We start from the raw sequence: 55349 nt of genomic DNA, 5'->3' as shown, positions 1-55349 counted from the left end.
AGCTCGCCAGCCGCGACCACATCCGCCGCGTCCTGCCGCTGACCGACGCCGTGCTGGCCCAGGCCGGCCTGCCGCTCTCGGCCGTGGACGCCATCGCCTACACCCGGGGGCCGGGGCTGGCCGGCGCCTTGCTGGTCGGCTCGGGCGTGGCCTGCGCCCTCGGGTTTGCCTTGGGCAAGCCGGTGATCGGCGTGCACCACCTCGAAGGCCACCTGCTCTCGCCCTTCCTGAGCGCCGACCCGCCCGAATTCCCCTTCGTGGCGCTGCTGGTCTCGGGCGGCCACAGCCAGCTGATGCGGGTGGACGGCGTGGGCCGCTACGAACTGCTGGGCGAGACCATCGACGACGCGGCCGGCGAGGCCTTCGACAAATCGGCCAAGCTGCTGGGCCTGCCGTACCCGGGCGGCCCGGCGCTCTCGCGCCTGGCCCAGCAGGGCGACGCCCAGGCCTACAAATTCCCGCGCCCGCTGCTGCACAGCGGCGATCTCGACTTTTCGTTCGCCGGCCTCAAGACGGCGGTGCTCACGCAGGTGAAGAAGCTGGCCCATGCCCACCCGGACGGCCCGGCCACGCTGCACCTGGCCGACCCGCTGAGCGCGCAGCAGAAGGCCGACGTGGCCGCCAGCGTGCAGGCCGCCATCGTCGAGGTGCTGGTGAAAAAATCCTTCATGGCGATCCGCCAGACCGGTCTGCGCCGCCTGGTGGTGGCTGGTGGGGTGGGGGCCAATGCGCTGCTGCGCGAGCAGTTGGGCGCCGCCTGCGCCCAGGCCGGCGTGCGTGTGCACTACCCCGAGTTGCACCTGTGCACCGACAACGGCGCCATGATCGCGCTGGCCGGCGGCATGCGGGCCCAGGCCGGGCTGGCCGGCACCGACGCAGCGGGCGCCGGCGGTTACCCCTTCGACGTGAAACCGCGCTGGCCGCTTTCCGACCTGGGCCTTCCTGCCACCGCTGGATGAGCGGGCGGGTGATTCCTGTAATTATGAATTAAACTCCCGGCGCTGTCGCCTTGGCGACTCTGCTGCGTGGGCCAGTCCCGGTCCCCGGCCTTTGCACCCGGAGCCCCTCCCTGATGAAACACCTGTTCGATTCCCTGTTTTCGCCGCGCCGCCGCGCGTTCGTCGCGGCCCTCGTGGGCGGCCTGACCACCACCCTGGCCGTGGCGCAGGCGCCCGCCACCGGCGCCCCGATCCGCATCGGCATGATCGAAGGCCTCTCCGGCCCGATCGCCAACACCGGCGATGCGGTGTTCCGCAACCTGGTCTGGGCCACCGAGCGGGTCAATGCCCGTGGCGGCGTGAAGCTGCCCGGCGGCAACCGCCCGCTGGTGATCGAGCGTTTCGACAGCAAGGGCCAGACCGACGAGGCCCTCTCGGCGCTGCGCTCGGCGATCGACAAGGGCGTCACCATCGTCGCCCAGGGCAACTCCTCGGCGGCGGCGAGCGCGCTGATCGACGCCATCAACAAGCACAACGAGCGCGACACGGCGCGCCAGGTGCTGTTCCTCAACTACTCGGCGGTGGACCCGGTGCTGACCAACGAGAAATGCAGCTTCTGGCATTTCCGTTTCGACGCCCACGCCGACATGCGCATGAAGGCTCTCATGAGCGTGCTGCGCGAGGACAAGCAGCTCAAGAACATCTACCTGATCGGGCAGGACTACAGCTTCGGCCAGGCCGTGCTGCGCGAGGCGCGCAGCCAGCTCGCGGCCCAGCGGCCCGATGTGACCATCGTCGGCGACGAGCTGCACCCCATGGCGCGCGTGAAGGACTTCCTGCCCTACGCCGCCAAGATCAAGGCCAGCGGCGCGCAGGCCGTGCTCACCGGCAACTGGGGCAACGACCTCACGCTGCTGGTGAAGGCCGCGCGCGAAAGCGGCTTCGAGGGCAGCTTCTACACCTTCTACGGCAACGCGCTGGGCGCGCCCGCCGCCATGGGCGACGCCGGCATCGGCAAGGTGATCGCCGTGGCCGACTGGTTCCCCAACGTGCCCACGCCCGAGTCCGAGGCCTTCTACAAATCGTTCCGCGAGCGCTTCCCCAGCCCGGCCGACGACTACGTGCACATGCGCATGCAGCTGCTGGTCGAGGCACTGGCGCAGGCCATCGAGCGCGCGGGCGCGGCCGGCCCGGTCAACGCCGCCACCATCGCCGCCCAGCTGGAAAAGGCCGACGTCACCCTCGCTGGCCAGCGCGCCCGCATGCGCGGCGCCGACCACCAGTTCCAGCAATCGCTGGCCGTGGCCGTGATGGACCGGCAGGGCGCGCCCGGCGTCAAGTTCGACGTCGAAGGCTCGGGCTACGGCTTTCGCGTGATCCGCAACCTCAGCCCGCAGCAGGCCGAGCTGCCGCACACCTGTACCATGCAGCGACCTTGATATAGCTTTGCGGGAGCGTGTGCCGATGAGACAGGTGGTGGAGCAGCTGGAGGCCTCGCGCATCCGGGAAGTGGCCAACGAGGGCCTGGGCCGGGCCGATGTGCTCAAGTTCTGGTTCGGCGAGAGCGACGAGGTCACGCCCGGCTTCATCCGCGACGCGGCCGTGGCCTCGCTGCAGGCCGGCGAGACCTTCTACGCGCACAACCTGGGCCTGCAGGAGCTGCGCGAGGCGCTGGCGGCGTACACCGACAAGCTCCACCCCGGGCGCGGCGCGGGCCACTGGTTCGATCGCCTGGCCGTCAGCTCGGGCGGCGTCAACGGGCTCATGCTGGCCTCGCAGGCCCTGGTGGAGGCGGGTGACGAGGTGATCGTGGTCTCGCCGGCCTGGCCCAACCTGGTGGCGCAGCCGCTCATCCTGGGGGCGAAGGTCAAGACCGTGCCGCTGCGCGTGCAGGCCGATGGCCCCCGGGCGGGGGCCTGGGTGCTGGACATGGACGCCTTGCTCGCTGCCATCACGCCCTCGACCCGCCTGCTGGTGGTCAACGCCCCCAACAACCCCACGGGCTGGACGCTCAGCGCCGCCGAGCAGCGCACCATCCTCGCGCACTGCCGCCGCACCGGCACCTGGATCCTGGCCGACGAGGTCTACGAGCGGCTTTATTTCGCGGACGACACGCCCAACGGCGCCGCGCCCAGCTTCCTGGACGTGGCCGAACCGGACGACCGCGTCATCGTCGCCCACAGCTTCTCCAAGAGCTTCCTCATGACCGGCTGGCGCCTGGGTTGGCTGGTGCTGCCGCCAGCGCTCACCGCCGCCATCGGCAAGCTCATTGAATACAACACCTCCTGCGCGCCGGTGTTCGTGCAGCGCGCGGCTACCGTGGCGCTGCAGCGCGGCGACGAGGTCACCCCGGCCCTGGTGGCGCACCTGCGGCACTGCCGCGACACCCTGGTGCCGCTGCTGCGCGCGCTGCCCGGGGTGACCCTGGCCGAGCCGCTGGGCGGCATGTACGCCTTCTTCCGGCTGGCGGGGCAGGACGATTGCCTGGCGGTGGCCAAGCGCCTGGTGCGCGAAGCCGGCCTGGGCCTGGCGCCCGGCAGCGCCTTCAGCCCCGAGGCCAGGGGCTGGCTGCGCTGGTGCTTCGCCAGCCGCGACACGGACCGCCTGGTGCAGGGCGTGGAGCGCCTGCGCCACTGGCTGGCCGCCCAGCCGCCGGCTGCCTCCTGAGTCCTTCTGGTCTATAATTCGCGGTTGCTGTCTTCACGGGCGGCAATTTCACGCCCGCGGCGGCCCACATCGGCTGCGGCGGGACGCACGTAACGCCAGGCAACTGGCCAAGGAACTTTCAATGATCGCCCAATCCATCAAAGCCGAAGTGGTCGCGGCCAACGCCCGCGCCGCCAACGACACCGGCAGCCCCGAAGTGCAAGTCGCACTGCTGACCGCCCGCATCAACGAGCTCACCCCTCACTTCAAGACCCACGCCAAGGACCACCATGGCCGCCGCGGTCTGCTGCGCATGGTGAGCCGCCGCCGCAAGCTGCTCGACTACCTGAAGTCCAAGGACGCCGAGCGTTACATCGCCCTGATCCAGAAACTGGGCCTGCGCAAGTAATTGGCACGGCTGTGACACACGAAACGCCTGAGTTGGTTCGCTGGCTCGGGCGTTTTTTGCTTGTCACGCGCCTTTTTTGATTCCGGAGCCCCGACAACAGAGCGAAGCTGTGTCATTCCAAACGGGTTGTGCGCCAGGTGTGGCGCCCACAGTCCTTCTGGAATGGCATCGTGTTCTGGGTTGTGTCTCCGGGTTTTGTGCAGCGAAGCTGCACGCATTTAACGGAGAGACACCATGAGCATGTTCAACAAGGTCACCAAGAGCTTCCAGTGGGGCCCCCACCACGTCACGATGGAAACCGGCGAAATCGCGCGCCAGTCCACCGGCGCCGTGCTGGTCAACATCGATGACACCGTGGTCCTGGCCACCGTGGTCGCCAAGACCGAGGCCAAGGCCGGCCAGGACTTCTTCCCCCTGACGGTGGACTACACCGAGAAGTCGTACGCCGCCGGCAAGATCCCCGGCAGCTTCTTCAAGCGCGAAGGCCGCCCGAGCGAACTCGAGACGCTGACCTGCCGCTTGATCGACCGCCCGATCCGCCCGCTGTTCCCTGAAGGCTTCTACAACGAAGTGCAGGTGATCGTGCACGTGGTGAGCCTGAACCCCGAAGTGCAGGCCGACATCGCCGCGATGATCGCCACCTCCGCCGCGCTGGCCGTCAGCGGCATCCCGTTCAACGGCCCCATCGGCGCCGCCCGCGTGGGCTATGTCAACGGCGAGTACGTGCTCAACCCGGGCCAGACCCAGCTCAAGGACAGCCAACTCGACCTCGTGGTCGCCGGTACCGAAGCCGCCGTGCTGATGGTGGAATCCGAAGCCGACCAGCTGTCGGAAGAAGTCATGCTGGGCGCCGTGGTCTACGGCCACGACATGGGCAAGATCGCCATCGCCGCCATCAACGAACTCGTGCGCGACGCCGGCAAGCCGGCCTGGGACTGGCAGCCGCCGGCCAAGGACGAGCCGCTGATCGCCAAGGTCGACGCTCTGGCCAAGGCCAAGCTCGAAGCCGCCTACCAGATCCGCAACAAGCAGGCCCGCACCCAGGCCTGCCGCACGGCCTATGCCGACGTGTTCGCCGCCCTGAAGGCCGAAGGCGTGGAATTCGACAGCGTGGCCGTCGAAGCCCTGCTGTTCGAGATCGAAGCCAAGATCGTGCGTGGCCAGATCCTGGCCGGCGAGCCCCGCATCGACGGCCGCGACACCCGCACCGTGCGCGCCATCGAAATCCGCAACAGCGTGCTGCCCCGCACCCACGGCTCGGCCCTGTTCACCCGCGGTGAAACGCAGGCGCTGGTCGTGGCCACGCTCGGCACCGACCGCGACGCGCAGCGCATCGACGCGCTGGCCGGCGAGTTCGAAGACCGCTTCATGCTGCACTACAACATGCCTCCCTTCGCCACCGGCGAAGCCGGCCGCTTCGGCACCCCCAAGCGCCGCGAGATCGGTCACGGCCGCCTGGCCAAGCGCGCGCTGATCGCCGCGCTGCCGAGCAAGGAAGATTTCCCCTACACCATGCGCGTGGTGTCCGAGATCACCGAGTCCAACGGCTCCTCGTCGATGGCTTCGGTCTGCGGCGGCTGCCTGGCGCTGATGGACGCCGGCGTGCCCATGAAGGCGCACGTGGCCGGTATCGCCATGGGCCTGATCAAAGACGGCAACCGCTTCGCCGTGCTGACCGACATCCTGGGTGACGAAGATCACCTGGGCGACATGGACTTCAAGGTGGCCGGTACCACCAACGGCATCTCGGCGCTGCAGATGGACATCAAGATCCAGGGCATCACCAAGGAAATCATGCAGGTCGCGCTGGCCCAGGCCAAGGAAGCCCGCATGCACATCCTGGGCAAGATGCAGGAAGCCATGGGCGAAGCCAAGACCGAAGTGTCCAACTTCGCGCCCAAGCTCTTCACCATGAAGATCAACCCCGAGAAGATCCGTGACGTGATCGGCAAGGGCGGCTCCGTCATCCGTGCGCTGACCGAAGAAACCGGCACGCAGATCAACATCGACGAAGACGGCACCATCACCATCGCCTCGACCGACTCGGCCAAGGCCGACGAAGCCAAGCGCCGCATCGAGCAGATCACGGCCGAAGTGGAAGTGGGCAAGGTCTACGAAGGCCCGGTCACCAAGATCCTGGACTTCGGTGCCCTGATCAACCTGCTGCCCGGCAAGGACGGCCTGCTGCACATCAGCCAGATCGCCCACGAGCGCGTCGAGAAGGTCACCGACTACCTGACCGAAGGCCAGATCGTGCGCGTGAAGGTGCTGGAGACGGATGAAAAGGGCCGCGTCAAGCTGTCCATGAAGGCCTTGGCCGAACGCAACACCGGCGAGCAGGCACCTCAGCAGCCTCAGTCGTGATGTCACCGGTGGTGCCGGTCATGCAAGCCGTTGAAATCAGCGCCTATGGCGCACCCGAAGTCCTGCGCCTGGGCGAACGCCCGGTGCCGGTCGCGGGTGCGGGCGAGGTGCTGATCCGTGTGAGTGCGTCGGGCGTGAACCGCCCTGACGTGCTGCAGCGCACCGGCAACTACCCGGTGCCGCTTGGCGCGTCCGACATTCCCGGCCTCGAGGTGGCGGGCGTGATCGAATCGGGCGATGCCGCCGCGATGGCGGAAGCCGGCCTGAAGGCCGGCGACCGCGTGTGCGCGCTGGTCGCCGGGGGTGGTTATGCGCAGTGGTGCGTGGCGCCCGTGGGGCAATGCCTGCCGGTGCCCGAAGGTCTGGACGACATCGCCGCCGCTTCGCTGCCCGAGACCTTCTTCACCGTCTGGAGCAACGTGTTCGACCGCGGTCGCCTGCAGGCCGGTGAAACCCTGCTGGTGCAGGGCGGCACCAGCGGCATCGGCGTGACCGCGATCCAGATGGCCAAGGCCCTGGGCGCTCGCGTGATCGCCACCGCCGGCAGCGACGACAAGTGCGCCGCCTGCCTCAAGCTCGGCGCCGACCACGCCATCAACTACAAGACCCAGGACTTCGTGGCCGCCGTGGCCGAGCTCACGGGCAAGCAAGGCGTCAACGTCATCCTCGACATGGTCGCCGGCAGCTACGTGAGCCGCGAGATCGAATGCCTGGCCGAAGACGGCCGGCTGGTGATCATCGCGGTGCAGGGCGGCGTCAAGGCCGAGTTCAACGCCGGCCTGGTGCTGCGCCGCCGCCTGACCATCACGGGGTCCACCCTACGGCCCCGGCCGGTGGCGTTCAAGGCGGCGATCGCGGCCTCGCTGCGCGCGCGTGTGTGGCCCTTGCTGGCCGAAGGCCGCATCCAGCCGGTGATTCACCAGGTGTTCCCCGCCGCGCAGGCCGCGGCGGCGCACACGCTGATGGAGTCCAACCAGCACGTCGGCAAGCTCGTGTTGAGCTGGGCCTGACCCGGTCAGAGAAGAACCCGTCATGAGAAAACTGATTGCAGGCAACTGGAAGATGAACGGCTCGCTGGCCGCCAACGAAGCGCTGGTCAAGGCCATGCTCGATGGCCTCGGCGGCCAGTCGCCCAAGGCCGACATGGCTCTGTGCGTGCCCGCGCCCTACCTGGCGCAGGTGGGCGCGCTGCTGCAAGGCAGCCCGATCGCCTGGGGTGCGCAGGATGTGTCGAACCAGGAGCAGGGCGCCTACACCGGTGAGGTGTCGGCGGCCATGCTGCGCGACTTCGCCTGCCGCTACGCCATCGTGGGCCATTCCGAGCGCCGCCAGTACCACGGCGAAACCGACGCCTTGGTGGCCGAGAAGGCGAAAGCCGCGCTGGCCAAGGGCATCACGCCCATCGTCTGCGTCGGCGAAACGCTGGCCGAGCGCGAGGCCGGTCACACCGAGGAGGTGGTTAAGCGCCAGCTGGCGGCCGTCATCCATCTCTGCGGCCACTGCATCACCGAAATCGTCGTGGCCTACGAGCCGGTCTGGGCCATCGGCACCGGCAAGACCGCCACACCCGAAGAGGCGCAGCAGGTGCACGCCGTGTTGCGCGCCCAGATTTCGGCGGCGACGCAGAATGCCGGTCGGGTTCACATCCTGTACGGCGGCAGCATGAACGCCGCCAACGCCGCGAGCCTGCTGGCCCAGCCCGACATCGACGGCGGCCTCATTGGCGGTGCGTCGCTCAAGGCGCTCGACTTCCTTCAGATCGTGGCTTCGGCCCCTTAATCCCCGCTCGCGCCCTGGGTGGCGCGGCGACAACCGATATCTCCGGAGAAAAAAGATGAACGTTTTGTTGACCATCCTGCTGGCGGTTCAGATCCTGGCCGCGCTGGGCATGATCGGCCTGATCCTCATGCAGCACGGCAAGGGTGCCGATGCGGGCGCGGCCTTCGGTGGTGGCGCCGGTTCGGCCAGCCTGTTCGGCGCCTCGGGTGGCGCGAACTTCCTGTCGCGCACCACGGCCGTGCTGGCCGCCATCTTCCTCGCCTGCACGCTGGCTCTGGCGTATTTCGGCAACCTGCGCACCGCCGCACCGAGCACGGGCAGCGTGCTGGAAGGCGCTGCCTTGCCCGCGCAACCGGCCGGAGCCGCCCAGCAGATCCCGGGCACCGGCACGGCGCCCGCGCCGGCTGCCGCAGGCGATGCCGCACCGGCCACCGGCGCGGCCCAGATTCCCGCCAAGTAAGCGAATCCTCCATCCGCCCGGACACCACGCTGGGCGGACTTTTCCTGCGCTGCGACAACCCGACCGATTCCTTCGGAAAAACCGGGGCAGCCCCCGGAAACAGGGGGCGTTTCAGGGTAAACTCTATGGGTTGTCAGCAAGGCTCGCACCATTCCTCGCGAGCCCATCAATGCAGACCCAGCCGACGTGGTGAAATTGGTAGACACGCTATCTTGAGGGGGTAGTGGCGAAAGCTGTGCGAGTTCGAGTCTCGCCGTCGGCACCAATCATTGGACAACACGGTCCCACGCCGTGTCAGCGGAATCTACCCAAGATGAGTCTCGAACAATACCTTCCTGTGCTCCTGTTTATCTTGGTGGGTATTGCCGTAGGGATCATCCCGCAGGTTCTGGGCTACATCCTTGGCCCCAACCTCCCGGACGCCGAGAAAAACTCCCCTTACGAATGCGGCTTCGAGGCTTTCGAAGACGCCCGCATGAAGTTCGATGTGCGCTACTACCTGGTGGCCATCCTCTTCATCCTGTTCGACCTCGAAATTGCATTCCTCATTCCCTGGGCCGTGGCGTTCTCCGACATCGGGGCCACGGGCTTCTTCGCTGGCGTGGTGTTCCTGGCCATCCTGACCGTGGGCTTCGCCTACGAATGGAAAAAAGGCGCGCTGGATTGGGAATGAGTTCGACAGACGCGTGCGCGCGCACCGGAGCGGTTCATGATTGAAGGTGTATTCAAGGAAGGTTTCGTCACCACCAGCTACGACTCGGTGGTGAACTGGGCCAAGACCGGCTCGCTCTGGCCCATGACCTTTGGTCTGGCCTGCTGCGCGGTCGAGATGATGCACGCGGCCGCCGCGCGCTACGACATCGGCCGCTTCGGCTCCGAAGTGTTCCGCGCCAGCCCGCGCCAGTCCGATCTGATGATCGTGGCCGGCACGCTGTGCAACAAGATGGCGCCGGCCCTGCGCAAGGTCTACGACCAGATGGCCGAACCGCGCTGGGTGCTGTCCATGGGCTCGTGCGCCAACGGCGGCGGCTACTACCACTACAGCTATTCGGTGGTGCGGGGCTGCGATCGCATCGTGCCGGTGGACGTGTACGTGCCCGGCTGCCCGCCCACGGCCGAGGCGCTGCTGTACGGAATCATCCAGCTGCAGCAGAAGATTCGCCGCACCCACACCATTGCGCGTGCCTGAGCGCGGCGCCCCTGACATCGCTAGCACGTCACTGGCCCTGAAAGAACCCTGTTCATGACCGACACCGCCATGACTCCCCCTGCCGTCGAGCCCGAGGCGCTGAAGAACTCGCTGGCGGGTCTGCTGGGCGACAAGGCCCAATCCCTCCAGGTGGTCCGCGAAGAGCTCACGCTCACGGTGAAGGCGGCCGACTACCTGGCCGTCATGCAGACCCTGCGCGATGCGCCCGAGGCCCGCTTCGAACAGCTCATCGACCTCTGCGGCATGGACTACCAGACCTACGGCGATGGCCGCTGGGAAGGCCAGCGCTTCGCGGCGGTGGTGCACCTGCTGTCCGTCACCCACAACCACCGCGTTCGCGTGCGCGTGTTCTGCCCCGAAGACGATTTCCCGGTGCTGGCGTCGGTGACCCCGCTGTGGGCCGCGGCCAACTGGTACGAGCGCGAGGCCTTCGACCTGTACGGCATCGTCTTCGAAGGCCACGACGACCTGCGCCGCATCCTGACCGACTACGGCTTCATCGGCCACCCGTTCCGCAAGGACTTCCCGCTGTCGGGCCACGTCGAAATGCGCTACGACGCCGAGCGCCAGCGCGTGATCTACGAGCCGGTGACCATCGAGCCGCGCGAGATCACGCCGCGCATCATCCGCGAAGACAACTACGGCGGGCTTCACTGATGCACCCCCACGCTCATCACTTCGTGTATTCGCTGCCCCCCGAGGGGGCGCGGGCTTCCCTTGGGACGGCCCGGCGGGAGCCCTGACATGGCAGAGATCAAGAACTACACCCTGAACTTCGGCCCGCAGCACCCGGCCGCGCACGGCGTGCTGCGCCTCGTGCTGGAGCTGGACGGCGAGGTCGTGCAACGCGCCGACCCGCACATCGGCCTGCTGCACCGCGCCACCGAAAAGCTGGCCGAGCACAAGACCTACATCCAGTCGCTGCCCTACATGGACCGGCTGGACTACGTGTCCATGATGTGCAACGAGCACGCCTACTGCCTGGCCATCGAGAAGCTGCTGGGCATCGAGGTGCCGATCCGCGCGCAGTACATCCGCGTGATGTTCAGCGAGATCACGCGCCTGCTCAACCACCTGATGTGGCTGGGTTCGCACGGCAACGATTGCGGCAGCTCGACCATCCTGATCTACGCGTTCCGCGAGCGTGAAGACCTGTTCGACATGTACGAAGCCGTCTCGGGTGCGCGCATGCACGCGGCCTACTTCCGTCCGGGCGGCGTGTACCGCGATCTGCCGGACAGCATGCCGCAGTACAAGCACAGCAAGATCCGCAACGCGCGCGCCATGGAGCAGATGAACACGAACCGCCAGGGTTCGCTGCTGGACTTCATCGACGACTTCACCCGGCGCTTCCCGACCTACCTGGCCGAATACCACACGCTGCTGACCGACAACCGCATCTGGAAGCAGCGCACCGTCGGCATCGGTGTGGTCACGCCCGAGCGCGCGCTCAACCTGGGCATGACCGGCCCCATGTTGCGCGGCTCCGGCATCGCCTGGGACCTGCGCAAGAAGCAGCCCTACGACGTGTACGGCCAGATGGACTTCGACATCCCGGTCGGCAAGACCGGCGACTGCTACGACCGCTACCTCGTCCGCATGGAGGAGATGAAGCAGTCCAACCGCATCATCGAACAATGCTCGAAATGGCTGCGCGCCAATCCCGGCCCGGTGATCACCGACAACCACAAGGTGGCCGCGCCCGCCCGTGAGGCCATGAAGGCCAACATGGAAGAGCTGATCCACCACTTCAAGCTCTTCACCGAAGGTTTCCACGTGCCCGAAGGCGAGGCCTACGCGGCGGTCGAACACCCCAAGGGCGAGTTCGGCATCTACCTCGTGAGCGATGGCGCCAACAAGCCCTACCGCCTGAAGATCCGCGCGCCCGGTTTCGCGCACCTCGCCACCATGGACGAGATGGCGCGCGGCCACATGCTGGCCGACGCGGTGGCCATCATCGGCACCATGGACATCGTTTTCGGAGAGATCGACCGATGAGCACCGTCACGCCCGAGTCCTTCCAGGAGGCCACGATCCGGCGCTTCGACCGCGAGGTCGCGAAGTACCCCGACGAGCAGCGCATTTCCGCGGTGATGGCCTGCCTGTCCATCATCCAGCAGGAAGAGGGCCACGTGAGCCCTGAAGCCGAGGTGGCGCTGGCCGCCTACCTGCGTGTCGAACCGATCGCGGTGCACGAGGTCACGACCTTCTACAACATGTACAACCAGCGGCCGGTGGGCAAGTTCAAGCTCAACGTCTGCACCAACCTGCCGTGCCAGCTGCGCGACGGCAACAAGGCCCTGCACCACCTGGAGCAGAAGCTGGGCATCACCATGGGCGAGACCACGGTCGACGGCCTGTTCACGCTGCAGCAGAGCGAATGCCTGGGTGCCTGCGCCGACTCCCCCGTGATGCTGGTCAACGACCGCCACATGTGCAGCTTCATGAGCAATGAGAAGCTGGACCAGCTGGTCGACGGCCTCAAATCGTCCGTGCAGGCCTCGGAAGGACAAGCATGAACGCCGAGCAGATCCTCTCGCAGTTCCGCGCCACCGGCGTGCAGACCTGCTTCCACGGCCGCCACATCGAACCGCAGATCTACGCCGGCCTCGATGGCAGCAACTGGTCGCTCGAGGACTACGTGGCCCGCGGTGGTTACCAGGCCCTGCGCAAGGTGCTGGGCCAGGACGGCTCACCGCCGGCCGGTGATCCGCCCGTCGTGGGCATGACGCAGGACCAGGTGATCGCCACGCTCAAGGAATCGGCGCTGCGCGGCCGGGGCGGTGCGGGCTTCCCCACCGGCCTGAAGTGGAGCTTCATGCCGCGCCAGTTCCCGGGCCAGAAGTACCTGGTGTGCAACTCGGACGAAGGCGAGCCCGGCACCTGCAAGGACCGCGACATCCTGCTGTACAACCCGCACATCGTCATCGAAGGCATGGCTATCGCGGCGTATGCGATGGGCATCAGCGTGGGCTACAACTACATCCACGGCGAGATCTTCGAAGCCTATGAGCGCTTCGAGGCGGCACTGGAAGAGGCGCGCGCCGCCGGCTTCCTGGGCGACGGCATCATGGGCAGCGGCTTCAACTTCCAGCTGCACGCCGCGCACGGTTTCGGCGCCTACATCTGCGGTGAAGAAACCGCGCTGCTCGAATCGCTCGAAGGCAAGAAGGGCCAGCCTCGCTTCAAGCCGCCGTTCCCGGCCAGCTTCGGCCTGTACGGCAAGCCCACCACCATCAACAACACCGAGACCTTCGCGGCGGTGCCCTGGATCATCCGCAACGGCGGTGCGGCCTACCTGGCCTGCGGCAAGCCGAACAACGGTGGCACCAAGATCTATTCGGTCTCGGGCGACGTGGAGATGCCGGGCAACTACGAAGTGCCATTGGGCACGCCGTTCAGCAAGCTGCTGGAGCTCGCCGGTGGCGTGCGCAAGGGCCGCACGCTCAAGGCCGTGATCCCCGGCGGCTCGTCGGCTCCGGTGCTGCCTGCGCACATCATGATGGAGTGCACGATGGACTACGACTCCATCGCCAAGGCCGGCTCCATGCTGGGCTCGGGTGCCGTCATCGTGATGGACGACTCGCGCTGCATGGTCGAGTCGCTCAAGCGCCTGTCCTACTTCTACATGCACGAATCCTGCGGTCAGTGCACACCCTGCCGCGAAGGCACGGGCTGGCTCTGGCGCATGGTGGACCGCATCGATCGCGGCCTGGGCAAGCCCGCTGACATGGCGCTGCTCGACAACGTGGCCGAGAACATCATGGGCCGCACCATCTGCGCCCTGGGCGATGCGGCGGCCATGCCGGTGCGCGCCATGATCAAACACTTCCGGCATGAGTTCGAGGCCAAGATCACGGCTGCTCAGACGCCCGCCAAGGCCGCTTAAGAGAAGACATTCCCATGGTTGAAATCGAACTCGACGGCAAGAAGGTGGAAGTGCCCCCGGGCAGCATGGTCATGCATGCGGCCGAGAAGGCGGGCACCTACATCCCCCACTTCTGCTACCACAAGAAGCTGTCCATCGCGGCCAACTGCCGCATGTGCCTGGTCGACGTGGAGAAGGCGCCCAAGCCCATGCCGGCCTGCGCCACGCCGGTTACGCAGGGCATGATCGTGCGCACCAAGAGCGACAAGGCGATCAAGGCTCAGCAGTCGGTGATGGAGTTCCTGCTCATCAACCACCCGCTGGACTGCCCCATCTGCGACCAGGGTGGCGAATGCCAGCTGCAGGATCTGGCCGTGGGCTATGGCGGCTCCGGTTCGCGCTACGAAGAAGAAAAGCGCGTGGTGTTCCACAAGGACGTGGGCCCGCTGATCTCCATGGAAGAGATGAGCCGCTGCATCCACTGCACCCGCTGCGTGCGCTTCGGCCAGGAAGTGGCCGGCGTGATGGAGCTGGGCATGTCGCACCGCGGCGAACACGCCGAGATCGAGACCTTCCTGGGCGACACGGTGGACTCCGAACTCTCGGGCAACATGATCGACATCTGCCCGGTCGGCGCGCTCACCAGCAAGCCCTTCCGCTACAGCGCCCGCACCTGGGAGCTCTCGCGCCGCAAGAGCGTGAGCCCGCACGACTCCACCGGCGCCAACCTGATCGTCCAGGTGAAGAACCACAAGGTCATGCGCGTGGTGCCGCTGGAAAACGAAGCCGTCAACGAATGCTGGATCGCCGACCGTGACCGCTTCTCGTACGAAGCCGTCAACAGCGAAGAACGCCTGACCTCGCCCATGCTCAAGCAGGGCGGTGAATGGAAGACGGTCGACTGGCAGACCGCGCTCGAGTACGTGGCCAATGGCCTGAAGCAGGTCAAGGCCGACCACGGCGCCGCCGCCATCGGCCTGCTGGCCAGCCCGCACAGCACGCTCGAAGAGCTGGCCCTGGCCGGTGCCCTGGTGCGGGGGTTGGGCAGCCAGAACATCGACGCGCGCCTGCGCCACGCCGATTTCTCGAACACGGCACCCACCGGTGCTGCCCGCTGGCTGGGTCTGCCGATCGCATCGCTCTCCACGCTGCAGCGCGTGCTCGTGATCGGCTCCAACCTGCGCAAGGACCACCCGCTGTTCGCGCAGCGCATCCGCCAGGCCCAGCGCAAGGGCGCGCAGGTCAACGTGCTCAACGCCGTGGCGCAGGATTGGGCCATGCCGGTGAAGAACACCGTGCTGGCCGACAGCGGCCTGTGGGTGTCGGCGCTGGCCGGCATCGCGGCCGCCATCGGCGCCGAAACGGGTGCCGCGACGCCCGTGAGTGGCGAGGCCACGGACGCGCACCGCGCGGTGGCCAAGTCCCTGCTGGGTGGCGAACAGAAAGCCATTCTGCTGGGCAACGCGGCAGCGCACCATGCCAAGGCGGCCAGCCTGCTCGCGCTCGCGAACTGGATCGCGCAACAGACTGGCGCCACGGTGGGTTACCTCAGCGAAGCGGCCAACACCGTGGGCGCGCAGCTGGTGAACGCGGTGCCGGGGCAGGGCGGTCTGAACGCCGGCCAGATGCTGGTGGGCCAGCTCAAGGCCGCCATCCTGCTCAACACCGAACCCGCCCAGGACACCGCCGTCGGTGCCACGGGTCTGGCGGCGGCCGGCATGGTCGTCACCCTCAGCCCCTTCAAGACCAACCTCGACGTGAGCGACGTGCTGCTGCCCATCGCGCCGTTCACCGAAACCTCGGGTTCCTTCGTGAACGCCGAAGGCCGCCTGCAAGGCTTCCACGCCGTCGTGCGCCCGCTGGGCGACACGCGCCCGGCCTGGAAGGTGCTGCGCGTGCTCGGCAACCTGCTGGACCTGCCGGGCTTCGACGCCGATTCGTCGCAGGCCGTGCTGGCCGCGGCGCTGCCGGGCGTGAGCAACGGCGCCGTGGTTGATGCCGCCCGCCTGTCCAACGCGAGCAGCGCGGCGATCGACACGTCGCCCGCCGAAGTGGCGCCCTGCGTGGCGTCCATCTACCAGCTCGACGGCCTGGTGCGCCGCTCGACCGCCCTGCAACTCACCGCCGATGCGCGGACCGCTCAAGCCCTGGAAGGAGCCGCAGCGTGATCGATGCGATGTACAACGGCGGCCTGGGCCTGATCGCCGCCGACTGGTGGGCCACCGGTGCCTGGCCCGTCATCTGGAACCTGATCAAGATCGTGGTCGTGCTCGCTCCCCTGATGGGCGCGGTGGCCTACCTCACGCTGTGGGAGCGCAAGCTGCTCGGCTGGATCCAGGTGCGCCACGGTCCCAACCGCGTGGGCCCCTTCGGCCTGCTGCAACCGATCGCCGACGCGCTCAAGCTGCTGACCAAGGAACTGATCCGCCCCAGCGCGGCCAGCAACGGCCTGTTCCGCCTCGGCCCCGTCATGGCCATCATGCCGGCGTTGGCCGCGTGGGTCGCGATTCCTTTCGGCCCGGAGGCGATCATCGCCAACGTGAACGCCGGCCTGCTGGTGATCCTGGCCATCACCTCGATCGAGGTCTACGGTGTGATCATCGCCGGCTGGGCGTCCAACTCCAAGTACGCCTTCCTGGGCGCGCTGCGCGCCTCGGCACAGATGGTGAGCTACGAAATCGCCATCGGCTTCTGCTTCCTGGTGGTGGTCATGACCGCCGGCAGCCTGCACCTGGGTGAGATCGTGGCCTCTCAGGCGCGCGGCATGGGCGCCAACATGGGCCTGGGCTTCCTGTCCTGGAACTGGCTGCCCCTGTTGCCGATCTTCTTCGTCTACCTGATCTCCGGCGTGGCCGAAACCAACCGCCACCCCTTCGACGTGGTCGAAGGCGAGGCCGAGATCGTGGCCGGCCACATGGTCGAGTACTCGGGCATGGGCTTCGCCATCTTCTTCCTGGCCGAGTACGCCAGCATGTGGCTGGTGTCCGTGCTGGCCGTGCTGATGTTCCTGGGCGGCTGGCTGTCGCCGATCGCCGCGCTCGACTTCATCCCCGGCTGGATCTGGCTCGGCATCAAGACCTGCGTCGTGGTGTCCATGTTCATCTGGATCCGCGCCACCTTCCCCCGCTTCCGCTACGACCAGATCATGCGTCTGGGCTGGAAGATCTTCATCCCTGTCACGCTGATCTGGCTGCTCCTCGTGGGCGCGCTCATGCAGACCCCGTGGAACCTCTGGAAATAAGCCGGGCGAACGACCATGTCCACCACCACCGCCAATTCCACCGCGCCGTCCGCGCACGCCGCGCCGTTCTCCTTCCGCGATTTCTTCAACAGTTTCCTGCTGGTGGAGCTGTTCAAGGGCATGGCCCTGACGGGCCGCTACGCCTTCAAGCGCAAGGTCACGGTGCAGTTCCCCGAGGAGAAGACGCCGCTGTCGCCGCGCTTCCGTGGCCTGCACGCCCTGCGCCGTTACGAGAACGGTGAAGAGCGCTGCATCGCCTGCAAGCTCTGCGAAGCCGTCTGCCCGGCGATGGCGATCACCATCGAATCCGATGTGCGCGCCGATGGTTCGCGCCGCACCACGCGCTACGACATCGACCTGACCAAGTGCATCTTCTGCGGCTTCTGCGAAGAAAGCTGCCCGGTCGATTCCATCGTCGAGACGCACGTCCTCGAATACCACGGCGAGAAGCGCGGCGACCTGTATTTCACCAAGGAGATGCTGCTGGCCGTGGGCGACCGCTACGAATCCGAGATCGCCGCCGCCCGGGCCTCCGACGCCCCCTACCGCTGACCGGCGCCGAACCGATTCGGCCGGACCAGACGACACAAGAACCACGACGCCATGGATTACCAGACCGGCTTTTTCTACCTGTTCGCCGCGGTGCTGCTGTACGCAGGCTACCGCGTGATCACCGCGCGCAACCCGGTGCATGCCGTGCTGCACCTCATGCTCGCGTTCTCGCAGGCGGCGGCGCTGTGGCTGTTGCTGCGCGCCGAGTTCCTGGGCATCACGCTGGTGCTGGTGTACCTGGGCGCGGTGATGGTGCTGTTCCTCTTCGTCGTGATGATGCTGGACATCAACCTGGACACGGTGCGCCAGGGCTTCTGGAAGCACTTCCCGGTGGCGGCCTTGCTCGGCGCCTTCGTGGCGGCCGAACTCATCGCCGTGCTGTGGGCCGGTTTCCCCACGGTCACGGGCAATCCGGGCGCGGTGGCCGCCGACCCGGGCTACTCCAACACCCGTGAACTGGGCGTGCTGCTGTACACCGAGTACCTATACCCGATCGAAGTGGCCGCCGTGATCCTGCTGGTGGCCATGATCGCGGCCATCGCGCTGACCCTGCGCCAGCGCAAGGACAGCAAGGCCATCAACCCCAATCTGCAGGTGCACGTGCGCGCCAGCGACCGCCTGGTGGTGCTGCCCATGAACGCCACGCAGAAAGCCGCCCCCGCCGCCGAAGCGGCAGCCGCCCAGGAGGGCCAGAAACCATGACCGTCTCGCTGGGCCATTTCCTCGCCGTCGGCGCGATCCTGTTCGCGATCTCGGTCGTGGGCATCTTCCTGAACCGCAAGAACCTCATCGTTCTGCTCATGGCCATCGAACTGATGCTGCTGGCCGTGAACATGAACTTCGTGGCCTTCTCGCATTTCCTGGGCGACATGCACGGCCAGGTCTTCGTGTTTTTCATCCTGACCGTGGCCGCCGCCGAATCGGCGATCGGTCTGGCCATTCTGGTGCTGCTGTTCCGCAACAAGTCGTCGATCAGCGTCGAAGAACTCAACACCCTCAAGGGTTGAGGCCAGGGCCACCCCACACGAGAACTCAGGCAAGAACCCCATGAGCACCACCCTCTCTGCAAGCACCTTGCTCGCCGTTCCGCTGGCCCCATTGCTGGGTTCGGCGATCGCCGGCATCCTGGGCACCACCTTCGGCGGCAACGTGATCGGCCGCCGCGCCTCGCACACCTTCACCATCCTGGGCGTGCTGGTGGCCTTCATCCTCTCGGCCATGACGCTCAAGAGCGTGGCCGTGGACGGCGCGCGCTTCAACGAGACCATCTACACCTGGATGGTGGTGGGCGGCCTGAAGATGGAGATCGGCTTCCTGGTCGATGGCCTCACCGCGATGATGATGGTGGTCGTCACCTTCGTCTCGCTCATGGTGCACCTCTACACCATCGGCTACATGGAAGAGGACGACGGCTACAACCGCTTCTTCGCCTACATCTCGCTGTTCACCTTCTCCATGCTCATGCTGGTCATGAGCAACAACCTGCTGCAGCTGTTCTTCGGCTGGGAAGCGGTGGGCCTGGTGTCCTACCTGCTGATCGGGTTCTGGTTCAACAAGCCCACGGCCATCTTCGCCAACATGAAGGCCTTCCTGGTCAACCGCGTGGGCGACTTCGGCTTCATCCTCGGCATCGGCCTGATCGTGGCCTACGCCGGCACCATGAACTACACCGAGGTGTTCGCCAAGGCGCCCGAACTCGGCACGCTGGGCTTCCCCGGCACCGACTGGATGCTGATCACCGTGATCTGCATCTGCCTGTTCATCGGCGCCATGGGCAAGAGCGCGCAGTTCCCGCTGCACGTCTGGCTGCCCGACTCCATGGAGGGCCCCACGCCCATCTCGGCGCTGATCCACGCCGCCACCATGGTGACCGCCGGCATCTTCATGGTCGCGCGCATGTCGCCGCTGTTCGAGCTGTCGGACACCGCGCTCAACTTCATCCTGGTCATCGGTGCGATCACCGCGCTGTTCATGGGTTTCCTGGGCATCATCCAGAACGACATCAAGCGCGTGGTGGCGTACTCCACGCTCTCGCAGCTGGGCTACATGACGGTGGCGCTGGGCGCCTCCGCCTACTCGGTGGCCGTGTTCCACCTGATGACCCACGCCTTCTTCAAGGCGCTGCTGTTCCTGGCCGCCGGCTCGGTCATCATGGGTCTGCACCACAACCAGGACATCCGCTGGATGGGTGGCGTGCGCAAGTACATGCCCATCACCTGGATCACCTCGCTGCTGGGCACGCTGGCCCTGATCGGCACGCCGCTGTTCTCCGGTTTCTATTCCAAGGACAGCATCATCGAGGCGGTGCACTTCAGCAACCTGCCCGCCGCCGGCTTCGCGCACTTCGCGGTGCTCGCGGGCGTGTTCGTCACCTCGTTCTACTCGTTCCGCCTCTACTTCCTGGTGTTCCACGGCAAGGAGCGCTACGACCAGAACCCGGACGCCCACCACGGTCACCACGATGACCATGGCGACCACCACGACGACCATGGGCACGGCCACGGCGATGGCAAGCCGCACGAGTCGCCCTGGGTGGTGACGGTGCCGCTGCTGCTGCTGGCCATTCCTTCGGTGGTGATCGGTTTCATCACCATCCAGCCCATGCTGTTCGGTGACTTCTTCAAGGACGCCATCACCATCAACACCGCGGCCCACCCGGCCATGGTGAAGTTCGGCGAGATGTTCCACGGCCCCCTGGCCATGGCGACCCACGCGCTGTCGACCGCGCCGCTGTACCTGGCGCTGGCCGGCGCGGTGTGCGCCTGGTACATGTACCTGATCAACCCGGCCGTGCCGGCCGCCATCGCGCGCGCGCTGCGCCCGCTGATCGTGGTGCTGGAGAACAAGTACTACCTGGACTGGTTCAACGAGAACGTGCTGGCCCGTGGCGCGCGCGCGCTGGGTGTCGGCCTCTGGAAGGGCGGCGACCGGGGCGTGATCGAAGGCGGCGTGGTCAACGCCAGCTGGAAGCTGGTGGGTGTGGTGTCCTCGGTCGTGCGCCGCGCGCAAACCGGTTACCTCTACCACTACGCGCTCATGATGATCGTGGGCGTGCTGCTGTTCATGACGTATTTCGTCTGGCTCGCCAAATAAGAAGAGGGATAACAAGATGGGTTTGCTGAGCCTTGCAATCTGGACGCCGATCTTCTTCGGCGTCGTGCTGCTGGCCCTGGGCCGCGACGATCAGGCGCACGTGGTGCGCTGGGTCGCGCTGGTGGGCGCCATTGCCGGCCTGGCCGTCACCGTGCCGCTGTACACCGGCTTCGAGCTGGGCACCGCCGCCATGCAGTTCGTCGAGAAGCGCGCCTGGATCGAGAACTTCAACGTCAACTACCACCTGGGCGTGGACGGCATCTCGCTCTGGCTGATCTTGCTGACCGCCTTCATCAACGTGGTGGTGGTGGTGGCGAGCTGGGAGTCGATCACCTCGCGCGTCAACCAGTACATGGGCGCCTTCCTGATCCTCTCGGGTCTGATGATCGGCGTCTTCAGCGCGCAGGACGCGATGCTGTTCTACGTGTTCTTCGAAGCCACGCTGATCCCGATGTACCTGATCATCGGCATCTGGGGTGGCCCGAACAAGATCTACGCGGCCTTCAAGTTCTTCCTGTACACCCTGCTGGGCTCGCTGCTCATGCTGGTGGCCCTGATCTACCTGTACACGCAGTCCGGCGGCAGCTTCGCGCTGGCCGACTGGTACAAGCTGCCCCTGGGCGGCACCGCGCAGACCCTGCTGTTCTTCGCCTTCTTCGCCGCCTTCGCGGTGAAGGTGCCGATGTGGCCGGTGCACACCTGGCTGCCCGACGTGCACGTGGAAGCCCCCACCGGCGGTTCGGCCGTGCTGGCGGCCATCATGCTCAAGCTGGGTGCCTACGGTTTCCTGCGCTTCTCGCTGCCCATCCTGCCCGATGCCGCGCACGAATGGGCCTGGCTGATGATCGCGCTCTCGCTCATCGCCGTGATCTACGTGGGCCTGGTCGCCATGGTGCAGCAGGACATGAAGAAACTCGTGGCCTATTCGTCGGTCGCCCACATGGGCTTCGTCACCCTGGGCTTCTTCGTCTTCAGCGACCTCGGCGTCTCCGGCGCGATCGTGCAGATGATCGCCCACGGCTTCGTCTCGGCCGCCATGTTCCTGGGCATCGGCGTGCTGTACGACCGCGTGCACTCGCGCGAGATCGCCGACTACGGCGGCGTGGTCAACACCATGCCCAAGTTCGCCGCTTTCGCGCTGCTTTTCACCATGGCCAACTGCGGCCTGCCGGGCACCGCCGGTTTCGTGGGCGAGTGGATGGTCATCATCGCCGCCGTCAAGGCCAACTTCTGGATCGGCCTGCTGGCCGCCTCGGCCCTGATTTTCGGCGCCGCGTACTCGCTGTGGATGTACAAGCGGGTCTACCTCGGCAGCGTGGGCAACGACAACGTCAAGGCCCTGGTCGACATCAACGCGCGCGAATTCCTGGTGCTGGGCGTGCTGGCGCTGGCCGTGCTCTACATGGGTGTCTATCCCAAGCCCTTCACCGACGTGATGGATGCGTCCGTGGCCGAACTGCTGCGCCACGTCGCCATCTCCAAACTGAACTGAGCTCACGCTACACGAGAGAACGCTCACATGATTGACAAGCTCAGCTGGGTCGCGGCCTACCCAGAAATCCTCCTGATGACGATGGCCTGCGTGATCGCGCTGGTCGATCTGGCGGTGAAGACGCCGCTGCGCGGCGTCACCTACGGCCTGACGCTGCTGACGCTGGGCGTCATCGCGGTGCTGCAGGGCCTGGCCGCGAGCTCGGGCAACACCGTCTACGGCTTCGGCGGCATGATCGTCAGCGACCCCATGGGCAACTGGCTCAAGTGCTTCGCCTCCATCGCCATGATGGTCACCTTCGTGTACGGCCGTGCCTATTCGGGCCAGCGCGACATGCTGCGCGGCGGCGAGCTGTTCAGCCTGGGCATGTTCGCGCTGCTGGGCATGTTCGTCATGATCTCCAGCCACCACTTCCTGGTGATCTACCTCGGTCTGGAGCTGCTCACGCTCTCCAGCTACGCCCTGGTGGCGCTGCGCCGCGACGACGTGAAGGCCACGGAAGCGGCCATGAAGTACTTCGTGCTGGGCGCGCTGGCCAGCGGTTTCCTGCTCTACGGCCTGTCCATGGTCTATGGCGCCACCGGTTCGCTGAACCTCACCGAGGTGATGCTGACCATCGCGGGCGGCGACGACACGCTCGTGGGCTCGCCGCAGGTGCTCACCCTTGGCCTGGTGTTCGTGGTGGCCGGCCTGGCCTTCAAGCTCGGCGTGGTGCCCTTCCACATGTGGGTGCCCGACGTGTACCACGGTGCGCCGACCGCCATCACCCTGATGATCGGTGGCGCACCCAAGCTGGCCGCCTTCGCCATCGTGATCCGCCTGCTGGTCGAAGGCCTGCAGCCGCTGGCCGTGGACTGGCAGCAGATGCTCGCGGTGCTCGCCGTCATGTCGCTGCTGGTGGGCAACCTCGCCGCCATCGCGCAGAACAACCTCAAGCGCATGCTGGCTTTCTCGACCATCGCGCAGATGGGCTTCCTGATGCTGGGCCTGCTCGCGGGCGTGGTGCAGGGCGCCGACGGCCTGGACAGCAGCAACATGGCCAACGCCTACGGCTCGTCCATGTTCTATGTCGTCACCTACGTGCTGACCACGCTGGGCACCTTCGGTGTGATCCTGCTGCTCTCGCGCAGCGGCTTCGAGTCGGAGAACATCAGCGACCTGGCCGGCCTGAACCAGCGCAGCCCGCTGTACGCCGGCGTCATGGCGGTCTGCATGTTCTCGCTGGCCGGTGTGCCGCCGCTGGTGGGTTTCTACGCCAAGCTCGCCGTGCTGCAGGCGCTGCTGGCTTCGAGCGCCGCGTTCTATGTGGGCCTGGCCGTGTTCGCGGTGATCATGTCGCTGATCGGCGCGTTCTATTACCTGCGCGTGGTCAAGATCATGTACTTCGATGCGCCCACGCAGACCGCCGAGATCGAGGCCGGGCTGGACGCGCGCGCGGTGCTCTCGGTCAACGGCCTGCTGGTGCTGGTGCTCGGCATCGTGCCTGGCGGCCTCATGACCCTGTGCGCCCAGGCCGTGGCGCAACTGCTGGCCTGATCGCGTTGGCGGCGCACCGGTGAACTTGCCGGTGGCCGCCGGCTCACACCGTTCCATGACCCACACACTCTCTGTCTGGCTGGTGCTGATCACCGCCTTCGTCGCGGCCAACCTGCCTTTCCTCAACAACCGTTGGCTGGCCGTGCTGCCGCGCCGCGCGCCCAAGACGCTGTGGATGCGCGTGGGTGAACTGGTGCTGCTGTACTTCTTGGTCGGTGCGTTGGGCCTGGCGCTCGAACGCGACGCCGGCCAGATCGCCCCCCAGGGCTGGGAGTTCTACGCCACCACGGGTTCGCTGTTCCTGACCTTGGCCTTCCCCGGCTTCGTCTACCGCTACCTGTTTCGCCGCCGCGGCTGATGGCCGAGCTGCCCATGGCCGACGACAGCCACCTCCGAGAAACCCCGCTGTCGCGCACCGAGTTGCTGCGCGGGCATTTCCTGCACGTGGTGCGCGACACCGTGCGCATGCCCGATGGCGCCCACGCCACGCGCGAGTTCGTGCTGCACCCGGGCGCCGTGATGGTGATCGGCCTGCTGGACGATGGCCGCGTGGTGATGGAGCGGCAGTTCCGCCACCCCATGCAGGCGGTGATGATCGAATTCCCCGCCGGCAAGCTCGACGCGGGCGAGGGCAGCCTGGCGTGCGCGCAGCGCGAGCTGCTCGAGGAAACGGGTTACAGCGCCCGCGAATGGGCCTTCGCCGGCCGGCTCGCGCCCACCATCGCCTATTCCGACGAAGTCATCGACATCTGGTTCGCGCGCGGCCTCACGCTCGGTGAGCGCCAGCTCGACGAAGGCGAATTCCTGGACGTGTTCGCCGCCACCCCCGCCGAGCTGCAGGCCTGGTGTTTCAGCGGCGAGGTGATCGACTGCAAGACCCTGATCGGCTCCATGTGGCTGCAGAACGTGCAGCGCGGCGAATGGGTTCTGGAGTGGGCCACCCACCCGAACGGGGCGGATGCGGGACAATCCGGGGCATGAAGGTCCTCAACCTGCAGTGCGCGCACCAGCACGAGTTCGAAGGCTGGTTCGGCTCCGAAGACGACTACACGAGCCAGCTCGAGCGCGGCCTGGTGTCGTGCCCGATGTGTGGCGATGTGCACATTCAGAAGAAGCTCTCGGCACCGAGGCTGAATCTGCGCGCCGGCCGCCAGGAGGCGCAGGCGCCGGCCGAACCGGCCGCCGGCACGGCGGTGGCCATGAGCAACCACGGCGGCCAGCCCGACCTGGTGGCCATGCAGGCGCGCATCATGCAGGCGCTGCGCGAGGTGATGGCGAACACCGAAGACGTGGGTGAACGTTTCGCCGACGAAGCCCGGGCCATGCACCATGGCGAGGTCGAGCATCGGCAGATCCGGGGCCAGGCCAGCCCGCAGGAAGCCCTCGAACTGATGGAGGAGGGCATCGAGGTGATCGCCTTGCCCTCCGTGCCCGGCATCAAAGAAACGCTGCAGTAGCCTCTCCGAGGCGCGTGCCTCACCCCAGAGATGCCGTGGAACCGGCTTCGCCGGGCCACAGGCATCGTCCCCCCTCCAAGCGCCGAAGGCGCGCCAGAGAGGGGGGAAGCCGCGCAGCGGCGCAGGGGGAGTTACGGATACAGGCCTCGCAGGTCGCGCGCGTGCAGGATGCGCTTGCAGGCCACGATGAAGGTCGCCGTGCGCAGGCTCACCTTGTTCTCGTCGGCCACCTGCCACACGGCGGCGAAGGCGTCCTTCATGATCTTGACCAGGCGGGCGTTGATCTCGTCCTCGCTCCAGAAGAAGCTGGAGAAGTCCTGCACCCACTCGAAGTAGCTCACCGTCACGCCGCCGGCGTTGGCGATCACGTCGGGCAGCACCAGCACGTTGCGCTCGTGCAGGATGTCGTCGGCCTGCGGCGTGGTCGGGCCGTTGGCGCCCTCGATCACCATGCGCGCCTGGATGCGGCCGGCGTTGGCCTCGGTGATCTGCGATTCGAGCGCGGCGGGGATGAGGATGTCGCAGGGCACGTCCCAGAAGGCGTCGTTGGCCATCACTTCGGCACCGGCAAAACCCGCCACCGTGCCGGCGCGCTTCACATGGTCCAGCAGCGCGGGCACGTCGAGGCCGGCCTCGCGGTAGATGGTGCCGCCGTGGTCCTGCACCGCGACCACCTTGGCGCCGGCCTCGGCGAACAGCTTGCCGGCCACGCCGCCCACGTTGCCGAAGCCCTGCACGGCCACGCGCGCGGTGGACACGTCCAGGCCGATGCGGCGCGCCGCTTCCACGCCCACGGTGAACACGCCGCGGCCCGTGGCCTCGCGCCGGCCCAGCGAGCCGCCCAGGTCCACCGGCTTGCCGGTGACCACGCCGGTGGCGGTGGCACCCTCGTTCATCGAGTAGGTGTCCATCATCCAGGCCATGATCTGCTCGTTCGTGTTCACGTCCGGCGCCGGGATGTCCTTGGTCGGACCGATGATGATGCCGATCTCGCTCGTGTAGCGGCGCGTCACGCGCTCGAGCTCACCGATCGTGAGCTGGCGCGGGTCCACGCGGATGCCGCCCTTGGCACCGCCGTAGGGCACGTTCACCGCCGCGTTCTTGATCGACATCCAGGCCGACAGGGCCATCACCTCGGACAGCGTCACGTCCTGGTGGAAACGAACACCACCCTTGCCCGGGCCGCGCGAGGTGTTGTGCTGCACGCGGTAACCCTCGAAGTGGGCCACGGTGCCGTTGTCCAGGTGGATCGGCACGTCCACGATCAGCGTGCGCTTGGGCCGCTTGAGGGTGTCGACCCAGCGCGCCAGCGGGCCCAGGTAGGGCGCGACACGGTCCACCTGTTGCAGGTAGACGCCCCAGGGGCCGAGGTGCTTGGGGTCGAGGTAGGAGGGGAGGGCTTGCGTGAAAACGGCCGGGGCGCTGGTGGCGCTGCCGGCCGGAAGGGGCGGTGTTTGTGACATGGAAGATTCCTTGTGGTGTGTGGCCCTGTGCTGAGCCAACAAGCGGAAGCTTACGGAGATGCCTTCTTCATGTCCAAGGCCATGATGCCATCGTGTTATGCATCGATTGCATAGTTGAACTTTTTTCTACAGATGGGCTACACGTTGAACTGCAGCGCCGCCAGCCCCGCGTACACGCCGCCCTGCGCCACCAGCTCGGCGTGCGTGCCCTGTTCCACCAGCCGGCCGTGGTCGAGCACCACGATGCGGTCGGCCTGCTGCACCGTGGCCAAGCGGTGGGCGATCACGAGCGTGGTGCGGTCCTTCATGGCCGATTCCAGCGCGGCCTGCACCATGCGCTCGCTCTGCGCGTCCAGCGCGCTGGTGGCCTCGTCGAGCAGCAGCAGGGGCGGGTTCTTGAGCATGGCGCGCGCGATCGCGATGCGCTGGCGCTGCCCGCCCGAGAGCCGCACGCCGCGCTCGCCCAGGAAGGTGTCGTAACCCTCTGGCAGTTTCTCGATGAACTCGTCGGCGAAGGCGGCCGCCGCCGCCGCGCGCACCTCGGCGTCGCTCGCGCCGGGCTTGCCGTAGCGGATGTTCTCCATCGCGCTGCTGGAGAAGATCACCGGGTCCTGCGGCACGATGCCGATGCGCTGGCGCAGCGCGTGCAGGTCCAGCTGGTCGATCGGCACACCGTCGAGCCGGATGCTGCCCAGCGCCGGGTCGTAGTAGCGCAGCAGCAGGCCGAACACGGTCGTCTTGCCCGCGCCGCTGGGCCCGACCAGCGCCACCGTCTGCCCCGGCTGCACGGCCAGCGTGAAACCGCTGAGCGCCGCCTGCGCCGGGCGCGAGGGGTAGTGGAAGGTGACGTCGTCGAAGGCCAGCGCGCTGCCGCCTTGCGGTGCCGGCGCCTGCAAGGGCCGCGCGGGTGACTGCACCGGCGATTCACTGGCCAGCAGCTCCATCAGCCGTTCGCTCGCGCCCGCGGCGCGCAGCAGGTCGCCATACACCTCGCCCAGCACCCCCACCGCGCCGGCCAGGATGATGATGTAGACCACGGTCTGGCCCAGGTGCCCGGGCGTGATGGTGCCGGCCAGCACCGCCTGCGTGCCCTGGTACAGGCCCCAGAGCAGCAGCGCGGCCGTGCTGATGATGATGAAGGCCACCATGCCGGCGCGGGCCTTGGTGCGGCGGATGGCGGTGACGAAGGCGCTCTCCGTCGAGTCCTTGAAGCGCCCCGCCTCGCGGTCTTCGGCGGTGTAGCTCTGCACGATGGGGATGGCGTTGAGCACCTCGGCCGCGATCGCGCTGGAGTCGGCCACGCGGTCCTGGCTGGCGCGCGAGAGCTTGCGCACGCGCCGGCCGAACCACATGCTGGGCAGCACCACCAGCAGGATGATCAGCAGCACCTGCAGCATCACATACGGGTTGGTCCACACCAGCATGATCAGCGCGCCGATGCCCATCACGCCATTGCGCAGGCCCATGGAGAGCGAGGAGCCCACCACGGTCTGCACCAGCGTGGTGTCGGTGGTCAGGCGCGAGAGCACCTCGCCGGTCTGCGTGGTCTCGAAGAACTGCGGGCTCTGCCGCAGCACGTGGCTGTAGACCGCGTGGCGCAGGTCGGCCGTGATGCGTTCGCCCAGCCAGCTCACCAAGTAGAAGCGCGCGGCGGAGAACAGGCCCAGGGCCACCGCCACGGCGAAGAGTTCGAGGAAGTGGCCGCGCAGCCCCATGGCCTGCGCGCTGCGGTCGCCCGCCACCAGGCCGCCGTCGATCAGGCCGCGCAGGGCCACCGGAAACAGCAGCGTGGCAACGGCCGCCAGCACCAGGAACAGCATCGCCAGCACGATCTGGGTGCGGTAGGGCCGCATGAAGGGCAGCAGGCCGCCGAGCGAGGTGGGCGATTCGGCTTTGGGGCGGTCGGAGGAGGGTGTGGGCATGGTGCAGAGTGTGCCGGTTTTGGGGGCCGGGCGTGAATGGGGGCTCGGTGCTAGGATGCCTCCCAATTTTTCAATTTCAAGGGACGGGGATGGCACAACAGGACGATTTCGCGCCCACCGTGGCGCTGGCGGATGAGCGCGCCGCGGCGGCGGCGCAGGCGCTGGACATCCGGTTCACCGGCTCGGGCAGCGAGTACTTCCGCATCTGGATCGTGAACCTGCTGCTCACGCTGGTCACCCTCACCCTGTATGCGCCGTTCGCGCGCGCGCGGCGCATCGCCTACTTCCAGAACAACACCCTGGTCGGCGGCGACCCGCTGGGCTTCCACGCCGACCCCTGGAAGATGTTCCGCGGCTACCTGCTGGTGCTGCTGCTGGGCGTGGGTTACTGGGCGGTGTCGAACTTCCTGCCCCACCTGGCGTGGATCGCGCTGCTGGTTTTCATGGTGCTCTGGCCCGCGCTGTGGCGCGCCTCGCTGCAGTTCCGGCTGCGCAACACCAGCTGGCGCGGCGTGCGCCTGAGCTTCGCGGGGGATCTGAAGGGCGCCTACCTCAGCATGCTGCCCTTCTTCCTGCCCGCGCTGGCCTTCGTGCTGTTCCTGCCCGCCGTGACCGAAGGCGAAGAGATGGCGCCCGAGGTGGCCCGGCGCAGCGGCATCGTGATCGGCTCGGTGGTGCTGCTCTTCACGGCGCTCATGCCCTGGCTCCTGGCGCGCATCAAACGCTACCAGCATGGGGGCTATGTGTTCGCGCAGCAGCGCACGCAGCTGGACACCGGCACCGGCCGCTTCTACGGGCTGTTCCTGAAAACGGGAGGTGTGAGCCTGCTGGTGGGCCTGGTGGGCGCCGCGCTGGTCGCCCTGGTGCTGTTCGTGCTGGCGCGTGGCATGTTCGGCGACCTGGCGGCCGGCCAGCGGCGGGCCCTGGTGGCGCTGGTGGTGCCGGTGGCGCTGGGGGTGATCTACCTGCTGATCCCGCTGGTGAGCGCCCCGTACTTCGGCGCGCGTTTCCAGGACCTGCTGTGGAACGGCACGCGCAGCGAGAAGGTCCGCTTCGGCAGCGCGCTGCGCTTTCGCAGCCTGTTCCGCGTCACCCTGGTCAACTGGCTGCTGATCGTGGTCACGCTGGGCCTGTACTGGCCCTTCGCCAAGGTGCGCACCGCGCGCCTGAAGCTCGAGGCCATGTCCTTGGCGGTCGATGGGCCGGTGGATGACTGGCTGGCGAGCGCGCAGCAGGCCGGCAAGGGGGTGCTGGGCGACGCGGCCGGCGACTTCTTCGGCATGGACATGGGGCTCTGATGGGCGCTGCGCCGGCCTCGCTTCACAGCCAGTGGTTCGACGGCCAGTCGCCCAGGCCGCGCGCGGTGACGCTGCGCGTGGAGGCGGGCGAGCTGCTCATGCAAGCGGGTGAGGACACGCGGCGCTACCCGCTGGCGCGCGTGCGCTGGCCGGAGCGGCGCACGCACGGCCAGCGCCAGGCCGAGTTGCCCGACGGCGGTCTCATCCAGCACGCCGATGCGGCGGCGTGGGACGCCTGGGCGCAGGCCAGCGGTTTGCAGGACAGCGCGGTGGTGGGCTGGATGCAGAGCTGGCGCGCCGCGCTGGTGGCGCTCGCGGGTTCGGTGGTGTTCCTGGGGGCCGCCTGGTTGTGGGGCGTGCCGTGGTTGAGCCAGACGCTGGCGCACCAGGTGCCGGATTCGCTGGACCGGCATGTGGGGCAGCAGAGCCTGCAGCAGCTGGACCGTCTGTTTCTGCGACCCAGCGCCTTGCCGCAGAAGCGGCAGGACGAGTTGCGCCAGCGTTTCAAGTCGCTGGTGGATCGTGCTTATCCGCAGGGGGATGCGCCGCACTGGGAGCTGGCGTTCCATGCCTCGCCGGTGTTGGGCGCGAACGCGTTTGCGTTGCCGGGTGGTTACATGGTGATGACGGACGAGTTGGTGGAGTTGTTGCACGACCAGCCGGATGCGTTGGTGGGTGTGCTGGCGCACGAGTTGGGCCATGTGGAGCACCGTGATGGGCTGGACATGGTGGTGCGCGCGAGTCTGATCAGTGCGCTGGTGGGGGTGGTGTTGGGGGATGCGAGCGGTTTTCTGGCCACGGTGCCGGCGACGTTGGCGACCCAGGCCTATTCGCGCGATACCGAGCGGCGCGCGGATGCGCATGCGGCTCGGCTGATGCACGCGGGGGGTGTGCCGCCGGCGGCCATGGCGGTGTTTTTCGAGCGCATGCTTGTTGAGGCCGACAAGGACTCTTCTCCGCAGGATGAGGAGGACCGTGTGTCGTTGCCCATCGCGATTGGCAGCCATCCGGATCACTTGGAACGCATCCGGTTTTTTCGGGAGTGGCGGCCTGAGGACTCGCGCTAGTTTCTGGCCTTGCACCTCGCGCTAGTTTCTGACCTTGCACCTCGCGCTGCCGGATGGCGTGGTCCGCGTTCTCCGGCGCTGCTCGCGGACGGCTGCCCGGGTTCGCCACCGTTACCTCGTCAACTCCGCCCCCTCACTCAGGCTCTGTGGCAACCGCGAATGGGCGCCTGCGCCCGCGAACCCCACCATCCGTCGAGAGGGAGGGAATAAAACGCCATTCAAATGAAACTTGAATTCAACCACTTGAATGCCAACCATGCCACTGGGTCGATGGTGCGGGTGGCCGGGCGCAGGCGCCCATTCGCGGTTGCCACAGAGGGTGAGTGAGCGGGTGGTGTTGACGAAGCGGTATGCGAGCGCCCGGGCAGCCGTCCGCGAGCAGCGCCGGAGAACGGCCACCCGCACCAGCGGCCCCGAGACCAAGTTGGCGTGGCACCAGCGGCCCCAAGACCAAGCCACACGAACCAAAACCACGCCCTGTGGCAACATGACCACCCTAAAAGGAGCCACCACATGATCACCCTGGAATTCCTGATCACCTCCCTCATCGTCGTCCTCATCCCCGGCACAGGCGTGGTGTTCACCGTGTCCGCCGGGCTGGTGCAGGGAAAGCGGGCCAGCCTGTTCGCCTCACTCGGCTGCACCCTGGGCATCGTGCCCCACCTGCTGGCCACCGTGCTCGGCCTCGCCGCCGTCATGCACACCAGCGCGCTCGCCTTCCAACTCCTCAAATACGCCGGCGTCGCCTACCTCCTCTACCTGGCCATCGCCACCTGGCGCGACCGCTCGGCCTTCGTGGTGCAGGAAGGCGGCGCACGGCGCAGCGCCCTCAGCCTCACCGTCAAAGCCTTCCTGCTCAACATCCTCAACCCCAAACTCACCATCTTCTTCCTCGCCTTCCTGCCCCAGTTCGTCGACCCCGCCGCCACCTCGCCCCTGGGCCAACTGCTGCTGCTCAGCGGCGTCTTCATGGCCATGACCTTCGGCGTCTTCGTGCTCTACGGCCTGCTCGCGCACGCCTTCCGCCGCGCGGTCATCGACTCGCCGCGCGTGCAGGACTGGCTGCGCCGCGGCTTCTCCGCCGCCTTCGCCGGCCTGGGCGCGCAACTCGCGTTCACCGAACGCTGACGCACCGCGCTCACAGCACCAGCCGCTGCACGTAGCCCGTCATCTCCAGATACCCCCGCCCCACAGCCTTGCCGTTGCTGTCGATCAGGTCGGACAGCCCTTCCCAATACACCGTGCCGGTGCTCGAACGGCTGTCGAGTTCCTGCGGGTCGATGACGGCCTTCACCGTGTAGAAATCGCCCGGCGTGCGCACCACCCACTCCACCGGGTAGCGCGCGCGCGTGAGCGGGCTGGTCCACCAGCGCCGGGGCTGGAAGTCCACCTCGCCCGGGCTGAAGCGGTAGAGGTCGGTGGCGCTCTGCGCGCTGCCCGCCGCGCGGAACGAGCCGCCCGCCCAGAGCTTGCTGCCGTCCTTGCGGCGCAGCTGGAAGGCAGTGAGGCTGTGGCCGTCGAAGAGGTTCATGCCGATCCAGTCCCAGCCCACCGCCTCGGGGTGCAGCAGGGCCTCGCTCCATTCGTGGTCCAGCCAGGCGGTGCCGCGCACCTCGAAGCGCTGGCCTTTGAGCGCCAGCGTGCCTTGCACGGCCAGGTGCGGCTGGCTCACGTAGAAGCTGGCCTGCGACGCGTCCGGCCCCTTGCGCGAAAACCCCTGGTCGCCCTGCAGCAGCCAGGCCTGCTGCGGCCCCGCCTGCAGATCGATGCCGAGTTCGTCGCCCACCACGCGCGCGGTGTAGTGGCCGTTGTCGGGCCGGCGCCGCAGCGACCAGTCGCGCAGCACCACCTGCGTGTCCTCGGCGCTGGCGAACACGCCGCGCTCGGCGACTGGCGCGGGCGGCTCGCCGTCCCAGCGCGCGATGCGCTGGTCGTGCAGCAAGCGGCCGCCCTGCACGTCGGTGATGGCCGCGTGCGCGAACAGCAGCTGCTTCGCGGCCAGCGGGCCGCGCAGGGCCTGCGTGCCGTCCACGCGGCTGCGGAAGAACGTCACCTGGAAACCGAAGTCGCGCCCGGCCGCGTCCTTCGCCTGGCCGGTGAGGTACCACCATTCGGTGCGCGTCTCGTTGTGCGTGCCGTGGTCGCGCGGGAACACGAGTGGGCGCGGCCGCAGCGCATCGCCCGGGCGGTGCGCCGGTTGTGCATGAACCAGGGGCCAGGCCAGCCCCGCCGCACCCAGCAGCAGGTGCCGCCGCGTGGGAAGCCCGGGCCGATTCATGGCGCCATCAACCTTGCAGCTGCGCCCGCACGCTCGCGAGCGAGGGCGCGACATCGCCGAAGCGCTCCTGCGCCCAGCCGGGGTCGAAGTAGGTCTGGCGGTAGCGCTCGCCGCTGTCGCAGAGCAGCGAAAGAAGGGCACCGCTCTCACCCCGCGCTTTCATGCCCTGTGCCAGGTCCAGCATGGCCACCAGGTTGGTGCCGGTGGACGGGCCCACGCGACGGCCCAGCAGGTCGGACAGGGCGTGCATCGCGGCCAGCGAATCGGCATCGGACACCTCCAGCATGCGGTCGATCAGGCTGGGGATGAAGCTGGGTTCCACGCGCGGGCGCCCGATGCCTTCGATGCGCGAGCCCGGCGCGGTGAGCGTGCCGTCGCGCAGCCGGTGGTAGGCGCAGAACACCGAGCCCGCCGGGTCGGCCACGCACAGCTGACTGGCGTGGCGCCGGTAGCGCAGGAAGCGGCCGATGGTGGCGCTGGTGCCGCCCGTGCCCGCGCCGACCACGATCCAGCGCGGCACCGGGTGGCGTTCGTGCGCCATCTGCTCGAACATGCTCTGCGCGATGTTGTTGTTGCCGCGCCAGTCGGTCGCGCGCTCGGCGTTCGTGAACTGGTCCATGTAGTGGCCACCGGTTTCCTTCGCGAGCGCGTGGGCCGCGGCGTACACCTCGCCGGTGGTCTCCACGAAGTGGCAGCGCCCACCGTAGAGGGCGATCTGGTCCAGCTTTTCCTGCGAGGTGCTGCGCGGCATCACGGCGATGAAGGGCAGGCCGAGCAGGCGGGCGAAGTAGGCCTCGCTCACGGCGGTGGAACCGCTGGACGCTTCCACGATGGTGGTGCCTTCGTGCACCCAGCCGTTGCACAGCGCGTAGAGAAACAGCGAGCGCGCCAGCCGGTGCTTCAGGCTGCCGGTGGGGTGGGTGGACTCGTCCTTGAGATAGAAGTCGATGCCGTGCGCCGCCCAGCCGGGCAGGGGCAGGGCGATGAGGTGCGTGTCGGCGCTGCGGCAGAAGTCGGCCTCGATGCGCGCGATGGCCTGGTGCACCCAGGCGGTGGAGGGGGTCATGTCGATCTTCGGTGAAGGCGGGGGGAGGCAGGCATTGTGTATTACCAGTCTTCTTTCACCGCGCGCACCGCATCGCGGTTGGCGGCGGCCTGGCCGGCGAGCCAGGCGGTGAGCGTGCCGGCCACCACCACGGCGGCGCACAGCGCGAGCAGGCGGGCCCAGGGCAGCACGAGGTCCATGGTCCAGTGGAAGCTCTGCGGGTTGACCACGTGCACCAGCACCAGGCTCACGGCCAGGCCGAGCGCGAGGCCGGCGAGCGCGCCGAGCACCGTCCAGGCCAGGCCTTCGAGCGCCACCACGCCCAGGATCTGCGACCGCGTGAGGCCCAGGTGCGCGAGCAGGCCGAATTCGCGGCGGCGCGCCAGCACCTGCGCGCTGAAGCTCGCGGCCACGCCGAACAGGCCGATGCCGATCGCCACCGCTTGCAGCCACACGGTGACGGCGAAGCTGCGGTCGAAGATGCGCAGCGAGTTGGCGCGGATCTGGCCGACCGAGGCGAACTCGATGGCATTCGCCGCACCCTGTGCCTCGGCCAGCGCGCGGATGCGTTCGCGCACCGCGTTTTCGTCGGCCCCTTCGGCCAGGTGCAGCGCGAGGTCGTTCACGCGCGCGTCGCCGGTGAGGCGCACGAAGTCGGCGCGGTCCATCACCACGCTGCCGTGCTGGCGCGCGTAGTCGCGCCACACGCCGGCCACGAAGAAGCGCGTGCCGCGCACCTGCGGCTCGGCGAAGGCCTGCGCGAGCGCGGGCAGCCAGCTGCCGGGCCGGGCACCGTACAGGTCCACCATGGCCTCGCTCACATAGACCGTGACCACGCGCTGTTCGCCCTCGGGCACGGCAGGGGCGGGCAGGGGGTTGCCCACCAGGGGCAGGCTGAGCGTGCCGCCGGTGGTTCTCTCCAGCGGGCGCGTGAGCAGCGCGATGGCGGGGCGCTCGGGCGCGAGCTGCACCGGCGTGGCGCGCAGCGTGTCCACGCGCGCCACGCCGGGGACACCGGCCACGGCGGTCACGAACCCGGTGGGCAGGTGGCTGCCGTCGCCCGCGCCGCTGCCCACGCTGCGCACGTAGAGCTGGGCGGGCAGCACGGCGTCGAGCCAATGCGTGACCGAGTCGCGAAAGCTCGCCACCATCACCGTGAGCGCGACCGACAGCGCCAGGCTCGCGACCACGCCGCTGGTGGCCACGGCGGCGGTCTCGCGCAAACGGCGCGCGCGCTCCACCGCGAGCACCGGCAGGGCGTGGCGCGCGATGCGCGGCGCGATGCGGTCCAGCAGCCAGCCCACGCCCAGCGGCAGCGCCGCGATGCCACCCACCAGCAGCAGGCCCACCGACACATAGGCCGCCAGGGGAATGCCCGCCACCGGTGGTGCCCAGGCCATGGCGGCGGCCAGCAGCACCAGGGCCAATGCCAGCGTGTGGCGGCGCGCGCCGGGCCGCGGCGGCGCGCCCAGGCCCTTGAGCGCGAGCGCGGGCGCCAGGCGCGCGGTGGCCTGCGCGGGCCACCAGCCGCCCACCAGCGCCGCCACCACGCCCAGCAGCAGGTAGACCATGGCCGCGAGCGGGCTCCACAGCAGCGGCGGCGCCACGCCCGAGAAATAACCCCCGCCCAGGTCGCCGCCGAGCAGGCGCAGCGCGAGCGCGGCCAGGGCCGTGCCCAGCGCGATGCCCAGCGCGCTGCCCAGCAGGCCGAGCAGGGCCGACTCGGCCAGCACCAGGCGCAGCCGTTCGCGGCTGGACAGGCCCAGCACGCCCAACAGCGCGAACTGCGGCTGGCGCCGCGCCACCGACAGCGAGAGCACCGAGAACACCAGGAAGGCGCCGGTGAACAGGGCCACCAGCGCGAGCACCGTGAGGTTGACGCGGTAGGCGCGCGAGAGGTTGCTCACGCGCTCGCCCGACTGCTCGGGCCGCTGCGCGATCACGTTCGGCGGCAGGTCCAGCGCGGCCAGCACCTCGCTGGCGCGCGCGCCGCTGGCCAGGCGCAGGTCGATGCGGCTGAGCTGGCCCACGCGGTCCATCAGCGCTTGCGCGGCGGCCACGTCCATCACCAGCAGCGGCGCGCCGGGGGCGTTCACGCGGCCGGCCACGCGCAGCACCGCGCCGTTCTGCAGCCGCACGGTGGCCTGCCCCGCGAAGGCCTGTTGCGCCGCCGCGTTGAGGAACACGGTGTCGGGCGCGAAGAGGTCGAAGCGCCGCGTGGTGTTTTCACCGTCGGTCACCGGCATCAGGGCGGGCGAGAGGCCGGCCACCACCAGCGCGTCCACGCCCATCAGCTTCGCGCCCAGGCGCTCGCCGTCGCGCGCGAGGGCCTGCACGGGGCCTTCCAGCACCGGGCTGGCGAGCGCCACGCCGGGGTGCGCGGCCACGCGGGCGAGCAGGGTGTCGTCCAGCGAGCCCTGGCGCGCGCGCAGCTCCACGTCGGGCTGGCCGTTGACCGAGCTCACCGCGCTGGAGAACTCGGCCAGCGCCGAGGCGTTGATCAGGTGCACCGCGAAGGCCAGCGCCACGCCCAGCATGACCGCCACCACCGCCGAGGCGTTGCGCCAGGGGTGGTGGCGCAACTCTTGCAGGGAGAAGGTCGAGAGCAGCGCGCGCATGGCGTGGAGCTTAAGCCCTCGCGCTTGGTGAGACAGCGCACCGACGAAGCCGCGGCAAAGGCCTAAGATGGTCCAACGGTTGTCTGGCGTTCACCGATCACACAGCGCCTTCACGCGCTGCCGCCCGCCGCAAGGCGGGTCCACTTCTCCCCACACGGTGACCCCCATGGTTCGCATCCACCTCGCCATCGATCTGCAGTACGAGATCCACCCACCCGGTGCCGATTTCATCTTCAACGTGCAGGCCGCGCATTCGCCCCAGCAGACCGTGAGCTGGGAGCAATTGCAGGTCAGCCAGCCCGTGCCCCTGCTGATGCACACCGACGCGGCCACGCGCACGCGCACGCTGCGCCTGAGCGCCGGGCCGGGCGCGCTGTCGGTGCGCTACCGCGCCACGGTGGACATCGAGCACCACGTGGCGCAGCCCGACAGCGTGTTCGAGACGCCCGTGGCCCAGCTGCCGCCCGAGGCGCTGGCCTACATCTACCCCAGCCGCTACTGCCAGTCCGACTGCGTCACCGCCCTGGCCAACGAGCTGTTTGGCCAGTTGCCCATGGGTTACACACGGGTGCAGGCGATCCAGCAATGGGTGCAGAGCCAGGTGACGTTCGAGTCGAACACCAGCAATTCCATGACCTCGGCGCTGGACACGCTCAACGACCGCAAGGGGGTGTGCCGCGATTTCGCGCACCTCATGATCACGATGTGCCGCGCGCTCAACATTCCCGCGCGCTTCACCACCGCGGTCGACTTCGGCGCCGACCCCGCCCTGGGCCCGACCGACTTCCACGCCTACGTGGAAGCCTATGTGGGCCACCGCTGGTACATCTTCGATCCCTCGGGCACCGCGATCCCCATGGGCTTCCTGCGCATCGGCACCGGGCGCGACGCGGCCGACGCCTCGTTCGCCACCATCTTCGGCGGGGTGGTCACGCACGCGCCGCGCATCGACATCTCGGCCCAGACCAGCCCGCAGCACGGCTGGCTGATGCCGGTGCACCGGCCCGAGGCCTTGTCGACCGACGGCGGCTGGCAGGCGGGCGGCTAACGCTGCTCAAGCGCGGCGCGGGCCGCTTTCTCCGTGGCGAGCAGGTGCTGCTCCATGAGGGCGACCGCGGCCGTCGTATCCCTGCGCAGGACCGCGTCGAGGATCGCCTGGTGTTCCGCCTGCACGTCCCGGGCCACCAGCGGGCCCTTGTGGCGGGCCTTGCGGTAGCGCTGCGAATGGTCCATCAACTGGTTCCAGAACCGCAGCAGCCACTCCGAACCACAGGCGCTCACCAGCGCCGCATGAAAGTGGCGGTGCTGCTTCTCCCACTCGAGATCCGTGGTGCTGCCTTCGCTCCCGGGCAGGGGGGTGCGCCCCAGCACGTGCAGGGCGGCAACCACCTCTGCTTCCCAGCGGGCGTCGCCGTGCTGGATGGATTCGGTCAGGCAAAGGCGTTCGATCTCACGGCGCGTCTTCATCAGATCGGCCAGCTCGGCGAGTGAGATCTCCAGGACGCGCGCGCCCCGCCGCGCTTCCATGGACACCAGCCCCTCGCTGGCTAGGCGGGCCAGCGCCTCGCGGATGGGCGTGAGCCCCAGGCCGAACCGCTCTTCCAGCTCCGCGACCCGCAAGCGGTCGTTCGCCCCCAGGTCGCCCAACAGGATTTCCTGCCGCAGGCGGTGGTACGCGCGCTCGGTGCGCGAGCCCGAATCGAGGGCGGGGTCTTCTACAACGAACTGATTCATGAAGTAAATAGGAGTTTATACGAAACACAATATTTCATGAAAAACGTATATTTCATGAAATTCAGCGACTTTCGCAAACGGAGAAATTATCGCACCGACCGCCCTCCGTGGGCCGGTGAGCCGCCTTCTCCCCGCCGCGAAAGAGGCGTTTTCACCCCCTGTCCCGAAAGTACCCATGAAACTGAAACGATGCACCCTTCTCCCCGCGCTGGTCCTGGTCAGCGGCGCCGCGTGGTCCCAGAGCACCAGCACGGTCTACGGCCTCGTCGACCTGGCCTTCGTGCGCGAAAGCGGCGGGCCCAACGGCGCCAGCGCCTCCAAGCTCACCAGCGGCGTCGCCGGCGGCTCGCGGCTGGGCTTTCGCGGCACCGAAGACCTCGGTGCGGGGCTCTCGGCGTTCTATGTCCTGGAAATGGGGCTCAACGCGGACAACGGCACGCTGGGGCAGGGCGGTCTCGCGTTCGGGCGGCAGTCGCTCGTGGGCCTGCAGGGCGGTTTCGGCAGCCTCTCGCTCGGCCGCCAGTACACCCCCATCGCCTTCGTCCAGACCGAGACGGATCCCTTCATCACGGGCCTGGCCGGGACGTCCGCCAACCTGATCAGCGCCGGCGGCGCGGGCGGCAACAACCGCATGGACAACACCGTGCGCTACACCTACGCGGCCAAGGCCGGCTGGACCGCCGATGTGGTCTACGGCCTGGGCGAAACGCCCGGCGACAGCAGCGCGCGGCGCCAGTACGGTGGCGCGATCGGCTATGTGTCGGGTCCGGTGTACGTCAAGCTGGGCCACCACAACGTCAACAGCGCCGCATCGGTGCCGGCGAAGATGAGCTTCCTCGGGGCGAAATACGACTTTGGCGTGGCGACGGCGCATTTCAACTACGTGGTGAACAAGGGCTCGGCGGTGTTCGGCCTGGTCAACGCGGATTCGCGCGACGTGTTGCTGGGGGTGTCGGTGCCTTATGGGGCAGGGCGGTTCATGGCCTCGTACATCCGCAAGAACGACCGGACCGCCGCCCACCACGATGCGAGCCAGTGGGCGCTGGGCTACACGCACGCCCTGTCCAGGCGCACGGGTGTCTACGCCTCGATCGCGCGCATCGACAACAGCGTGCCCGCGGGCTCCCCCACCGGCTTCTACCGGGTGGGCAACGCCACCGAACAAGGGCTGGGCAACCGGGCCTACAACGTCGGCATCCGCCATGCCTTCTGACGCCTGCCGCGCGCCAGAAGCGTCCTTCCCTCCATTGCCTTCAGACACCATGAACACCTCCTTCCATCGCCGCTCCTCGCTGCGGCTGCTGCTCGCCACCTTCGCCGCCGCGGCGCTGCTCGCGCCGAAGGCGCAGGCCCAGGCGCCGAACTACCCCAACAAGCTGGTCACCATCGTGGTGGGCTACCCCGCTGGCGGCGACACCGACGTGCTGGCGCGGTTGATCGCCGAGAAGCTCGCCCCCCGCCTGGGACAACCCGTGGTGGTCGACAACCGCACCGGCGCCGCCGGCACCATCGCGACCAACTACGTCTCCAAGGCACGCCCGGATGGCCACATCCTGCTGCTGGCCCCCAACACCGCGGCCATCACGCCCCACGTGATGACGGCCGCCGGCAGCGCGATCGACCCGAGCACGGAACTGACCTCCATCGTCCAGCTGGGCAGCCAATCGCTGTTCGTCGTCGCGGCGACCGTGACCGGCGTTTCTTCCGTGAAGGAGCTGGTGGCCAAGGCCAAGGCCGGCGGCATCGTGAGCTACGCCAGCCCTGGCAACGGTTCGCCCATGCACATCCTCGGCGAACTCTTCAACAAGTCCACCGGCACGAAGATCACGCAGATTCCGTACCGGGGCAGCATGCCCGCCATCGCCGACGTGGTGGGCGGGGCGATCCCGCTGATGTACACCACGCTGGGTCCCGCCGCGCCGCACATCAAGTCGGGCCGCCTGGTGCCGCTGGCGGTGGCCGACCTGAAGCGCTCGCCCTTTCTGCCCGATGTGCCCACGCTCGCCGAGCAGGGCATCATGGGGGCCGAGGTCGGGGCCTGGCAGGCGCTGATGGGGCCCAAGGGCATGCCCGCCGACCTGGTCCAGCTGATCAACCAGCATGTCAACGAGATCCTCAAGATGCCCGATGTGATCGCGCGGATGGAGACCATCGCGCTCGCGCCAGCGGGTGGAGACCCTGGCAAGCTCGCGAAGCTGGTGGCCGCCGACTATGTCCGCTATGGCAAGGTCGTGGCCGAATTTGGTATCAAGGCGGACTGAGCGCCGCAAGCACCGTGACCCACCATCCACAGAACCTTTTGTCCCGCCTTTCACCGCAGCCGCCGCTTCCCTTCGAAGCCGCGCAGGCCTACGAAGAGACCGTGCTGGGCTGGGCCGCCGACGCGCCGCTGCCGGCCGGCATCGCCGTCGCGCGCGACCGCGCCTATGGCCCCGATCCGCAGCACCGCTGCGACGTGTACCGGTCCACCGATGCGCGGGACGACGCCCCCATCCTGATCTTCTGGCACGGCGGTGGCTGGACCAACGGCTACAAGGAGTACGTTGCCTTCATGGCGCCAGCCGTGGTCGGCCTGGGCATGGTGCTGGTGGCGCCGGGCTACCGGCTGGCGCCGGGGCACCGGCTGCCGGCGGCGTTCGAAGACGGCCTGGCGCTCACCCGCCATGTGATCACCCATGCGGCCGACTTCGGCGGTCGCGGCGACCAGATCTACCTGGCGGGGCATTCCGCCGGCGCGCATCTGGCGGCGCTGGTGGCCTTGCGGCGCGAGGAAGCGGGCGGCGCCGGCATTCCCCCGGGCGCGATCCGGGCCTGCCTGCCCGTGAGCGGCATCATGGATCTGCACCACCCCGATCCCCCCGCGGCCAGCCTGGAAGAGCGCATCTACAGCATGGTGCTGAGCGACGCGGCGCACGACGCCGTGATGAGCCCGCTGTGCTGGACGGTGGGCAACACCATCCCCATGTACCTCAGCCATGGCGAGTCCGACAGTGCCCGGGTGGTTCATTCGAACCGCCGCATGGCGGCCTTGCTGGCCAGGCAGCCGGCGCCGTCCCAGCTGCACGAAGAGCCCGGCCTGGACCATTTTGCGACCCACACCTGCCTGCGCGACCCGAAGGCGGCGTGGTACCAGCGCCTGGCCGGCCTGCTGCAGGCCCACCGGCGCCTGGATCCATCCGCTGTTTGAGAGGAAAAAGAATGCAGACCACCCCCACCCCCGCCGAGAGGGAAACCGCTTTCATCACCGGAGGCGCCTCCGGCATCGGCCGCGCCACGGCGCTGCGCCTGGCCGAGGACGGTTTCCGCGTCGTGGTGATCGACCGCAACGCGGCGCAGGTCGACACGCTGCTCGCGGAACTCACCCAGGCCGGGCGCGACGCGGCCGGCCACGCGGTCGACGTGTGCGACCGCCCGGCCATCGCGGCGCTGATCGCCGCCGAGGCGCGGGTCGACGTCATGGTGTGCGCGGCGGGGATCGGCCCCGCCCGGTCCTTCGACGACATCCGCGACGAAGACTTCCGCTCTGTGCTGGACGTGAATGTGCTGGGCGTCTTCATCGCCGCGCAGGAAGCCACGCGGCGCATGAAGCCGGGCGGTCGGGTCGTGACGGTGTCCTCGCGCGCGGCGCTGGGCGGCACTGGTTTTGCGCACTACGTGGCCTCGAAAGCCGCGGTGGTGGGCCTGACCCGGGCCATGGCGATGGACCTTCGCCAGCGGCAGATCGCGGTCAACTCGATCGCGCCGGGCTTCACCGACACCGGCATGACGCGCGCCATGACGCCCGAGCAGCACGCGGCGGCCAGCGCGCTCGAACCGAGCGGGCGGCCCGCCGATCCGGGCGAGATCGCCCATGCCATTGCCTTCCTCGCGTCGCCGCGCACCCGCTTCATCACGGGCCAGACCCTGTTCGTGGATGGTGGCAAGTCGCTGGGCGGCCTGGGCCTGTGAGGAGGCCGCGATGATCGTTCGAACCGCGTGTCTCGAAGGCACCGTGAAGCCGGAGGACGTGGACCGCCTGGATGCCTTCGTGATCGAGCAGGTGGTGCCGCTGATGAAGCGCTTTCCAGGCGTGCGCGCCGTGCGGGTGCTGCGCGCCCTGTCCATCGAGGACGGCGGCCCGCGCCTGCACATGACCTTCGAATCCTCCTACGACTCGGTGGACGCCATGGAGCGCGCCTTTGCCGATCCCGTTCGCCAGGTGCTGAAAGCCCAGCTCGCGCAGATCCGGCCCTGGTTCCAGGGCCGCCTGTTCCACGTCACGCAAAAGGTGCTGGCCGACGGGCCTTGCCCGACGCCCGACAGGGCATAGCCGACCAAATTAGTCTGCATGCCACTTCCCACGCCGAACGTTTGCCGGTAGAATTCAGTTTGTTTCAAGTAAGAAACACGGGTTTACTAAAGAAACGTTTGGCGCCCGGAGGCGGCCAGGCACTTCAAGGATTGCAGATGAGCGTACTGGGCATCGATCAAATCACCTACGGCGCCGCCGACCTGCCGCGCTGCCGCCAGTTCTTCCTGGACTGGGGCCTGTCGCTGGTGCAGGAATCTCCACAGGAACTGGTGTTCGAATCGCTCAACGGCTGCCGCGTGGTCGTGGCGCACTCCGACAAGCCCGGCCTGCCGGCCGGCGTGGAGCCCGACCCGACGCTGCGCGAGGTGGTCTGGGGCGTGGACACGGCCGAGAGCCTGGCGCTCTACCGCAGCCGCCTGCAGGGCCAGCCCGGCTTCGTGGAGGCCGATGGCCGCTTCGGCTGCACCGACCCCAATGGCCTGGCGGTGCGCCTGCAGCTCACGAAAAAGCGCGAGGTGCAGATCGAGAGCGCGCTCGTCAACACCTGGAGCGACCGCCCGCGCCGCAACCAGCGCAGCCCGGCCTACGACCGCGCCACGCCGGTCGAGGTGGGCCACGTGGTGTTCTTCGTGACCGACCTCAAGGCCACCGGCGCCTTCTACATCGACAACCTGGACTTCGTGGTCTCCGACCTGTACCCCGAGCGCGGCCTGTTCCTGCGCTGCGCGGCCGAGGGCGGCCACCACGACCTGTTCCTGCTGCAGCCGCCCGAGCCGCGCAAGGGCCTGAACCACGTGGCCTTCTCCGTGCGCGACCTGCACGAAGTGGTCGGCGGCGGCATGCACATGTCGCGCAGCGGCTGGAGCACCGAGCTCGGCCCGGGCCGACACCCGATCTCCTCGGCGATGTTCTGGTACTTCGAGAGCCCGGCCGGCGCGCTGGTGGAGTACTACACCGACGAGGACGAACTCACCGCCGACTGGGAGCCGCGTGAATTCACGCCCGGTCCGACGGTGTTCGCCGAATGGGCCATCAAGGGCGGCATCGACGGCCATACGCGCCGCCAGGTGAACGCCGGTGCGCCCAGCGGCAAATTCATGACCGACAAGCCCAAGCCGCCCACGGAATGACGACACCGAAGGAGACACCGCATGCGAACCCCCGACCTCTACAACGAAACCCACCAGACGCGCACCGCTCCCCCGACCTCGTATGAGGGTTTGCTGGGCGATTCGATCGAACGCGCCTACGCTCAGGGCATCCACGACCTCGAAGGCCTGGTGAAGTACCTCAACGACGCGGGGCCCTCGGGCCCCAATGGCCAGCGCTGGACCGAGCAGTCCTTCCAGCAGGAAATGGCCCGCCTCGGCGCCTGAACCCCGCCGCCCGACCCCAGCCCCACCGCCAGGAGACACGTCCATGGATACCTCTGTCATCAACGTTCAGCTCGACCCGGTCGACGCCGTCCTCGAAGTCGGCCTCAAAGACCTGTGGTTCCCGGTCTGCCCGTCCAGCTTCGTGAAGAACGACCCGATCTCGATCCGCCGCCTGGGCTACAAGATCGCGCTCTGGCGCGACCAGGCCGGCCAGGTCCACGCGCTGGAAGACCATTGCCCGCACCGCGGCGCGCCGCTCTCGCTGGGTGTGAACCTGGGCGACCGCCTGGCCTGCCCGTACCACGGCGTCGAAGTGCGCTGCGACGGCACCGTCACCCGCGTGCCCGGCAGCCCCGGCTGCAAGCTCGAAGGCTCGCGCCCCGCGCGCATGTTCCACGCCGCCGAAGCGGCCGGCGCGATCTTTCTCTACAACGCGAGCAACCCCATCCTGGACGACGCGCCGCCGCTGCAGCTGCCCGAGGAACTGACCTCGCCCGAGTGGTCGAACTTCCTCTGCTACACCGAGTGGGGCGGCGACTACCGCTACGTGGTCGACAACGTGATGGACCCGATGCACGGCGTGTACCTGCACAAGCAGTCGCACACCATGAGCGAGGGCGACAGCCAGGCCGAATTCCAGATCCGCGACATCCCCAACGGCTTCTGCTTCGAGAAGAAGGGCCAGCGCGGCGTCAACTTCGACTGGACCGAGTGGATGGACCTGGGCATCCACGTGATGCGCCTGGAGATCCCGTACCCCAAGACCGGCGGCCCCGGTGGCAACTTCACCATCATCGGCAGCTACACGCCCATCAGCAACCGCACCTCGGGGGTGTTCCACTGGCGCTGCCGCCGCGTGACCGGCTGGCAGCGCGACACCTGGCGCTTTCTCTACAAGAACCGCCTGGAAGAGCGCCACTGGAACGTGCTGGAGCAGGACCGCGTGGCGGTGGAGAACATGGAGCCCGACGCCAACAAGCGCGAGCACCTGTACGCGCACGACATGGGCATCGTGCGCCTGCGCCGCCACCTCAGAAACCTGGCCAAGGCCCAGCTCGACAAGCCCATGTGAGAATCGCGGGATGAGCAACAACGCCACCACCCTGCAAGCCTGGGTCCACACGCTGCGCCACGAAGCCGATGACGTGATCAGCGTGGACCTGCGTCCCGCCCCCGATGTCGTGTTCCCGCCGTTCGAGGCCGGCTCGCACATCGACCTGCACCTGCCCAACGGCATGGTGCGCAGCTACTCGCTGTGCAACAACAGCCAGGAGCGCCACCGCTACGTGGTGGGCGTGCTCAAGGACCGCACCAGCCGCGGCGGTTCGCGCTGCGTGCACGAGCAGTTGCGCGTGGGCATGCGCATCACCATCAGCGCGCCGCGCAACCACTTCGGCCTGCACGAAGAGGCCAGCCACACGGTGCTGGTGGCCGGCGGCATCGGCGTCACGCCCGTGCTGTGCATGGCGCGCCGCCTCAAAGACCTGGGCCGCAGCTTCGAATTCCTGTACTTCGCGCGTTCGCGCAAGAGCGCGGCCTTCATCGCCGAGATCGAGGCCCTGGGCGTGCCCGTGACCTGGCACTTCGACGACGAGAAGGGCGGCCCGCCCGACCTCACGGCCCTGCTGGGCCGGCGCGCGCCCTCGGCCAGCGAGCACTTCTACGCCTGCGGCCCGGCCGTGATGCTCGACAACTTCGAGAAGACCTGCGCCGCGCTGGGCCACAGCAACGCCCACATCGAGCGCTTCACGGCGGTCGAGGTGGCGGCCGCGGACGACGCGAAGACCAGCTTCACCGTCGAGCTGCGCCGCAGCGGCCAGATGTTCGAGGTCACGCCCGACACCACGCTGCACAAGCGCCTGATCGAGATCAACGCCGACGTGCCTTTCAGCTGCGAAGAGGGCATCTGCGGTTCGTGCGAAACCAAGGTGCTCGAAGGCATCCCCGACCACCGCGACATGGTGCTGACCGACGCCGAGCGCGCGGCCAACAAGGCCATGATGGTCTGCGTCTCCGGTTGCAAGAGCGACCGGCTGGTGCTCGATATCTAAGCGTCGATCGAGCCGTCGGCGTCGGCAGCCCCGCACTGCCGCCGCAGCTTGCCGAGCACCGTGTACAGCACGCGGCGCTCGTCCCGGCTGAGCGTGAGGATCATCTGCGCCTGGCTGCGCCGCGCCAGCGGCATGATTTCCTGGTACAGCGCCTGACCGGCTTCGGTCATCAAGCAGATGAGGCCCTTGCGACCCCGGGGACCCGGCGTCTGCATCTCCACCAGGCCCCGGTCACCCAGCAGCCGCAGCGCGCGGCTCACCTGCGCCTTGTCGGCGGCCGCGAGTTCCACCAGTTCCGCGAACGGCAGTGAGCCCGCGTGCGCCAGCACGGACAGGATGCGCCACTCCGACACCGTGAGCTCGAAGCGGTTGGCATAGGGCAGGGTGATCGCGCGCCGCAGCCCGTTGCTGGTGTGGCTGAACATGGTGGTCAAAAAGTCGTGCACCGCCAGACCCGCGCCATCGGGCGCCAGATCGGCCCAGGGGTTGCTGGCGCCGTCGTCGACCCCTTCGGGCGGCAGGGCAGAGGGGTTCGGCAGGGGCTCGTCTTGGGACATGCGGGGATTCTCGGGGAAGCGGCGCGCCCGATCGGCCTCGCGCCGCGATCTCGTCGTTGATCAGTCAATTAAATTGCAACAAATTGTCAGAAATCGGGATTTCATCGTTGATCAGTCAACGACGAAAGCATACGATGAAGGTGTTTCTGTTGTGAACCCATGTTTCCAATATGAAACGTCTAAATGGCGCGGACGGACACCGGCCTGGACCCCACCCAACGGCATGAATCGCCTTCACAGGAGTGCATTGATGAAAACGGATCGTCGACAGTGGATGGCCATGGCCCTGGCGGCCACGGCCTTGTTTGCGGGTGGCGCGGCCGCCCAGGCCTACCCCGAGAAAACCATCAGCCTGGTCGTGGCCTATCCGCCCGGCGGCGACTCGGACGCCACCGCCCGGCTGTTCGCCGAGAAGCTGTCGCAGCGGCTCAAGCAACCCGTGATCGTGGACAACCGGCCCGGCGCGGGCGGCACGGTGGGCAACACCTACGTCTCGCGCGCCAAACCCGATGGCTACACGCTGCTCTTCACACCCAACCCCTTCACCACCGCGCCCATGGTGCTCAAGCTCGCGCCCAACGCCAGCTACGACGCGCTCAACGGCTTCGACCCGGTCGTGCTGAGCGCCATGCAGTCGGTGCTGCTGGTGACGCACCCCGAGAGCGGCATCAAGAGCGTGGCCGACCTCGTGGCCCAGGCCAAGGCCGGCAAGCAGCTCACCTACGCCAGCCCGGGCGCGGGCTCGCCGATGCACATCGTGGCCGAGTGGCTGAACCGCGCTGCCGGCATCCAGGTGCAGCACATCCCGTTCCGCGGCGTCGGCCCGATGATTCCCGACATGCTGGCCGGGCGGGTCAGCATGGGCTACGTCACCCTGGGCGCGGTGGAGCAGCACCTCAAGTCCGGCAAGCTGGTGGCGGTGGCGCTCACCGACGGCGAGCGCACGCCGCTGCTGCCCAACCTGTCCACCGTGGCCGAGCAGGGCTACAAGGACGTCAAGCTCGGCGCCTGGAACGGCATCTTCGCGCCCAAGGGCACGCCCCCGGCCGTGGTCAAGCAGCTCAACGAGCACATGAACGAGATCCTGCGCATGCCCGACGTGGTCGAGAAGATGGCGACCTTCGGCTCGCGCCCGGTGGGCGGCAAGCCCGAGGCGCTGGCGAAGATCAACGCCGACGATTACGCGCGCCTCTCCAAGCTCATCAAAGACCTGAACATCCAGGCCGACTGAGCCCCAGGCAAGGAACTCCCATGAGCGAATCCACCCTGGGCCGCGACACGCCGCAGGTCAACGCCCGCGCCAAGGTGCTGGGCCGCGCGGTGTACGCCGGCGACATCAAGGTCGCCGGCATGCTGCACGGCAAGATCCTGCGCAGCCCTTACCCCCATGCGCGCATCGTCCGCGTGGACACCTCGGCGGCGCTGGCCCTGCCCGGTGTCAAGGCGGTGCTCACCGGCGCCGACGCGCCGCGCACGATGTGGGGCGTGCACCAGAAGGAGCGCCGCATCCTCGCCGAGGGCGTGGTGCGCTTCGCGGGCGAAGAGGTGGCGGCCGTGGCGGCCACCACCGAAGAGATCGCGCGCGACGCGCTGGACCTGATCCACATCGAGTACGAGGAACTGCCGCCGCTGCTGACCCCCGAGGAAGCGCTGGCCGAGGGCGCGCCCGGCGTGCACCCCGGGCGCGGCAACGTGGCGCACGAGATCCGCTTCGAGCGCGGCAGCGTCGACGCCGGGTTCGCGCAGGCGGACCTGATCCATGAGGCCACCTACACCACGCACGCGCAGTACCCGGGCTACCTCGAGCCCATGGCCAGCGTCGCGGCCATCGACGCGGACGGCCGCCTGCAGGTCTGGACCTCGACGCAGTCGGTGTTCCTGGCGCGCGCGCGCCTGGCCGCGGCCCTGGAGCTGCCGGTCTCGCGCGTGCGGGTGCTGGCGGCCACCGTGGGCGGGGGCTTCGGCGGCAAGATCGTCGAGGACGACAACCAACTGGTGGCCGGCCTGCTGGCCCTCAGAACCGGGCGCGCGGTGCGCCTCGTCAACAACCGGCTGGAAGACTTCCAGGCCGCGTGCTCCAGCGTGCCCGAGCGCATCACGCTCAAGCTGGGCATGACGCGCGAGGGCCTGATCGTCGCCAAGGACGTGCACATCGTGGCCGACTGCGGCGCCTACTGCGGCCTCTCGCCCGAGGTCATGCACGTGAGCGCCATGCGCAGCGACAACATGCACCGGCTGCAGCACGTGCGCTCGCACGCCACCATGGCCTACACGCACACGCCACCGCACGGCGCGTTCCGTGGCTTCGGCGGCACGCAGATGCTGTTCGCGCTCAACAGCCACATCCACACCATGGCCGAGCAGCTCGGGATCGACCCGGTGGAGATCCACCGGCGCAACGCCATCGGCCGTGGCGAGACCTCCATCCACGGCTGGCAGATCGGCAGCACCGGCCTGCTCGAATGCATTGCCCAGTGCACCGAAGCCATCGGCTGGGGCGAGAAGCGCGCGCGCTCACCGGGCACGGGCAGCCGCCGGCGCGGCGTGGGCATGGCCGCGGCCATGCACGTGAGCGGCAACCGCACCATCGGCAACTGGGACGGCTCCACCGTGATGATCAAGGTCAACGAAGACGGCCGCCTGGTGGTGCATTGCAGCGAAGGCGACATGGGGCAGGGCGCCATGACCATGCTGAGCCAGATCGTGGCCCACGAGCTCAACGTGCCATTGGCCCATGTGCTCGTGGTCGCGCCCGACACCGACAGCGCGCCGTTCTGCATCGGCACGCTGGCCTCGCGCGTGACCATGGCGGCCGGCAACGCCGCCATCGTGGCCGCGCAGGCCGCGCGCGACAAGCTCTTCGCCCTGGCCGCGCAGATGCTCGGTGCGCCAGCCGACCAGCTGGAGATCGCCGAAGGCCACATCCGCGTGCGCGAGCAACCCGGGCAGCGGCGCACGCTGGCCGAGGTGGCGCGCCAGCACATCTGGCGCCACGGCGGCGAAGGCATCCAGGTCATGGGCAGCTGGGACGCCAAGACCCAGATGCACGACGACCAGGTCCACGGCAACATCGCGCCCGCCTACTCGTTCGCGGCGCAGGCGGTCGAGGTCGAGGTGGACACGCAGACCGGCCAGGTCACGGTGATCGACAGCTACGTCAGCGACGACTGCGGCAAGGCCCTCAACCCGCTGGCGATCCACGGCCAGACCAACGGCGCCACCGTGCAGGCCATGGGCTGGACGCTCTACGAACAGCTGCAGCTCGAAGGCGGCCGCCTCATGAACGGCAACTTCGCCGACTACAACATGCCCACCGCCGACGCCGTGCCCCTGCTGCGCGGCGGGCTGGTGGAATCCCACGAACCCAACGGCCCGCACGGCGCCAAGGGCGCGAGCGAGACCGCCATCCTGCCCGGCGCGCCGGCGATCGCCAACGCGGTGTACCACGCGGTGGGCGTGCGCATCACCGACCTGCCCATCACGCCGCAGAAGGTGCTGGCCGCGCTGCGCGCCCTGAAGGAGACGGCCCATGCTTGACTTCGACTTCCTCGAACCCGACAGCGTGGCCGAGGCCAGCCGCATGCTGGCCGACCTGGGCGACGAGTGCCGCGTGATCGCGGGCGGCACCGCGCTCATGCTCGGCATGCGCCAGCGCATGCTCACGCCCTCGCACCTGGTGTCGCTGGGCAGACTCGGCGCGCTGCGCGGCATCGCGCTGGACGAGCGCGGCGGCCTGCGCATCGGCGCGCTCACGCTGCACGCCGAGGTGGCCGCCTCGCCCCTGGTGCGCGAGCGCTGGCCCATGCTCGCCAGCATGGCCGCGCGCGTGGCCAACCCGCAGGTGCGCAACCAGGGCACGATCGGCGGCAACCTCTGCTACGCCGACCCGTCCACCGACCCGCCGGGCTGCCTGCTGGCGCTGAACGCGCAGGTGGTGCTCGCCAGCGCGCGCGGCGAGCGCGTGCTGGCCCTGAGCGACTTCCTGGTGGACTACTACACCACCGCGCTCGAACCCGACGAGCTGCTCAGCGAGATCCGCGTGCCCGCGCTGCCCGCCGACGCGAGCGGCCAGTACGCGCGCTTCCTGCGCACGGCGGCCGAGCACCGGCCGCTGGTCAGCGTGGCCTTCGTCGCGCGGCGCCTGGGCGCGGTCTGCACCGAGGCGCGCATCGCCGTCGGTGCGTCTACCCCCATTCCCGTGCGCCTGCCGCGCGCCGAGGCGTACCTGGCCGGCAAGACCCTCACCGCCGACGTGGCGGCCGAGGCCGCCGACATCGTCGCCGCCGACATCGAACCCGTGTCCGACGCCCGGGGCGACGCCGACTTCCGGCGCGACATGGTGCGCGTGGTCGCGCGGCGCAACATCGCGGGCCTGTTCGGCCTGCCCCAGGAGTAAGCCATGAGCCAACACCCCATCACCCTCACCGTCAACGGCGAGGCCGTGCAGAGCACCGTGCCCGCGCGGCGCCTGCTGTCCGACTTTCTGCGCGACGACCTGCACCTCACCGGCACCAAGCGCGGTTGCGAAACCGGCATCTGTGGCGCCTGCTCGGTGCTGGTCGACGGGCAGGTCGTCAAGTCCTGCCTGAGCCTGGCGGTGCAACACAGCGGCCGCGCCATCACCACCGTGGAAGGCCTGTCGCAGGGCGAGACCCTGCACCCCTTGCAGGAGAGCTTCATGCAGTGCGGCGGCCTGCAATGCGGCTACTGCACGCCGGGCTTCCTCATGACCTCGTGCGCGATGCTGGCGGCCAACCCCTCGCCGAGCGAAGACGAGGTGCGCCATGGCCTCAACGGCAACCTCTGCCGCTGCACCGGCTACACCCAGATCGTCGAATCCATCCTGACCGCTGCGGAGAAGATGCGTGGAAATTGAAAAAACCCTGTTGCTGGACGCGCCACCGGCGCGTGTCTGGGCCCTGCTGCTGGACCCGAATGCCATGGGCGCCTGCGTGCCCGGCATGGAGTCCATTGAGGTCGTGAGCGACGACGAGTACGTGGCCGTGATGAAGGTGAAGATCGCCTTCATCAGCGCGCGCTTCAAGCTCAAGACCCGCATCGTCGAACGCGACGAGCCGCGCTACCTGCGCGCCGAAGGCACGGGCGAGGACGCCTCGGTGGCCAGCTCGCTCAAGCAGAACAGCGAGATGTGGCTGCAGGAGCGCGAGGGCGGTGGCACCGAGCTGCGCATGAAGGTCAAGGTGGACGTGCTCGGCCGCATGGGCACTTTCGGCCTGGGCGTGATGAAGACCAAGGCCGACCGCATGTGGGATGAGTTCGGCGTCAACGCGGCGGCGCGCCTGGCCGGCGGCACCGGGGCGGCGGTGGACGTGCCGGTGCCCCCGGTGGTCGTCGAAGCCGCCGTGCCCGTGGAGCCGGTGCCGCCGCCCCCGGCGCGTCCCGAGCCCACGCCGCCGCCGGCGGCGAGCGCGCAACGCCCCGGCTTCTGGGCGCGCCTGTGGGGCGGCTCGGGTCAGGACATCCGCGTGGAAGTGCGGCGCGGCGACACCACCATCACCGTGCACTGGCCGGTGCAGGCCTCGCAGGACTGCGCGGCCTGGCTGCGCACGCTGGTCTGACCCACCGCATCTTCAAAAGAAAAGGCCCGCTCGAGCGGGCCTTTTTTTTCTAGGCGGCGGCGCCCGGGTAGGGGCTGGTGTCCGCCGCCGTGAGCATGGCGCGCGCCAGCTGCTCCATGAGCGACTGCCGCAGCGGCAGCGAGGCCGCGTCGGCCCACAGGTTGCGCAGCTCCAGCGGGTCCTGCCGCAGGTCGTAGAGCTCGCCCCAGGGCTGGCCGTCGTACACCGTGAGGCGGTGGTCGTGGTTGCGCAGGGTGCGCATGCGCACGCGGCGGTCCATGCCGAAATCGCTGCGCTGGCTTTCTTCCTCGATCAGCAGTTGCTGGCGCACCCCGCTCGCCTGGCCGGTGACCACCGGCAGCAGGGAAGCGCCCTGCATGCCGTTGGTGGGCTCCAGGCCGGCGCGCTCCAGCACGGTGGCCGCGATGTCGATGGTCTGCGTCAGCGCGGCCGTGGCCGCCGTGGCTGGCGCCTGCGCGCCATCGCGCCAGATGAAGGGCACGCGGGTGAGGGCGGGGTAGTGCAGGCCGCCCTTGAACATCAGGCCGCGCTCGCCCAGCAGGTCGCCGTGGTCGCTGGTGAACATCACCACCGTGTGTTCGTCCAGGCCGAGCGCGCGCAGCCGCGCCATCACCAGGCCGATGTGGTCGTCGATGTTGGCCAGGCTGCCATGGTTCAGTGCGATGGCCTCGCGCGCTTCCTGTTCGGAGCAGGCGAAGCTGCCGTAGCCGGGCCGGAACGCGGGGTTGTCGCGGCGCTGCTCACGCAGCCATTGCACCGGCGGTGGCGGGTCGGTCAGCTCGGCGTGGAACGACGCGGGCAGCGACACGTCGTCGGGCCGGAACAGGTCCCAGTAGCGGCCGGGCGGCGTGAAGGGGTGGTGCGGGTCGGGGAACGAGCACTGGATGAAGAACGGCTGCTCCGCGCTCGCCATCCGGTCCAGCGCGTGGCAGGTCTGCTCGGCGATGTAGGCCGTGGGGTACAGCGCTTCGGGCACGCGGGTGCGCCAGGCGTGGCCGATGCGGGCCAAGTGCAGGTCGGGCGTGGGGATCGCGTTGGCGGGGCCGATCAGGCGGTCCGCGTCGGGCGTCTGCTGCCGCAGCCAGCGCCGCCAGTGGCCGTGCTGTTCGTCGGCGTGGCCGATGGTGAGCGCGACCTGCTCGAAGCCGTAGTAGGGCAGCTCCAGCTCGTGGGCCGGGTCTTCCTCCCAGCGCTGCCACACCTCCTGGCCGTAGCGCCCCGGGTAGGGGCGCAGGGCCTCGTGCGGGCGGCGCGGGCCCTTGCCGGGCCAGGCCGTGGGCAGGGTGGTGATGTTCTGCAGGTGCGACTTGCCCACCAGCGCGGTCTGGTAGCCCGCCTCGCGCAAGGTCTCCACGAAAGTGCGCTCGCCCAGCGAGAGCTCGCGCCCGTTCATCTGCAGCCCGTGCACGCTGGGCAGGCGCCCGGTCATGAGCGAGGCGCGGTTGGGCTGGCAGATGGGCGTGGCGACGTGGAAGTCGTCGAAGCGGCAGCCCTGCGCCGCCAGCGCGTCGATGTGCGGCGTGCGCACCTCGGTGTTGCCGTAGCAGCCGAGGTGGTCGGCGCGGTGCTGGTCGGTGATGAACAGCAGGAAGTTCGGTCGCCGTGCCATGCCGCTGTGCGCCTCAATCGGCCTTGATGTTGAGTTCCTTGGCCAGCTTGCCGTAGCGCTCGTTGTCGGCCTTCATGAAGTCGGCCAGCACCTGCGGCGTGCCGCCCAGCACGTCCAGGCCGGCGCCGGCGAGCTTCTCGCGCACGTCGGGCAGCTGCAGCGCTTCGTTGAAGGCCTGGTTCAGGCGCGCGATCACAGGCGCGGGCGTGCCGGTCGGCACGAACACGCCGTACCAGGCGTTCACCTCGACGCCGCTCACGCCCTGCTCGGTCGCGGTCGGCACGTCGGGCAGCAGCGGCGAGCGCTTCTTTTCGGTCAGCGCCAGCGGCACCAGCTTGCCGCCCTTGATGTGCGGCACCGCGCCACCCAGGCCGGTGAACAGCAGCTTGACCTCGCCACTGAGCGCGGCGGTGATGGAGGGGCCCACGCCACGGTAGGGCACGTGCATCAGATCGACCTTGGCCGCGCTCTTGAGCATCTCGCCCGCGAAGTGCATGGGCGAGCCGTTGCCGGGGCTGCCGTAGGGCAGGCCGGGCGACTTGCGCGCGGCGTCCAGCGCGGCCTTGAGGTTGGTCACGCCCAGCGAGGGGTTGGCCACCAGCACCATGGGCGTGGTGGCGGGCGAGATCACGGGCACCAGGTCCTTGTGCACGTCCACGCCACCGCCCGCGCCGGCCGGCAGCACGTGGGGCGAGATCACCATGGTGTTGGGCGTGAGCAGCAGCGTGTGGCCGTCGGCGGCCGAGCGCGCCACCGCGCCGGCACCCAGCAGCGCACCGGCGCCGGGGCGGTTGTCCACCACCACCGGCTGGCCCAGCTTGGGCGCCATCTTCTCGGCCAGCACGCGCGCGGCCAGGTCGGGGCCGCCGCCGGGCGGGAAGGGCACGACGATGGTGATGGGCTTGCTCGGGAAGGTCTGTGCCGCCGCGAAGGGCAGGGCCGAGGCGAGCGCGAGGCCGATCAGGCCCAGGGTGAAGTGGCGTTTCTGGTTTTTCATGGTGTGTCTCCTAGGGAAAGGTGGGGAAATCTCAGGCCTGGGCGAGCGGCACGTTCCAGGCGTCGTAGCCGTAGACCCAGTCGGCGTTGCCCTGGCCCTTCATCCACTGGTTGCCGCGCGAACCGATCTGGATCTTGGCCGTGCGCTCCTGGCGCGTCTTCTCGTAGCGGCGCAGCGCCTCGGCGGCCTGCGCACGGGTGCCCACACCGGCCAGCGCGCGGCCCAGCACCACGGCGTCTTCGATCGCCATGCCCGCACCTTGCGCCATGAAGGGCAGCATGGGGTGGCAGGCATCGCCCAGCAGGGTCACCGTGCCCTGCGACCACTGCGGCAGCGGCTCGCGCTCGTACAGCGCGCTCTTGAGCGTGGTGTCGCAGGCCTCGAGCAGGGCGCGGGCG

53 protein-coding genes and 1 tRNA gene (2 of these 54 cut by a window edge) are annotated in these 55349 nt (G+C 68.5%); 44 read left to right on the top strand and 10 right to left on the bottom strand.

The annotated features are described in order from the left end of the window. The 26 genes from tsaD to AC1Q9M_RS11300 form a co-directional block, all read left to right on the top strand. A protein-coding gene (tsaD, locus tag AC1Q9M_RS11425) for a tRNA (adenosine(37)-N6)-threonylcarbamoyltransferase complex transferase subunit TsaD (protein WP_444686966.1) crosses the window boundary here: on the top strand, positions 1-959 show its 3' portion. 145 nt of this gene lie to the left of the window's left edge; only the last 959 of its 1104 coding nucleotides appear in the window; its start codon lies off the left edge, out of view; its stop codon occupies positions 957-959. Between the two features lie 113 nt (positions 960-1072). Then, positions 1073-2377, top strand: coding sequence for a branched-chain amino acid ABC transporter substrate-binding protein (locus AC1Q9M_RS11420; RefSeq protein ID WP_492433814.1), 1305 nt, complete (start codon positions 1073-1075; stop codon positions 2375-2377). A gap of 25 nt (positions 2378-2402) precedes the next feature. Next, positions 2403-3605 (top strand): pyridoxal phosphate-dependent aminotransferase, encoded by a 1203-nt coding sequence (locus AC1Q9M_RS11415; RefSeq protein WP_382320782.1) that lies wholly within the window; start codon positions 2403-2405, stop codon positions 3603-3605. A 121-nt stretch (positions 3606-3726) separates the two neighbouring features. Further along, positions 3727-3993 (top strand): 30S ribosomal protein S15, encoded by a 267-nt coding sequence (gene rpsO / locus AC1Q9M_RS11410; protein WP_291117839.1) that lies wholly within the window; start codon positions 3727-3729, stop codon positions 3991-3993. Positions 3994-4227: 234 nt separating this feature from the next. After that, positions 4228-6357, top strand: coding sequence for a polyribonucleotide nucleotidyltransferase (pnp, locus tag AC1Q9M_RS11405; protein WP_444686964.1), 2130 nt, complete (start codon positions 4228-4230; stop codon positions 6355-6357). A gap of 20 nt (positions 6358-6377) precedes the next feature. Continuing rightward, a complete protein-coding gene (locus AC1Q9M_RS11400; protein ID WP_382328539.1) occupies positions 6378-7367 on the top strand; it encodes an NAD(P)H-quinone oxidoreductase in 990 nt (329 codons plus the stop codon). Between the two features lie 22 nt (positions 7368-7389). After that, positions 7390-8136: a triose-phosphate isomerase gene (gene tpiA, locus AC1Q9M_RS11395; protein ID WP_492433811.1), complete on the top strand. Its 747-nt coding sequence runs from the start codon at positions 7390-7392 to the stop codon at positions 8134-8136. Positions 8137-8191: 55 nt separating this feature from the next. Beyond that, on the top strand, positions 8192-8596 hold the full coding sequence (secG, locus tag AC1Q9M_RS11390; protein WP_291117827.1) for a preprotein translocase subunit SecG: 405 nt from the start codon (positions 8192-8194) through the stop codon (positions 8594-8596). A 180-nt stretch (positions 8597-8776) separates the two neighbouring features. After that, positions 8777-8861: transfer RNA gene (locus AC1Q9M_RS11385), tRNA-Leu, on the top strand. 48 nt (positions 8862-8909) lie between these two features. Beyond that, complete coding sequence (locus AC1Q9M_RS11380) at positions 8910-9269, top strand: NADH-quinone oxidoreductase subunit A (protein ID WP_204735483.1); 360 nt, start codon at positions 8910-8912, stop codon at positions 9267-9269. Positions 9270-9305: 36 nt separating this feature from the next. Further along, positions 9306-9785 carry a NuoB/complex I 20 kDa subunit family protein gene (locus AC1Q9M_RS11375; protein WP_066270388.1) on the top strand — a complete coding sequence of 160 codons (480 nt, stop codon included), beginning with the start codon at positions 9306-9308 and terminating at the stop codon, positions 9783-9785. A 69-nt stretch (positions 9786-9854) separates the two neighbouring features. Beyond that, entirely contained in the window at positions 9855-10463 is a 609-nt protein-coding gene (locus tag AC1Q9M_RS11370; protein ID WP_382325663.1) for an NADH-quinone oxidoreductase subunit C, read from the top strand. A gap of 87 nt (positions 10464-10550) precedes the next feature. Then, entirely contained in the window at positions 10551-11804 is a 1254-nt protein-coding gene (locus AC1Q9M_RS11365; protein WP_382156518.1) for an NADH-quinone oxidoreductase subunit D, read from the top strand. Further along, on the top strand, positions 11801-12325 hold the full coding sequence (locus AC1Q9M_RS11360; RefSeq protein WP_382320776.1) for an NADH-quinone oxidoreductase subunit NuoE family protein: 525 nt from the start codon (positions 11801-11803) through the stop codon (positions 12323-12325). Before AC1Q9M_RS11365 ends, AC1Q9M_RS11360 begins: the two co-directional genes overlap by 4 nt. Continuing rightward, positions 12322-13695 (top strand): NADH-quinone oxidoreductase subunit NuoF, encoded by a 1374-nt coding sequence (gene nuoF / locus AC1Q9M_RS11355; protein WP_382320773.1) that lies wholly within the window; start codon positions 12322-12324, stop codon positions 13693-13695. Before AC1Q9M_RS11360 ends, nuoF begins: the two co-directional genes overlap by 4 nt. A 14-nt stretch (positions 13696-13709) precedes the next feature. Beyond that, positions 13710-15842: an NADH-quinone oxidoreductase subunit NuoG gene (nuoG, locus tag AC1Q9M_RS11350; protein WP_382328541.1), complete on the top strand. Its 2133-nt coding sequence runs from the start codon at positions 13710-13712 to the stop codon at positions 15840-15842. Continuing rightward, positions 15839-16915 (top strand): NADH-quinone oxidoreductase subunit NuoH, encoded by a 1077-nt coding sequence (gene nuoH / locus AC1Q9M_RS11345; RefSeq protein WP_291120484.1) that lies wholly within the window; start codon positions 15839-15841, stop codon positions 16913-16915. Before nuoG ends, nuoH begins: the two co-directional genes overlap by 4 nt. A gap of 15 nt (positions 16916-16930) precedes the next feature. Next, on the top strand, positions 16931-17467 hold the full coding sequence (gene nuoI / locus AC1Q9M_RS11340; protein WP_291120482.1) for an NADH-quinone oxidoreductase subunit NuoI: 537 nt from the start codon (positions 16931-16933) through the stop codon (positions 17465-17467). A 51-nt stretch (positions 17468-17518) separates the two neighbouring features. Next, the gene (locus AC1Q9M_RS11335; protein ID WP_382156526.1) at positions 17519-18169 is read left to right on the top strand and encodes an NADH-quinone oxidoreductase subunit J; all 651 of its coding nucleotides are present in this window, start codon (positions 17519-17521) and stop codon (positions 18167-18169) included. Continuing rightward, the gene (gene nuoK, locus AC1Q9M_RS11330) at positions 18166-18474 is read left to right on the top strand and encodes an NADH-quinone oxidoreductase subunit NuoK (protein ID WP_291120478.1); all 309 of its coding nucleotides are present in this window, start codon (positions 18166-18168) and stop codon (positions 18472-18474) included. Before AC1Q9M_RS11335 ends, nuoK begins: the two co-directional genes overlap by 4 nt. A 40-nt stretch (positions 18475-18514) precedes the next feature. Further along, positions 18515-20560, top strand: a complete 2046-nt coding sequence (gene nuoL / locus AC1Q9M_RS11325; RefSeq protein ID WP_382320769.1) for an NADH-quinone oxidoreductase subunit L — start codon at positions 18515-18517, stop codon at positions 20558-20560. Between the two features lie 16 nt (positions 20561-20576). Further along, positions 20577-22052, top strand: a complete 1476-nt coding sequence (locus tag AC1Q9M_RS11320; RefSeq protein ID WP_291120474.1) for an NADH-quinone oxidoreductase subunit M — start codon at positions 20577-20579, stop codon at positions 22050-22052. A 27-nt stretch (positions 22053-22079) separates the two neighbouring features. Continuing rightward, a complete protein-coding gene (gene nuoN / locus AC1Q9M_RS11315) occupies positions 22080-23588 on the top strand; it encodes an NADH-quinone oxidoreductase subunit NuoN (protein WP_382320767.1) in 1509 nt (502 codons plus the stop codon). Between the two features lie 55 nt (positions 23589-23643). Continuing rightward, positions 23644-23946, top strand: a complete 303-nt coding sequence (locus AC1Q9M_RS11310) for a DUF2818 family protein (protein ID WP_291120470.1) — start codon at positions 23644-23646, stop codon at positions 23944-23946. Continuing rightward, positions 23946-24569: an NUDIX domain-containing protein gene (locus AC1Q9M_RS11305; RefSeq protein WP_382320765.1), complete on the top strand. Its 624-nt coding sequence runs from the start codon at positions 23946-23948 to the stop codon at positions 24567-24569. Before AC1Q9M_RS11310 ends, AC1Q9M_RS11305 begins: the two co-directional genes overlap by 1 nt. After that, on the top strand, positions 24566-25045 hold the full coding sequence (locus AC1Q9M_RS11300) for a DUF1178 family protein (RefSeq protein ID WP_444686958.1): 480 nt from the start codon (positions 24566-24568) through the stop codon (positions 25043-25045). The genes AC1Q9M_RS11305 and AC1Q9M_RS11300 overlap by 4 nt, the downstream gene beginning before the upstream one ends. Positions 25046-25176: 131 nt before the next feature. Here the strand turns inward: AC1Q9M_RS11300 and AC1Q9M_RS11295 are convergent, their stop codons facing one another. Together AC1Q9M_RS11295 and AC1Q9M_RS11290 are read right to left on the bottom strand one after the other, a co-directional pair. Then, positions 25177-26508, bottom strand: a complete 1332-nt coding sequence (locus AC1Q9M_RS11295) for a Glu/Leu/Phe/Val family dehydrogenase (RefSeq protein WP_382320760.1) — start codon at positions 26506-26508, stop codon at positions 25177-25179. A gap of 137 nt (positions 26509-26645) precedes the next feature. After that, the gene (locus tag AC1Q9M_RS11290) at positions 26646-28430 is read right to left on the bottom strand and encodes an ABC transporter transmembrane domain-containing protein (protein WP_382320758.1); all 1785 of its coding nucleotides are present in this window, start codon (positions 28428-28430) and stop codon (positions 26646-26648) included. An 89-nt stretch (positions 28431-28519) separates the two neighbouring features. Between AC1Q9M_RS11290 and AC1Q9M_RS11285 the strand changes: the two genes are divergently transcribed. The 3 genes from AC1Q9M_RS11285 to AC1Q9M_RS11275 all read left to right on the top strand — a co-directional run bounded on the left by AC1Q9M_RS11285 (position 28520) and on the right by AC1Q9M_RS11275 (position 31923). After that, positions 28520-29728 carry a YjgN family protein gene (locus AC1Q9M_RS11285; protein WP_382320756.1) on the top strand — a complete coding sequence of 403 codons (1209 nt, stop codon included), beginning with the start codon at positions 28520-28522 and terminating at the stop codon, positions 29726-29728. After that, complete coding sequence (locus AC1Q9M_RS11280) at positions 29728-30795, top strand: M48 family metallopeptidase (protein ID WP_492433802.1); 1068 nt, start codon at positions 29728-29730, stop codon at positions 30793-30795. Before AC1Q9M_RS11285 ends, AC1Q9M_RS11280 begins: the two co-directional genes overlap by 1 nt. A 513-nt stretch (positions 30796-31308) precedes the next feature. Next, entirely contained in the window at positions 31309-31923 is a 615-nt protein-coding gene (locus tag AC1Q9M_RS11275) for a LysE family translocator (protein WP_382156544.1), read from the top strand. Between the two features lie 10 nt (positions 31924-31933). Here the strand turns inward: AC1Q9M_RS11275 and AC1Q9M_RS11270 are convergent, their stop codons facing one another. Genes AC1Q9M_RS11270 through AC1Q9M_RS11260 form a run of 3 tightly spaced genes read right to left on the bottom strand, consistent with a single transcriptional unit; the run spans position 31934 to position 36736 of the window. Continuing rightward, positions 31934-33073, bottom strand: coding sequence for a lipocalin-like domain-containing protein (locus tag AC1Q9M_RS11270; RefSeq protein ID WP_492433800.1), 1140 nt, complete (start codon positions 33071-33073; stop codon positions 31934-31936). Between the two features lie 7 nt (positions 33074-33080). Then, the gene (locus AC1Q9M_RS11265; protein WP_492433798.1) at positions 33081-34139 is read right to left on the bottom strand and encodes a PLP-dependent cysteine synthase family protein; all 1059 of its coding nucleotides are present in this window, start codon (positions 34137-34139) and stop codon (positions 33081-33083) included. Between the two features lie 41 nt (positions 34140-34180). Further along, the gene (locus AC1Q9M_RS11260; protein ID WP_492433796.1) at positions 34181-36736 is read right to left on the bottom strand and encodes an FtsX-like permease family protein; all 2556 of its coding nucleotides are present in this window, start codon (positions 36734-36736) and stop codon (positions 34181-34183) included. Positions 36737-36902: 166 nt separating this feature from the next. Between AC1Q9M_RS11260 and AC1Q9M_RS11255 the strand changes: the two genes are divergently transcribed. Further along, positions 36903-37784, top strand: a complete 882-nt coding sequence (locus tag AC1Q9M_RS11255; RefSeq protein WP_382156552.1) for a transglutaminase-like domain-containing protein — start codon at positions 36903-36905, stop codon at positions 37782-37784. On the opposite strand, the gene AC1Q9M_RS11250 is transcribed toward AC1Q9M_RS11255, so the two are convergent. Further along, on the bottom strand, positions 37781-38470 hold the full coding sequence (locus tag AC1Q9M_RS11250; protein ID WP_382320746.1) for a GntR family transcriptional regulator: 690 nt from the start codon (positions 38468-38470) through the stop codon (positions 37781-37783). The two genes, AC1Q9M_RS11255 and AC1Q9M_RS11250, sit on opposite strands and share 4 nt — an antisense overlap. Positions 38471-38645: 175 nt before the next feature. On the opposite strand from AC1Q9M_RS11250, the gene AC1Q9M_RS11245 reads away from it, so the two are divergent. From AC1Q9M_RS11245 to AC1Q9M_RS11205, 9 genes are all read left to right on the top strand, one after another. After that, positions 38646-39683, top strand: a complete 1038-nt coding sequence (locus AC1Q9M_RS11245; protein WP_382320744.1) for a porin — start codon at positions 38646-38648, stop codon at positions 39681-39683. A gap of 49 nt (positions 39684-39732) precedes the next feature. Next, the gene (locus tag AC1Q9M_RS11240) at positions 39733-40731 is read left to right on the top strand and encodes a Bug family tripartite tricarboxylate transporter substrate binding protein (protein WP_444686952.1); all 999 of its coding nucleotides are present in this window, start codon (positions 39733-39735) and stop codon (positions 40729-40731) included. Between the two features lie 38 nt (positions 40732-40769). Beyond that, entirely contained in the window at positions 40770-41657 is an 888-nt protein-coding gene (locus AC1Q9M_RS11235; protein WP_444691258.1) for an alpha/beta hydrolase, read from the top strand. An 11-nt stretch (positions 41658-41668) separates the two neighbouring features. Then, positions 41669-42418, top strand: a complete 750-nt coding sequence (locus AC1Q9M_RS11230) for an SDR family NAD(P)-dependent oxidoreductase (protein ID WP_444686950.1) — start codon at positions 41669-41671, stop codon at positions 42416-42418. A 10-nt stretch (positions 42419-42428) separates the two neighbouring features. After that, a complete protein-coding gene (locus tag AC1Q9M_RS11225) occupies positions 42429-42779 on the top strand; it encodes an EthD domain-containing protein (RefSeq protein WP_382156563.1) in 351 nt (116 codons plus the stop codon). Between the two features lie 137 nt (positions 42780-42916). Continuing rightward, complete coding sequence (locus AC1Q9M_RS11220; RefSeq protein ID WP_382320738.1) at positions 42917-43891, top strand: VOC family protein; 975 nt, start codon at positions 42917-42919, stop codon at positions 43889-43891. A gap of 21 nt (positions 43892-43912) precedes the next feature. Then, positions 43913-44137 (top strand): recombinase-like helix-turn-helix domain-containing protein, encoded by a 225-nt coding sequence (locus tag AC1Q9M_RS11215; RefSeq protein WP_382156567.1) that lies wholly within the window; start codon positions 43913-43915, stop codon positions 44135-44137. Between the two features lie 43 nt (positions 44138-44180). Then, positions 44181-45209 carry a Rieske 2Fe-2S domain-containing protein gene (locus AC1Q9M_RS11210; protein WP_382156569.1) on the top strand — a complete coding sequence of 343 codons (1029 nt, stop codon included), beginning with the start codon at positions 44181-44183 and terminating at the stop codon, positions 45207-45209. A gap of 10 nt (positions 45210-45219) precedes the next feature. Then, positions 45220-46188 carry a PDR/VanB family oxidoreductase gene (locus AC1Q9M_RS11205; RefSeq protein WP_444686949.1) on the top strand — a complete coding sequence of 323 codons (969 nt, stop codon included), beginning with the start codon at positions 45220-45222 and terminating at the stop codon, positions 46186-46188. On the opposite strand, the gene AC1Q9M_RS11200 is transcribed toward AC1Q9M_RS11205, so the two are convergent. Then, positions 46185-46745 carry a MarR family winged helix-turn-helix transcriptional regulator gene (locus AC1Q9M_RS11200; protein WP_444686948.1) on the bottom strand — a complete coding sequence of 187 codons (561 nt, stop codon included), beginning with the start codon at positions 46743-46745 and terminating at the stop codon, positions 46185-46187. The genes AC1Q9M_RS11205 and AC1Q9M_RS11200 overlap by 4 nt on opposite strands. A gap of 250 nt (positions 46746-46995) precedes the next feature. Here AC1Q9M_RS11200 and AC1Q9M_RS11195 point away from each other — a divergent pair, with 250 nt between their 5' ends. Genes AC1Q9M_RS11195 through AC1Q9M_RS11175 form a run of 5 tightly spaced genes read left to right on the top strand, consistent with a single transcriptional unit; the run spans position 46996 to position 52324 of the window. Continuing rightward, on the top strand, positions 46996-47976 hold the full coding sequence (locus tag AC1Q9M_RS11195) for a Bug family tripartite tricarboxylate transporter substrate binding protein (protein ID WP_444686947.1): 981 nt from the start codon (positions 46996-46998) through the stop codon (positions 47974-47976). A 20-nt stretch (positions 47977-47996) separates the two neighbouring features. Further along, complete coding sequence (locus tag AC1Q9M_RS11190; RefSeq protein ID WP_492433789.1) at positions 47997-50282, top strand: xanthine dehydrogenase family protein molybdopterin-binding subunit; 2286 nt, start codon at positions 47997-47999, stop codon at positions 50280-50282. Further along, positions 50275-51141, top strand: coding sequence for an FAD binding domain-containing protein (locus AC1Q9M_RS11185; RefSeq protein ID WP_492433787.1), 867 nt, complete (start codon positions 50275-50277; stop codon positions 51139-51141). Before AC1Q9M_RS11190 ends, AC1Q9M_RS11185 begins: the two co-directional genes overlap by 8 nt. A gap of 3 nt (positions 51142-51144) precedes the next feature. Beyond that, entirely contained in the window at positions 51145-51621 is a 477-nt protein-coding gene (locus AC1Q9M_RS11180) for a (2Fe-2S)-binding protein (protein WP_382320726.1), read from the top strand. After that, a complete protein-coding gene (locus AC1Q9M_RS11175) occupies positions 51611-52324 on the top strand; it encodes an SRPBCC family protein (RefSeq protein ID WP_492433785.1) in 714 nt (237 codons plus the stop codon). Before AC1Q9M_RS11180 ends, AC1Q9M_RS11175 begins: the two co-directional genes overlap by 11 nt. A 49-nt stretch (positions 52325-52373) precedes the next feature. On the opposite strand, the gene AC1Q9M_RS11170 is transcribed toward AC1Q9M_RS11175, so the two are convergent. The 3 genes in view from AC1Q9M_RS11170 to AC1Q9M_RS11160 are tightly spaced (at most 31 nt apart) and all read right to left on the bottom strand, a layout consistent with a single transcriptional unit that may run on beyond the window. Beyond that, positions 52374-53954 (bottom strand): sulfatase family protein, encoded by a 1581-nt coding sequence (locus AC1Q9M_RS11170; RefSeq protein ID WP_492433783.1) that lies wholly within the window; start codon positions 53952-53954, stop codon positions 52374-52376. 13 nt (positions 53955-53967) lie between these two features. Further along, positions 53968-54951, bottom strand: a complete 984-nt coding sequence (locus tag AC1Q9M_RS11165) for a Bug family tripartite tricarboxylate transporter substrate binding protein (RefSeq protein ID WP_444686943.1) — start codon at positions 54949-54951, stop codon at positions 53968-53970. A gap of 31 nt (positions 54952-54982) precedes the next feature. Further along, on the bottom strand, positions 54983-55349 hold the 3' portion of the coding sequence (locus tag AC1Q9M_RS11160; RefSeq protein WP_444686942.1) for an FAD-dependent monooxygenase. The gene runs 773 nt beyond the window's last position; only the last 367 of its 1140 coding nucleotides appear in the window; its start codon lies beyond the right edge, outside the window; it ends in the stop codon at positions 54983-54985.

This window comes from Hydrogenophaga sp. GW823-FHT04C09, from assembly GCF_058796355.1.
This window is presented reverse-complemented; position numbering and strand designations above follow the sequence as displayed.

Excerpts from the sequence above, each read along its gene's own strand:
- secG (WP_291117827.1), top strand. The coding sequence starts at position 8,192 with ATGAACGTTTTGTTGACCATCCTGCTGGCGGTTCAGATCCTGGCCGCG.
- AC1Q9M_RS11250 (WP_382320746.1), bottom strand. The coding sequence starts at position 38,470 with ATGAATCAGTTCGTTGTAGAAGACCCCGCCCTCGATTCGGGCTCGCGC.
- AC1Q9M_RS11360 (WP_382320776.1), top strand. The coding sequence starts at position 11,801 with ATGAGCACCGTCACGCCCGAGTCCTTCCAGGAGGCCACGATCCGGCGC.
- nuoG (WP_382328541.1), top strand. The coding sequence starts at position 13,710 with ATGGTTGAAATCGAACTCGACGGCAAGAAGGTGGAAGTGCCCCCGGGC.
- AC1Q9M_RS11375 (WP_066270388.1), top strand. The coding sequence starts at position 9,306 with ATGATTGAAGGTGTATTCAAGGAAGGTTTCGTCACCACCAGCTACGAC.
- AC1Q9M_RS11415 (WP_382320782.1), top strand. The coding sequence starts at position 2,403 with ATGAGACAGGTGGTGGAGCAGCTGGAGGCCTCGCGCATCCGGGAAGTG.
- pnp (WP_444686964.1), top strand. The coding sequence starts at position 4,228 with ATGAGCATGTTCAACAAGGTCACCAAGAGCTTCCAGTGGGGCCCCCAC.
- AC1Q9M_RS11260 (WP_492433796.1), bottom strand. The coding sequence starts at position 36,736 with ATGCGCGCGCTGCTCTCGACCTTCTCCCTGCAAGAGTTGCGCCACCAC.
- AC1Q9M_RS11295 (WP_382320760.1), bottom strand. The coding sequence starts at position 26,508 with ATGTCACAAACACCGCCCCTTCCGGCCGGCAGCGCCACCAGCGCCCCG.
- nuoL (WP_382320769.1), top strand. The coding sequence starts at position 18,515 with ATGAGCACCACCCTCTCTGCAAGCACCTTGCTCGCCGTTCCGCTGGCC.
- AC1Q9M_RS11165 (WP_444686943.1), bottom strand. The coding sequence starts at position 54,951 with ATGAAAAACCAGAAACGCCACTTCACCCTGGGCCTGATCGGCCTCGCG.
- nuoI (WP_291120482.1), top strand. The coding sequence starts at position 16,931 with ATGTCCACCACCACCGCCAATTCCACCGCGCCGTCCGCGCACGCCGCG.
- AC1Q9M_RS11285 (WP_382320756.1), top strand. The coding sequence starts at position 28,520 with ATGGCACAACAGGACGATTTCGCGCCCACCGTGGCGCTGGCGGATGAG.
- AC1Q9M_RS11170 (WP_492433783.1), bottom strand. The coding sequence starts at position 53,954 with ATGGCACGGCGACCGAACTTCCTGCTGTTCATCACCGACCAGCACCGC.
- AC1Q9M_RS11195 (WP_444686947.1), top strand. The coding sequence starts at position 46,996 with ATGAAAACGGATCGTCGACAGTGGATGGCCATGGCCCTGGCGGCCACG.
- AC1Q9M_RS11380 (WP_204735483.1), top strand. The coding sequence starts at position 8,910 with ATGAGTCTCGAACAATACCTTCCTGTGCTCCTGTTTATCTTGGTGGGT.
- AC1Q9M_RS11420 (WP_492433814.1), top strand. The coding sequence starts at position 1,073 with ATGAAACACCTGTTCGATTCCCTGTTTTCGCCGCGCCGCCGCGCGTTC.
- AC1Q9M_RS11300 (WP_444686958.1), top strand. The coding sequence starts at position 24,566 with ATGAAGGTCCTCAACCTGCAGTGCGCGCACCAGCACGAGTTCGAAGGC.
- AC1Q9M_RS11255 (WP_382156552.1), top strand. The coding sequence starts at position 36,903 with ATGGTTCGCATCCACCTCGCCATCGATCTGCAGTACGAGATCCACCCA.
- AC1Q9M_RS11245 (WP_382320744.1), top strand. The coding sequence starts at position 38,646 with ATGAAACTGAAACGATGCACCCTTCTCCCCGCGCTGGTCCTGGTCAGC.
- AC1Q9M_RS11180 (WP_382320726.1), top strand. The coding sequence starts at position 51,145 with ATGAGCCAACACCCCATCACCCTCACCGTCAACGGCGAGGCCGTGCAG.
- AC1Q9M_RS11290 (WP_382320758.1), bottom strand. The coding sequence starts at position 28,430 with ATGCCCACACCCTCCTCCGACCGCCCCAAAGCCGAATCGCCCACCTCG.
- AC1Q9M_RS11365 (WP_382156518.1), top strand. The coding sequence starts at position 10,551 with ATGGCAGAGATCAAGAACTACACCCTGAACTTCGGCCCGCAGCACCCG.
- AC1Q9M_RS11335 (WP_382156526.1), top strand. The coding sequence starts at position 17,519 with ATGGATTACCAGACCGGCTTTTTCTACCTGTTCGCCGCGGTGCTGCTG.
- AC1Q9M_RS11230 (WP_444686950.1), top strand. The coding sequence starts at position 41,669 with ATGCAGACCACCCCCACCCCCGCCGAGAGGGAAACCGCTTTCATCACC.
- AC1Q9M_RS11185 (WP_492433787.1), top strand. The coding sequence starts at position 50,275 with ATGCTTGACTTCGACTTCCTCGAACCCGACAGCGTGGCCGAGGCCAGC.
- nuoK (WP_291120478.1), top strand. The coding sequence starts at position 18,166 with ATGACCGTCTCGCTGGGCCATTTCCTCGCCGTCGGCGCGATCCTGTTC.
- nuoN (WP_382320767.1), top strand. The coding sequence starts at position 22,080 with ATGATTGACAAGCTCAGCTGGGTCGCGGCCTACCCAGAAATCCTCCTG.
- AC1Q9M_RS11205 (WP_444686949.1), top strand. The coding sequence starts at position 45,220 with ATGAGCAACAACGCCACCACCCTGCAAGCCTGGGTCCACACGCTGCGC.
- AC1Q9M_RS11220 (WP_382320738.1), top strand. The coding sequence starts at position 42,917 with ATGAGCGTACTGGGCATCGATCAAATCACCTACGGCGCCGCCGACCTG.
- AC1Q9M_RS11190 (WP_492433789.1), top strand. The coding sequence starts at position 47,997 with ATGAGCGAATCCACCCTGGGCCGCGACACGCCGCAGGTCAACGCCCGC.
- tpiA (WP_492433811.1), top strand. The coding sequence starts at position 7,390 with ATGAGAAAACTGATTGCAGGCAACTGGAAGATGAACGGCTCGCTGGCC.
- AC1Q9M_RS11275 (WP_382156544.1), top strand. The coding sequence starts at position 31,309 with ATGATCACCCTGGAATTCCTGATCACCTCCCTCATCGTCGTCCTCATC.
- AC1Q9M_RS11225 (WP_382156563.1), top strand. The coding sequence starts at position 42,429 with ATGATCGTTCGAACCGCGTGTCTCGAAGGCACCGTGAAGCCGGAGGAC.
- AC1Q9M_RS11310 (WP_291120470.1), top strand. The coding sequence starts at position 23,644 with ATGACCCACACACTCTCTGTCTGGCTGGTGCTGATCACCGCCTTCGTC.
- AC1Q9M_RS11210 (WP_382156569.1), top strand. The coding sequence starts at position 44,181 with ATGGATACCTCTGTCATCAACGTTCAGCTCGACCCGGTCGACGCCGTC.
- rpsO (WP_291117839.1), top strand. The coding sequence starts at position 3,727 with ATGATCGCCCAATCCATCAAAGCCGAAGTGGTCGCGGCCAACGCCCGC.
- AC1Q9M_RS11270 (WP_492433800.1), bottom strand. The coding sequence starts at position 33,073 with ATGAATCGGCCCGGGCTTCCCACGCGGCGGCACCTGCTGCTGGGTGCG.
- AC1Q9M_RS11240 (WP_444686952.1), top strand. The coding sequence starts at position 39,733 with ATGAACACCTCCTTCCATCGCCGCTCCTCGCTGCGGCTGCTGCTCGCC.
- AC1Q9M_RS11370 (WP_382325663.1), top strand. The coding sequence starts at position 9,855 with ATGACTCCCCCTGCCGTCGAGCCCGAGGCGCTGAAGAACTCGCTGGCG.
- AC1Q9M_RS11265 (WP_492433798.1), bottom strand. The coding sequence starts at position 34,139 with ATGACCCCCTCCACCGCCTGGGTGCACCAGGCCATCGCGCGCATCGAG.
- AC1Q9M_RS11305 (WP_382320765.1), top strand. The coding sequence starts at position 23,946 with ATGGCCGAGCTGCCCATGGCCGACGACAGCCACCTCCGAGAAACCCCG.
- nuoF (WP_382320773.1), top strand. The coding sequence starts at position 12,322 with ATGAACGCCGAGCAGATCCTCTCGCAGTTCCGCGCCACCGGCGTGCAG.
- AC1Q9M_RS11215 (WP_382156567.1), top strand. The coding sequence starts at position 43,913 with ATGCGAACCCCCGACCTCTACAACGAAACCCACCAGACGCGCACCGCT.
- AC1Q9M_RS11200 (WP_444686948.1), bottom strand. The coding sequence starts at position 46,745 with ATGTCCCAAGACGAGCCCCTGCCGAACCCCTCTGCCCTGCCGCCCGAA.
- AC1Q9M_RS11400 (WP_382328539.1), top strand. The coding sequence starts at position 6,378 with ATGCAAGCCGTTGAAATCAGCGCCTATGGCGCACCCGAAGTCCTGCGC.
- AC1Q9M_RS11320 (WP_291120474.1), top strand. The coding sequence starts at position 20,577 with ATGGGTTTGCTGAGCCTTGCAATCTGGACGCCGATCTTCTTCGGCGTC.
- AC1Q9M_RS11280 (WP_492433802.1), top strand. The coding sequence starts at position 29,728 with ATGGGCGCTGCGCCGGCCTCGCTTCACAGCCAGTGGTTCGACGGCCAG.